At 69.3% G+C, this 56,874-nt stretch carries 49 protein-coding genes (2 of these 49 only partly in view); 32 read left to right on the top strand and 17 right to left on the bottom strand.

The features are described from left to right. A protein-coding gene (locus ACSSVZ_RS16815) for a hypothetical protein (RefSeq protein WP_453971828.1) crosses the window boundary here: on the top strand, positions 1–181 show its 3' portion. Its footprint begins 434 nt before the window's first position; only the last 181 of its 615 coding nucleotides appear in the window; the start codon falls outside the window, past its left edge; its stop codon occupies positions 179–181. Between the two features lie 336 nt (positions 182–517). Here the strand turns inward: ACSSVZ_RS16815 and ACSSVZ_RS16820 are convergent, their stop codons facing one another. Further along, entirely contained in the window at positions 518–4,243 is a 3,726-nt protein-coding gene (locus ACSSVZ_RS16820) for a vitamin B12-dependent ribonucleotide reductase (RefSeq protein WP_453971830.1), read from the bottom strand. Between the two features lie 500 nt (positions 4,244–4,743). Between ACSSVZ_RS16820 and ACSSVZ_RS16825 the strand changes: the two genes are divergently transcribed. The 4 genes from ACSSVZ_RS16825 to ACSSVZ_RS16840 all read left to right on the top strand — a co-directional run bounded on the left by ACSSVZ_RS16825 (position 4,744) and on the right by ACSSVZ_RS16840 (position 8,843). Continuing rightward, positions 4,744–5,706 carry a diacylglycerol/lipid kinase family protein gene (locus ACSSVZ_RS16825; protein WP_453971832.1) on the top strand — a complete coding sequence of 321 codons (963 nt, stop codon included), beginning with the start codon at positions 4,744–4,746 and terminating at the stop codon, positions 5,704–5,706. Beyond that, entirely contained in the window at positions 5,703–6,527 is an 825-nt protein-coding gene (locus ACSSVZ_RS16830; RefSeq protein WP_453971834.1) for a metallophosphoesterase family protein, read from the top strand. Before ACSSVZ_RS16825 ends, ACSSVZ_RS16830 begins: the two co-directional genes overlap by 4 nt. A 136-nt stretch (positions 6,528–6,663) precedes the next feature. Further along, the gene (locus ACSSVZ_RS16835; protein ID WP_453971836.1) at positions 6,664–8,280 is read left to right on the top strand and encodes a peptide chain release factor 3; all 1,617 of its coding nucleotides are present in this window, start codon (positions 6,664–6,666) and stop codon (positions 8,278–8,280) included. Between the two features lie 149 nt (positions 8,281–8,429). Beyond that, on the top strand, positions 8,430–8,843 hold the full coding sequence (locus ACSSVZ_RS16840) for an NADH:ubiquinone oxidoreductase subunit NDUFA12 (RefSeq protein WP_453971915.1): 414 nt from the start codon (positions 8,430–8,432) through the stop codon (positions 8,841–8,843). A gap of 338 nt (positions 8,844–9,181) precedes the next feature. Here the strand turns inward: ACSSVZ_RS16840 and ACSSVZ_RS16845 are convergent, their stop codons facing one another. From ACSSVZ_RS16845 to ACSSVZ_RS16875, 7 genes are all read right to left on the bottom strand, one after another. Further along, positions 9,182–10,054, bottom strand: a complete 873-nt coding sequence (locus tag ACSSVZ_RS16845) for an NAD(P)-dependent oxidoreductase (protein WP_453971837.1) — start codon at positions 10,052–10,054, stop codon at positions 9,182–9,184. A gap of 92 nt (positions 10,055–10,146) precedes the next feature. After that, positions 10,147–11,310 (bottom strand): trans-sulfuration enzyme family protein, encoded by a 1,164-nt coding sequence (locus ACSSVZ_RS16850; protein WP_453971838.1) that lies wholly within the window; start codon positions 11,308–11,310, stop codon positions 10,147–10,149. Between the two features lie 192 nt (positions 11,311–11,502). Further along, complete coding sequence (locus ACSSVZ_RS16855) at positions 11,503–12,390, bottom strand: ABC transporter permease (RefSeq protein WP_453971840.1); 888 nt, start codon at positions 12,388–12,390, stop codon at positions 11,503–11,505. Then, positions 12,390–13,097, bottom strand: coding sequence for an ABC transporter permease (locus ACSSVZ_RS16860; RefSeq protein WP_453971842.1), 708 nt, complete (start codon positions 13,095–13,097; stop codon positions 12,390–12,392). The genes ACSSVZ_RS16855 and ACSSVZ_RS16860 overlap by 1 nt, the downstream gene beginning before the upstream one ends. Positions 13,098–13,260: 163 nt before the next feature. Beyond that, on the bottom strand, positions 13,261–14,040 hold the full coding sequence (locus ACSSVZ_RS16865; RefSeq protein ID WP_453971843.1) for an ABC transporter substrate-binding protein: 780 nt from the start codon (positions 14,038–14,040) through the stop codon (positions 13,261–13,263). A gap of 171 nt (positions 14,041–14,211) precedes the next feature. Continuing rightward, positions 14,212–15,123: a c-type cytochrome gene (locus tag ACSSVZ_RS16870; protein ID WP_453971844.1), complete on the bottom strand. Its 912-nt coding sequence runs from the start codon at positions 15,121–15,123 to the stop codon at positions 14,212–14,214. A 180-nt stretch (positions 15,124–15,303) separates the two neighbouring features. Then, positions 15,304–15,768 carry a c-type cytochrome gene (locus ACSSVZ_RS16875; protein ID WP_453971845.1) on the bottom strand — a complete coding sequence of 155 codons (465 nt, stop codon included), beginning with the start codon at positions 15,766–15,768 and terminating at the stop codon, positions 15,304–15,306. 251 nt (positions 15,769–16,019) lie between these two features. Here ACSSVZ_RS16875 and ACSSVZ_RS16880 point away from each other — a divergent pair, with 251 nt between their 5' ends. The 7 genes from ACSSVZ_RS16880 (at position 16,020) to ACSSVZ_RS16910 (ending at position 22,962) form a co-directional block, all read left to right on the top strand. After that, the gene (locus tag ACSSVZ_RS16880; protein WP_453971846.1) at positions 16,020–17,516 is read left to right on the top strand and encodes a CoA-acylating methylmalonate-semialdehyde dehydrogenase; all 1,497 of its coding nucleotides are present in this window, start codon (positions 16,020–16,022) and stop codon (positions 17,514–17,516) included. A gap of 371 nt (positions 17,517–17,887) precedes the next feature. Next, positions 17,888–18,502, top strand: a complete 615-nt coding sequence (locus tag ACSSVZ_RS16885) for an ATP-dependent Clp protease proteolytic subunit (protein WP_453971847.1) — start codon at positions 17,888–17,890, stop codon at positions 18,500–18,502. A gap of 8 nt (positions 18,503–18,510) precedes the next feature. Continuing rightward, positions 18,511–18,855, top strand: a complete 345-nt coding sequence (locus tag ACSSVZ_RS16890) for a hypothetical protein (protein ID WP_453971849.1) — start codon at positions 18,511–18,513, stop codon at positions 18,853–18,855. A 176-nt stretch (positions 18,856–19,031) separates the two neighbouring features. Next, positions 19,032–19,856, top strand: coding sequence for an aldo/keto reductase (locus tag ACSSVZ_RS16895; protein ID WP_453971851.1), 825 nt, complete (start codon positions 19,032–19,034; stop codon positions 19,854–19,856). Between the two features lie 22 nt (positions 19,857–19,878). Beyond that, positions 19,879–20,679: a YdcF family protein gene (locus ACSSVZ_RS16900; RefSeq protein WP_453971852.1), complete on the top strand. Its 801-nt coding sequence runs from the start codon at positions 19,879–19,881 to the stop codon at positions 20,677–20,679. 120 nt (positions 20,680–20,799) lie between these two features. Further along, the gene (locus ACSSVZ_RS16905) at positions 20,800–21,468 is read left to right on the top strand and encodes a glutathione S-transferase family protein (protein ID WP_453971853.1); all 669 of its coding nucleotides are present in this window, start codon (positions 20,800–20,802) and stop codon (positions 21,466–21,468) included. Between the two features lie 189 nt (positions 21,469–21,657). Further along, positions 21,658–22,962, top strand: coding sequence for a UDP-glucose dehydrogenase family protein (locus ACSSVZ_RS16910; RefSeq protein ID WP_453971855.1), 1,305 nt, complete (start codon positions 21,658–21,660; stop codon positions 22,960–22,962). 25 nt (positions 22,963–22,987) lie between these two features. Here ACSSVZ_RS16910 and ACSSVZ_RS16915 read toward each other — a convergent pair whose 3' ends face one another. Continuing rightward, complete coding sequence (locus ACSSVZ_RS16915) at positions 22,988–23,590, bottom strand: helix-turn-helix domain-containing protein (RefSeq protein ID WP_453971857.1); 603 nt, start codon at positions 23,588–23,590, stop codon at positions 22,988–22,990. Positions 23,591–23,689: 99 nt separating this feature from the next. On the opposite strand from ACSSVZ_RS16915, the gene ACSSVZ_RS16920 reads away from it, so the two are divergent. The 8 genes from ACSSVZ_RS16920 (at position 23,690) to ACSSVZ_RS16955 (ending at position 32,218) form a co-directional block, all read left to right on the top strand. After that, positions 23,690–24,844, top strand: coding sequence for an NAD(P)/FAD-dependent oxidoreductase (locus ACSSVZ_RS16920; RefSeq protein ID WP_453971859.1), 1,155 nt, complete (start codon positions 23,690–23,692; stop codon positions 24,842–24,844). Beyond that, on the top strand, positions 24,841–26,130 hold the full coding sequence (locus ACSSVZ_RS16925; protein ID WP_453971860.1) for a TRAP transporter large permease: 1,290 nt from the start codon (positions 24,841–24,843) through the stop codon (positions 26,128–26,130). Before ACSSVZ_RS16920 ends, ACSSVZ_RS16925 begins: the two co-directional genes overlap by 4 nt. A gap of 66 nt (positions 26,131–26,196) precedes the next feature. Next, entirely contained in the window at positions 26,197–27,174 is a 978-nt protein-coding gene (locus ACSSVZ_RS16930; RefSeq protein ID WP_453971861.1) for a TRAP transporter substrate-binding protein, read from the top strand. A gap of 13 nt (positions 27,175–27,187) precedes the next feature. Continuing rightward, entirely contained in the window at positions 27,188–27,730 is a 543-nt protein-coding gene (locus tag ACSSVZ_RS16935; protein WP_453971863.1) for a TRAP transporter small permease, read from the top strand. After that, entirely contained in the window at positions 27,727–29,181 is a 1,455-nt protein-coding gene (locus ACSSVZ_RS16940) for a M81 family metallopeptidase (protein ID WP_453971864.1), read from the top strand. Before ACSSVZ_RS16935 ends, ACSSVZ_RS16940 begins: the two co-directional genes overlap by 4 nt. Then, positions 29,178–30,032, top strand: a complete 855-nt coding sequence (locus ACSSVZ_RS16945) for an alpha/beta fold hydrolase (protein WP_453971865.1) — start codon at positions 29,178–29,180, stop codon at positions 30,030–30,032. The genes ACSSVZ_RS16940 and ACSSVZ_RS16945 overlap by 4 nt, the downstream gene beginning before the upstream one ends. Then, on the top strand, positions 30,029–31,009 hold the full coding sequence (locus ACSSVZ_RS16950; protein ID WP_453971866.1) for an ornithine cyclodeaminase family protein: 981 nt from the start codon (positions 30,029–30,031) through the stop codon (positions 31,007–31,009). Before ACSSVZ_RS16945 ends, ACSSVZ_RS16950 begins: the two co-directional genes overlap by 4 nt. A 288-nt stretch (positions 31,010–31,297) precedes the next feature. Then, positions 31,298–32,218 (top strand): formyltransferase family protein, encoded by a 921-nt coding sequence (locus ACSSVZ_RS16955; RefSeq protein ID WP_453971916.1) that lies wholly within the window; start codon positions 31,298–31,300, stop codon positions 32,216–32,218. A 160-nt stretch (positions 32,219–32,378) separates the two neighbouring features. On the opposite strand, the gene ACSSVZ_RS16960 is transcribed toward ACSSVZ_RS16955, so the two are convergent. From ACSSVZ_RS16960 to ACSSVZ_RS16985, 6 genes are all read right to left on the bottom strand, one after another. Further along, positions 32,379–33,305: a diguanylate cyclase gene (locus tag ACSSVZ_RS16960; protein ID WP_453971867.1), complete on the bottom strand. Its 927-nt coding sequence runs from the start codon at positions 33,303–33,305 to the stop codon at positions 32,379–32,381. Positions 33,306–33,492: 187 nt separating this feature from the next. Next, positions 33,493–34,758, bottom strand: a complete 1,266-nt coding sequence (locus tag ACSSVZ_RS16965) for a flavin-dependent oxidoreductase (RefSeq protein WP_453971868.1) — start codon at positions 34,756–34,758, stop codon at positions 33,493–33,495. Positions 34,759–34,930: 172 nt separating this feature from the next. Then, positions 34,931–35,389 (bottom strand): cupin domain-containing protein, encoded by a 459-nt coding sequence (locus tag ACSSVZ_RS16970; RefSeq protein ID WP_453971869.1) that lies wholly within the window; start codon positions 35,387–35,389, stop codon positions 34,931–34,933. Between the two features lie 193 nt (positions 35,390–35,582). Further along, positions 35,583–36,758 (bottom strand): ABC transporter substrate-binding protein, encoded by a 1,176-nt coding sequence (locus tag ACSSVZ_RS16975; RefSeq protein WP_453971870.1) that lies wholly within the window; start codon positions 36,756–36,758, stop codon positions 35,583–35,585. A 355-nt stretch (positions 36,759–37,113) separates the two neighbouring features. Beyond that, entirely contained in the window at positions 37,114–37,422 is a 309-nt protein-coding gene (locus ACSSVZ_RS16980; RefSeq protein ID WP_453971871.1) for a helix-turn-helix domain-containing protein, read from the bottom strand. A gap of 137 nt (positions 37,423–37,559) precedes the next feature. Further along, positions 37,560–37,895, bottom strand: coding sequence for a hypothetical protein (locus ACSSVZ_RS16985; RefSeq protein ID WP_453971872.1), 336 nt, complete (start codon positions 37,893–37,895; stop codon positions 37,560–37,562). Between the two features lie 280 nt (positions 37,896–38,175). On the opposite strand from ACSSVZ_RS16985, the gene ACSSVZ_RS16990 reads away from it, so the two are divergent. Further along, positions 38,176–39,276, top strand: a complete 1,101-nt coding sequence (locus ACSSVZ_RS16990) for an esterase-like activity of phytase family protein (RefSeq protein ID WP_453971874.1) — start codon at positions 38,176–38,178, stop codon at positions 39,274–39,276. 217 nt (positions 39,277–39,493) lie between these two features. On the opposite strand, the gene ACSSVZ_RS16995 is transcribed toward ACSSVZ_RS16990, so the two are convergent. Next, complete coding sequence (locus ACSSVZ_RS16995; RefSeq protein ID WP_453971876.1) at positions 39,494–40,276, bottom strand: DUF4394 domain-containing protein; 783 nt, start codon at positions 40,274–40,276, stop codon at positions 39,494–39,496. Between the two features lie 184 nt (positions 40,277–40,460). Between ACSSVZ_RS16995 and ACSSVZ_RS17000 the strand changes: the two genes are divergently transcribed. Together ACSSVZ_RS17000 and ACSSVZ_RS17005 are read left to right on the top strand one after the other, a co-directional pair. Continuing rightward, positions 40,461–41,048: a sigma-70 family RNA polymerase sigma factor gene (locus ACSSVZ_RS17000; protein ID WP_453971878.1), complete on the top strand. Its 588-nt coding sequence runs from the start codon at positions 40,461–40,463 to the stop codon at positions 41,046–41,048. Continuing rightward, positions 41,045–41,752, top strand: a complete 708-nt coding sequence (locus ACSSVZ_RS17005; RefSeq protein ID WP_453971879.1) for an anti-sigma factor — start codon at positions 41,045–41,047, stop codon at positions 41,750–41,752. The genes ACSSVZ_RS17000 and ACSSVZ_RS17005 overlap by 4 nt, the downstream gene beginning before the upstream one ends. A gap of 18 nt (positions 41,753–41,770) precedes the next feature. Here ACSSVZ_RS17005 and ACSSVZ_RS17010 read toward each other — a convergent pair whose 3' ends face one another. After that, positions 41,771–42,169 (bottom strand): winged helix-turn-helix transcriptional regulator, encoded by a 399-nt coding sequence (locus ACSSVZ_RS17010; RefSeq protein ID WP_453971917.1) that lies wholly within the window; start codon positions 42,167–42,169, stop codon positions 41,771–41,773. A gap of 207 nt (positions 42,170–42,376) precedes the next feature. Here ACSSVZ_RS17010 and ACSSVZ_RS17015 point away from each other — a divergent pair, with 207 nt between their 5' ends. The 9 genes from ACSSVZ_RS17015 to ACSSVZ_RS17055 form a co-directional block, all read left to right on the top strand. Next, positions 42,377–43,276 (top strand): SDR family oxidoreductase, encoded by a 900-nt coding sequence (locus ACSSVZ_RS17015; RefSeq protein WP_453971881.1) that lies wholly within the window; start codon positions 42,377–42,379, stop codon positions 43,274–43,276. Between the two features lie 174 nt (positions 43,277–43,450). Then, positions 43,451–44,065, top strand: coding sequence for a HupE/UreJ family protein (locus ACSSVZ_RS17020; RefSeq protein WP_453971883.1), 615 nt, complete (start codon positions 43,451–43,453; stop codon positions 44,063–44,065). Between the two features lie 4 nt (positions 44,066–44,069). Then, positions 44,070–44,852: a hypothetical protein gene (locus ACSSVZ_RS17025; protein ID WP_453971884.1), complete on the top strand. Its 783-nt coding sequence runs from the start codon at positions 44,070–44,072 to the stop codon at positions 44,850–44,852. 62 nt (positions 44,853–44,914) lie between these two features. Next, positions 44,915–45,529, top strand: coding sequence for a DUF1007 family protein (locus tag ACSSVZ_RS17030; RefSeq protein ID WP_453971886.1), 615 nt, complete (start codon positions 44,915–44,917; stop codon positions 45,527–45,529). Between the two features lie 317 nt (positions 45,530–45,846). Beyond that, positions 45,847–52,617, top strand: a complete 6,771-nt coding sequence (locus ACSSVZ_RS17035; protein WP_453971888.1) for an autotransporter outer membrane beta-barrel domain-containing protein — start codon at positions 45,847–45,849, stop codon at positions 52,615–52,617. 261 nt (positions 52,618–52,878) lie between these two features. Continuing rightward, positions 52,879–53,910, top strand: coding sequence for a cytochrome c oxidase subunit II (gene coxB, locus ACSSVZ_RS17040; protein ID WP_453971889.1), 1,032 nt, complete (start codon positions 52,879–52,881; stop codon positions 53,908–53,910). Between the two features lie 2 nt (positions 53,911–53,912). Next, positions 53,913–56,447, top strand: coding sequence for a cytochrome c oxidase subunit I (gene ctaD, locus ACSSVZ_RS17045; RefSeq protein ID WP_453971890.1), 2,535 nt, complete (start codon positions 53,913–53,915; stop codon positions 56,445–56,447). Then, positions 56,444–56,848, top strand: a complete 405-nt coding sequence (locus ACSSVZ_RS17050; protein ID WP_453971892.1) for a hypothetical protein — start codon at positions 56,444–56,446, stop codon at positions 56,846–56,848. The genes ctaD and ACSSVZ_RS17050 overlap by 4 nt, the downstream gene beginning before the upstream one ends. After that, positions 56,845–56,874: the start of a cytochrome c oxidase assembly protein gene (locus ACSSVZ_RS17055; RefSeq protein WP_453971893.1), read on the top strand. Its footprint extends 627 nt past the window's final position; 30 of the gene's 657 nt are visible here — the first part of the coding sequence; the start codon lies at positions 56,845–56,847; the stop codon falls past the right edge of the window. Before ACSSVZ_RS17050 ends, ACSSVZ_RS17055 begins: the two co-directional genes overlap by 4 nt.

The following is a 56,874-nucleotide window of genomic DNA, read 5'->3' on the forward strand; positions in this document are numbered from 1 at the left end:
TAATAAGAATAGATCCTCGGCGGGGAATCGGAAATTCCGAAAGATTTTAAAAGAAGCGGCCAGGAAATACGAAGAATGGGAAGCGATAGAGCAAAATGCTGGTCGTGCTGGCGGCTCAGATAATCTGCCTCTATTTCGATTTGAAATTACCCAAACTCCCGCTTCGCCGCCCCCGAATTAAGCGCCGCGCCACACGCCGCATGATCGCCGACCCTGGTGATCGGCTCGCCTACGTGGTCCCACTCGGCAGCCTCCGACGAGACCATGCCGCGCGCGAGTTCCGCGTTCTGCCGTTTTGGCAGTCCCGACGGCTTGTACGGAGAACTGCCGCTGCGCTCCGACCCCGCGTATGGCTTTGGGATCGCGACGGTATCCGCCTAGTCCCGGAAAATCCCGCCTCGCCCCCGCGTATACCGATCGACGTTGGGCGTAACATCAGGTTCGCATCCACCCCACAAACGCAGAACGGCCGGGCATTGCTGCCCGGCCGCTCGTTTTTGTCTCGCTGGCTGACGGATCAGCTGCACCCGCTCGTCGACCCGCAGGTGTCGCACTTCAGGCAGGTGCCGTTGCGGACCATGGTGAAGTTGCCGCATTCGCCGCAGGCTTCGCCCTCGTAGCCCTGCAGGCGGGCCAGCGCGACTTTGCTGGCCTTCTGCTTGCGGGCGTTCTTCTGCTCGGTGGCCGGGTCGCCGTCGTGCAGGCCGTGGACGTCCTGGCGGACCTCCTCTTCTTCCTGGACCTCGACGTCGATCTCCCGGTGGAAGGCCGTCTGCACGTCGGTGCGGATGGCGGTCACCGTCGCCGCCACGTGGGCGGTGGCGCCGCTGCCGGCCGAGCCGCGCGGCTCGCCCTTCACCACCTGGAAGCGCTGGGTCTGGCCGCGCACCAGGCCGTGGGAGACCGGGGCGATGTTGTTGGGCTTGTCGCCCTCCACACCGCGGCCGATGGTGGTCGAGCCCATGTCCTCTGGCTGCACGTGGGCCAGGTCGTGGCGGTCGAGATAGGAGACCGCCAGCTCGCGGAACACGTAGTCGAGGATCGACGTGGCGTTCTTGATCGCCTCGTTGCCCTGGACCATGCCGGCCGGCTCGAAGCGGGTGAAGGTGAAGGCGTCGACATATTCCTCCAGCGGCACGCCGTACTGGAGGCCGAGCGAGATGGCGATGGCGAAGTTGTTCATCATCGCCCGGAAGGCCGCGCCCTCCTTGTGCATGTCGATGAAGATCTCGCCGATGCGGCCGTCGTCGTATTCGCCGGTGCGCAGGTAGACCTTGTGGCCGCCGACGATCGCCTTCTGGGTGTAGCCCTTGCGGCGGTTCGGCATCGGATCCCGGTCGCGCACCGCCCGCTCGACGATCCGCTCGACGATGCGCTCGGCGGCCATTGCCGCCCGGGCCTGGGCCGGCTGGGTGGCGGCCATCGCCTCGGCCTGCTCCTCCGCCTCGTCCTCGTCGTCGGAGAGGATCTGGCTGTTGAGGGGCTGGGAGAGCTTGGAGCCGTCGCGGTAGAGCGCGTTGGCCTTCAGGGCGAGGCGCCAGGAGGTCATGTAGGCCTGCTTGCAGTCGTCGACCGTGGCGTCGTTCGGCATGTTGATGGTCTTGGAGATCGCGCCGGAGATGAACGGCTGGGCGGCGGCCATCATGTGGATGTGGCTGGCGACCGACAGGTAGCGCTTGCCGATGCGGCCGCACGGGTTGGCGCAGTCGAAGACGGCGAGGTGTTCGTCCTTCAGGTGGGGTGCGCCCTCGACGGTCATCGCGCCGCAGACGTAGATGTTGGCGGCCTCGATCTCGGCCTTCGGGAAGCCGAGCTCGGCGAGCACGTCGAAGGACGGGTCGTCGAGCTTGTCGGCGGCGATGCCCAGCGTCTCGGTGAGGAAGGCCTCGCCGAGCGACCACTTGGTGAAGGCGAAGCGGATGTCGAAGGCGGCCTTCAGGCCGGCCTCGATGGCCGCGATCTTCTCGTCGGTGAAGCCCTTCGCCTTCAGCGCGTCGTGGCCGAGGGCGGGCGAGCCGACCAGCGTGCCGTTGCCGACGGCGTAGGTGATGACGTCGGCGATCTCGGCCTCTGCGTAGCCGAGGCCGCGCAGGGCCTGGGGCACCGCCTGGTTGATGATCTTGAAGTAGCCGCCGCCGGCCAGCTTCTTGAACTTCACCAGCGCGAAGTCGGGCTCGATGCCGGTGGTGTCGCAGTCCATCACCAGGCCGATGGTGCCGGTCGGCGCGATCACCGTCGACTGGGCGTTGCGGTAGCCGTGGACCTCGCCGAGCTCCAGCGCCCGGTCCCAGGCGGCGCGGGCATGCGCGACGAGCGTCTTGTCCGGGCACGACGCGTGGTCGAGGGGCACCGGCAGGGTGCTGAGCGCCTCGTAGCCGGTGGTCTCGCCATGGGCGGCGCGGCGATGGTTGCGGATGACCCGCAGCATGGAGTCGCGGTTGTTGGCGTACTCGGGGAAGGGCCCGAGGTCGCGGGCGATCTCGGCGGAGGTGGCGTAGGAGACGCCGGTCATCACCGCGGTGATGGCGCCGCAGATGGCGCGGCCCTCGTCGGAATCGTAGGGGATGCCGGAGGTCATCAGCAGGCCGCCGATGTTGGCGTAGCCGAGGCCGAGCGTGCGGTAGTCGTAGGAGAGCTTGGCGATCTGCGGCGAGGGGAACTGCGCCATCATCACCGAGACCTCGAGGACGAGGGTCCACAGCCGCACGGCGTGCTCGAAGGATGCCACGTCGAAGACGCCGTCCTCGGCCCGGAACTGCAGGAGGTTCGCCGAGGCGAGATTGCAGGCGGTGTCGTCGAGGAACATGTACTCCGAGCACGGATTGGAGGCGCGAATGTCGCCGCCGGCCGGGCAGGTGTGCCAGTCGTTGATGGTGGTGTGGAACTGGATGCCCGGATCGGCCGAGGCCCAGGCGGCGTGGCCGATCTTCTCCCACAGCTCGTCGGCCTTGATGGTCTTGGCGAGCTTGCCGTCGGTGCGGCGCATCAGGTTCCAGTCGCCGCCGGCCTCCACCGCGTTGAGGAACGCATCGGTGACGCGGACGGAGTTGTTGGAGTTCTGGCCGGAGACGGTGAGGTAGGCCTCGGAATCCCAGTCGGTGTCGAAGATCGGGAACTCGATCTCCGAGTAGCCCTGGCGGGCGAACTGCATGACGCGCTGGATGTAGTTGTCCGGCACCATCGCCTTCTTGGCGGCGCGGATCTCGCGCTTCAGGGCCGGGTTCTTCTCCGGCAGGAAGCAGTCGTCGCCCGGGCCGTCGCAGTTCACGCACGCCTTCATGATGGCGGCGAGGTGCTTCTTCACGGTCCTGGAGCCGGTGACGAGCGCGGCGACCTTCTGCTCCTCGCGGACCTTCCAGTTGACGTAGGCCTCGATGTCCGGGTGGTCGACGTCGACGACGACCATCTTGGCGGCGCGCCGGGTGGTGCCGCCGGACTTGATGGCGCCGGCGGCGCGGTCGCCGATGCGCAGGAAGCTCATCAGGCCGGACGAGCGGCCGCCGCCGGAGAGCGGCTCGCCTTCGCCGCGCAGCATGGAGAAGTTGGAGCCGGTGCCGGAGCCGTACTTGAAGAGGCGCGCCTCGCGCACCCACAGGTCCATGATGCCCGAGTCGTTGACGAGATCGTCGGTGACCGACTGGATGAAGCAGGCGTGCGGCTGCGGGTGCTCGTAGGCGGTCTTCGAGCGGGTCAGCTCGCCGGTCTCGTGGTCGACGTAGAAGTGGCCCTGGCTCGGGCCGTCGATGCCGTAGGCCCAGTGCAGGCCGGTGTTGAACCACTGGGGCGAGTTCGGCGCCACCTTCTGGGTGGCGAGCATGAAAGCGAGCTCGTCGAAGAAGGCGCGGGCGTCCTCCTCGCCGTCGAAGTAGCCGCCCTTCCAGCCCCAGTAGGTCCAGGTGCCGGCGAGACGGTCGAACACCTGGCGGGCGTCCATCTCCGGTCCGGCGCGCTTCTCCTTCGGCAGCGCGGCCAGCGCCTCGGTGTCGGCGGTGGAGCGCCACAGCCAGCTCGGCACGGTCTCTTCCTCGACGCGCTTCAGCGCCGTCGGCACGCCGGCCTTGCGGAAGTACTTCTGGGCGAGCACGTCGGTCGCCACCTGGCTCCAGGCGGCCGGCACGGCGATGTCTTCCAGGCGGAACACCACCGAGCCATCGGGATTGCGGATCTCGCTCGTCGACTGACGGAATGCGATGCCGTCATAGGCCGACTGGCCAGCCTTCGTGTAGCGTCGTTCGATCCGCATCGCTCAGTGTCCTCTCAAATCTGTCAGGCGCGACCGGGGCGCCGAAATGTCACCCGGCGCCACACCGGGGAAGGGTATCAAAAACCCAGCCCGGATGGAATCGCCGATTCCTTATGTAGTACGCACCCAGGGTCATTAACACTATATGAAGTGTCGCCAGGCCTCGTTGCGACGCGTCGATGCCCCGTCTGAAAATCGCACGCACCATCCCCGGCCGCCGGCACATGACGCGCCGTCGCTGCGATAATCTGCTAGGAAGAGGGGGCGCCCGCACTGACCGTTCGGATCGGGCTGTCGATGGCTTGAGAGTAGTGCGAGTCGGAACCGACGGTCAAGGCGCCCGACGCTAGCTATTGTATGTCCATCCCTATTTTCGACCATATGTTGGTGCGGGCTGTGAATAGCGGGGACGAACCCCGGGAGGCCCGCGGAACCCCGCGGTTTCCGGGCCGTTTATGGCGGATGCGCGCACTCTGGATGGCCTGGATCGACGCGGAGAGATGGACAAGGCTGTGCGGTGCTTCGTGGTGATCAATCCGCGGTCGGGGACGGGCCTCGACCACGAGGACTTTCCGGCAAAGGTCCGGGAATGGTTCGCGGCGGCGGACGTCGACGCCGTCTATCCGAGCGCGGGGGCCACCGACATCGCCGCCCAGCTGCAGGAGGCGCGCGACAGCGGCATCGGCCTCGTGGCGGTGGCCGGCGGCGACGGCACGATCATGGCCGGGGCCGAGGCGTTTGCCGGCACGGACACGGTGCTGGCGGTGATTCCGGCCGGAACCATGAACGTCCTCGCCCACGAGCTCGAGGTGCCGCTGGCGATCCCCGACGCCATCCGGCTGATCTCCGAAGGCGAGGTGCGCGCCATCGACGTGGGCGAGGTCAACGGCCACATCTTCATCGGCAGCTCGATCCTCGGCGCGCCGTCCCGCCTGGCGCGGCGGCGCGAGCGGTTCCGCGGGAAATCCACCGGCAGGTCCTATGCGCGGCTGCTGCGCGCCGGCATCCGCGCGCTGGTGCGCTATCCTGCCGTGGGCGTCACCATCCACGCCGGCCACGAGCACAAGCCGGTGCGCACGCGGGCGCTGGCGGTGGTGGTCAACGACTACGCGGAAGGGTTCGGCAAGGTGCTGACCCGCTCCTCTCTCGACGGCGGCAAGCTTGTCCTTTATGCGCTGAAGCCGATCACGCCCTGGCACCTGATCCGGCTGCTGGTGGCGATGGTGATGGGGCGGTGGCGGCATGACCGCTACCTGCAACGCCTGACGGTGGAGACGGTGAAGATCACGGCGCATCGCAAGCGCATTCGACTGATGAACGACGGGGAGACTCTGCTGGTCTCGCCGCCGCTCGACTATCGCATCAGGCCGAAGGCGCTGCGCGTGCTCGGCCCCCGGTCCGTGGAGACAGACGTGCCGACAGCGAACGAGGAACCCACCCTGGAGGCAACCGCCTCCAGATGACGGTTCTGGCCCATATTTCCGATCTGCATTTCGGCCGTATCGACGAGAAGGTGGCCGAAGCGCTGATCACCGACCTCGTCGACCATGCGCCGGACATGATCCTCGTCTCCGGCGACCTGACCCAGGGCGCCCATTATTCGGAGTTCCTCGCCGCCCGGCAGTATCTCGACAGCCTCGACGTGCCGTGGCTGTCGGTTCCGGGCAACCACGACATCTCGCCGTACCGGCTGTTCGAGCGCTTCACCGATCCCTTCAAGGCCTACCGGACCTTCATCCACCGGACGACCGAGCCCGTCCACGTCGGCGACGACGTCGTCGTGGTCGGCGTCAACACCGCCAGGCGGATGGCGTTCGAGCTCAACTGGGCGCACGGGCGCATCAGCCGCCGCCAGATCAGGCGCGTCGAGCAGGAGCTGGCCCGGGTGCCCGACGCGCGGGTGAAGATCGTCGTCGCCCACCACCCCTTCCAGGCGCCCGAGAACGAGCCGGGGACGCGGCTGGTGGGGCGCTCGTCGGAGGCGCTGGAGCGATTTGCCGGCGCCGGCGTCCGGCTGGTTCTGGCGGGGCACCTTCATCGGGGCTATATCCGGGTGGTGACACCAACCGAAGTGACCCGTACCGGAGATCTGAAGGTGGTTCAGGCGGCATCGGCGATCTCGACCCGGCTCAGGGGCGAGCCGAACGCCTACAACATCATCACCGTGGACGGCGGCGAACTCGACATCCGCACCCGAATATTCGAGGGTGGCCGGTGGTGCGCCTCCGACGCCGAGGTCCGGCTGCCGGCGCCCGGCGAGACCGACACGGCAACCCCCGGCTGACGGCAGCCGCCACGGCCACCGATGCTCGGCCGGCCCGGCTCCGTGCCGCTTCGTCACGACCGGGACGCCGGTCAGGACCACGCCGCCGGCGACGCAAGGGTCGCCGGCCCGGCATCAAACAAGGGACTGTCTCCACATGGACGCTGCCCTCGAGACCAGGCCCGCTTCCGGCGGGCTCGAGGCCGAAATCGCCACCCGGCGGACGTTCGCGATCATTTCGCACCCGGACGCCGGCAAGACGACGCTCACCGAGAAGCTTCTCTACTTCGGCGGCGCGATCCGGCTGGCCGGACAGGTGCGGGCGCGCGGCGAGCGGCGGCGCACCCAGTCGGACTGGATGGCGATCGAGCAGCAGCGCGGCATCTCGGTGACCAGCTCGGTGATGACGTTCGAGCGGGACGGGATCACCTACAACCTGCTCGACACGCCCGGCCACGAGGACTTCTCCGAAGACACCTACCGGACGCTCACCGCGGTCGATTCCGCCGTCATGGTCATCGACGCGGCGAAGGGCATCGAGACGCAGACGCTGAAGCTGTTCGAGGTCTGCCGGCTGCGCGACGTGCCGATCATCACGTTCATCAACAAGGTCGACCGCGAAGGCCGCGATCCCTTCGAGCTGATGGACGAGATTTCCGAGAAGCTCGCCCTCGACGTGTCGCCGGTGACCTGGCCGATCGGCATGGGAACCCAGTTCCGGGGCTGCTACAACCTGCTCGACAACACGGTGCTGAAGCCGAAGAAGGAAGGCGCCGGCTTCTTCGACGTGGAGGAGCGCGTCAACGGGGTGATGGACCCGAAGTTCGAGGAGATCGTCGGCGACGACGCGATCCTGGAGAATTTCCGGTCGGAAGCCGATCTCGCCAGCTCCGCCTGTTCGCCGATGGACCTGGAATCGTACCGGGAAGGCCACCTGACGCCGGCCTATTTCGGCTCGGCGCTGCGCGACTTCTGCGTCTCCGACCTGCTCGACGGGCTTGCCGCCTGGGCGCCGCCGCCACGGGTGCAGCCGGCCGAGCCGGAGCCGGTTTCGCCGACCGAGGAGAAGGTGACCGCCTTCGTCTTCAAGGTGCAGGCGAACATGGATCCCAACCACCGCGACCGGATCGCCTTCACCCGTATCTGCTCGGGCCGCTTCAAGCGCGGCATGCGCCTGAACCAGGTCGGCACCGGCAAGACGCTCGCCGTGCAGGCGCCGATCTTCTTCTTCGCCCAGGACCGCGACATCGCCGAGGAGGCCTATCCCGGCGACATCATCGGCATTCCGAACCACGGCACGCTCAGGGTCGGCGACACGCTGAGCGAGCGCACCGACGTGAAGGTGACGGGGCTGCCGCGCTTCGCGCCGGAAATCATGCGCCGGGTGCGCACCGGCGACCCGATGAAGGTGAAGCAGATCCGCCGCGCCCTGCACGACCTCTCGGAAGAGGGGCTGGCCCAGGTGTTTCGCACCAAGCTCGGATCGGACTGGATCGTGGGCGTGGTCGGCGCGCTGCAGCTCGATGTGATGATCGATCGCATCAAGGCGGAGTACAAGGTGGAGATCGGCTTCGAGGCGTCGCCCTATTCGGCCGCGCGCTGGATCCACGGCCCGAAGGAGAAGGTGGAGGACTTCCTGTCGAAGAACTCCTCGCAGATCGGCGAGGACAACGACGGAAGCCCGGTCTATCTGGCCAAGAGCGCCTGGGAGCTCAACTACACCGCCGAACGCTGGCCGGAGCTGACGTTCGGGTCGACCAAGGAACTGGTGTAGCGCTCAGGGCCGCGACGCGCGGTCTCGCCGAAGGGCGGCCCCGGCGCTGGACATGGGAAAGGGCGGACGCCATAGTCCGCCGCAATGCATCCGACTGACCCGAGCCGGCGGGCGAGAACCGGCCACGTTCGACAGAGGCCAATGCCGTGCTGAAACGTTTTTTCCTCGACATGTTCACCTGGTGGAACTCGGCGACCATCGGTACGCGGCTTCATACGAGGATGGCCGGGGAATTCGTCGGCGAGGACGAGTTCGGAAACCGCTATTTCCGCACCCGCGGCGGCAAGATCGATCCGACGCTCGGCTTCCAGCGGCGCTGGGTGATCTACAACGGCCTCGCCGAGGCGACGAAGATCCCGGCCGGCTGGCACGGCTGGATCCACCACAAGGACGTGCCGGCCCCGAGCGAGACGACCTACACCGCGCGTTCCTGGGAAAAGCCGTTCAAGCCGAACATGACCGGCACGCCGGCCGCCTACCGGCCGAAGGGCTCGATCCTGCAGGAAGACCCGCACCGCCCGGCGGCCACCGGCGACTACGACGCCTGGACGCCCGGCCAGTAGGCGGGCCCTCGGCTCTCGACATCCGAGGGCGAAACGCCGCGATCTGCCATTCCCTCCGCTCATTCCCGCGAAAGCGGGAATCCATGGGGCCTGACCGGCAGCCCCTGCGTGGCAGGGCGCCAGAGGCGGGAGCAGCGCACCAGAGTCAAACGCCTGAGCGTTCCCATCACCGCCAGTGGCGAAAGCCGACCCCGTATGGATTCCCGCTTTCGCGGGAATGAGCGGAGTGTGAGGAGCGGCCGCTGAAACGTGGCCGGCAGGTGCCCTGCGGCGGATAAGGCGCGAAATAACCGCGCATTGCCAATGCTTTGTCGCCAAGAGCTAAAGCCCGCCGCGGGTCACTTCCGATCCAGCCGGGCGATCAGGCTGGAGGTGTCCCAGCGCTTGCCGCCCATTGCCTGGACGTCGCCGTAGAACTGGTCGACGAGGGCGGTCACCGGCAGCTGGGCGCCGTTGCGGTTGGCCTCGGCCAGGCAGATCGCCAGGTCCTTGCGCATCCAGTCGACGGCGAAGCCGAAGTCGAAGGTGCCGTCGCGCATCGTCTGCCAGCGATTCTCCATCTGCCAGGACTGGGCAGCACCCTTGGAGATGACGCCGATCACCTTCTCCACGTCGAGGTCGGCCTTGCCGGCGAAGTTGATCGCCTCCGACAGGCCCTGGACGAGCCCGGCGATGCAGATCTGGTTGACCATCTTGGTGAGCTGGCCGGCGCCGGCCGCGCCCATGTGGCCGACCATCTTGGCGTAGGCGTCGATCACCGGCCGCGCCCTGGCGAACACGTCCGCGTCGCCGCCCACCATCACCGTCAGCGCGCCGTTTTCCGCGCCCGCCTGGCCGCCCGATACGGGGGCATCCAGGAAGGCGCAGCCGCGCCGGTCTGCCTCTGCGGCGAGTTCGCGGGCGATCTCGGCCGAGGCGGTGGTGTTGTCGATGACGACGGTGCCGTCCTTCATCCCCTGGAAGCAGCCGTCGTCGCCCAGCGTCACCTCGCGCAGGTCGTCGTCGTTGCCCACGCAGATGAACACGAAGTCGGCGCCGTCGGCCGCTTCCATCGGCGTCGGCGCGGCCGTGCCACCGAACGCGGCCACCCACTTCTCGGCCTTGGCGGCGGTGCGGTTGTAGACGGTGAGGTCGTGCCCGCCGCGGGTCTTGAGGTGTCCTGCCATCGGATAGCCCATCACTCCGAGCCCGATAAAGGCGACCTTGGCCATGACGCGTCTCCTGCTTGCGATGTGTGACGACGCCGGATCGTCCGGTCCGGCGGGTGCGTGTCGGGGGAGCCTAATCGGTGGCGGGCCGGCTGTCAGGCATAGGGGGCAAGCGCATGCCCGAGATCGTCCAGCAGGTCCTGGACGTGTTCGATGCCCACCGACAGCCGCAGCAGGCCGCCCGGCATGTTGGTCATCGGATCCTCGACCGACCGGCGATGCTCGATCAGGCTCTCGATGCCGCCGAGCGAGGTGGCGCGGATGATCCGCTTGAGGCGGCCGGCGGTGCCGAGGGCGGCCTCGGTGCCGCCGCGGACGTCGAACGAGAGCAGGCTGCCGTAGCCGCCGGTCATCTGGCGGCGGGCGATGGCGTGCTGGGGATGATCGACGAGCCCCGGATAGCGGACGGTCACCACCGCCGGGTGGCCGGCCAGGAAGCCGGCGATCGCGCTGGCGTTGGCCGAGGCGGCATGAACGCGGACGCCAAGCGTGCGCATGCCCCGGATCAGCAGCCACGCCTCGAAGGGGCCGAGCACGGCGCCGGCATCGTGCCGCTCGCGGCAGATCGCGGCCCAGAGGGGCGAGTCGACGTCGTTGGTGGCGATGACGCCGGCCAGCACGTCGGAGTGGCCGTTGAGCGACTTGGTGGCGGAGTGGATGACGTAGTCGGCGCCCAGCGTCAGCGGCGTGGTGACGATCGGGGTGGCGGCGGTGGAATCGACGGCGAGCCTGGCGCCGTGGGCATGGGCGATCTTCGCGGCGGCGGCGATGTCGAGGACCGTCAGCCACGGGTTCGACGGGCTCTCGCCGAAGACCAGCGTCGGCGTGCCGTCGGCCAGCGCCTCGGACAGGGTCTCGAGCCGGTCGGCCTCGAACCAGCGCACGTCGACGCCCTTGTCGGCCAGCGCGCGGATCGCGAACATCTGGGTGCCGTAGTAGATGCCCTTCTGCATGACCACCGGGCCGCTCGCGGCGGCGCGCAGCAGCGTCGCGATCGCCGCCATTCCGGAGGCGAACAGCCGCGCCACGGCGGCCTTCTCCAGGGCGGCGATGATCTCTTCGGCTTCGCGCACGGTCGGCGCGTCGTCGCGGGCGTAGATGTTGCCCGGGACCATCGGGCTGTAGTCGGCCCCGCGCACGAAGGTGGTCGAGGGCTGGATCGGCGGCACGACGCCGCCGGTGACCCGGTCGATCCGGCCGAGCGCCTGCACGGCGACGGTCTCGGGGTAGGGCGCTCTCTCAGGTCTGCGGTCGGGCATGTCGGAACCTGCATGGGTGGTGGCGTGCGGCCGACCGGTGGACAGGCGCGCTTGGGGGACACTCGGGCAGTCAGTCGGCGCCTGAGCCTTTGCCGTTCGGATCGACGCGACCCGACCGCAAAGGAAGTGCTCAAGGGTTTGAGTCTGGAGCCGTTTCTGATCGATCCGGTGTGACCACCCGATCGGAAGGCCCTAGTCGACGGTCGCGTCCGGTCGTCCGGCGGCGGCCTCCTGGTCGGTGGCGCTCGGTTTTGCCGATTGTGTGGAGCGGTTCAGGTGGCGGGTCAACCGCCGTTCCAGCACCGTCCAGATGCGGCTCACCGTCTCCACGATCGAGAGGTAGAGGAGGGCGGCCCACATGTAGGCCTGGAAGTCGAAGGAGCGCGAGAAGGCGCGCCGGGTCTCGCCCATCAGGTCGTAGACGGTGATGATCGAGGCGATGGCCGAGCCCTTCACCATCAGGATGATCTCGTTGCCGTAGGGGCGCAGCGCGATGATGAAGGCCTGGGGCAGGATCACCCGCAGGAAGATCACGGCACGCGGCAGGCCGAGCGCCCGGGCTCCCTCCAACTGCCCCTTCGGCACGCTGCGGATGGCGCCGCGCAGGATCTCCGCCTGGTAGGCGGAGGTGTTGAGCGCGAAGGTGAAGACGGCGCAGGTGAAGGCGTCGCGGAAGATCCACCAGGCGCCGATGGATCTGAGTTCGGCGCTGAAGCTGCCGGCGCCGTAATAGAACAGGAACGCCTGGGCGATCAGCGGCGTGCCGCGGAAGAAGTAGGAGTAGCCGAAGGCGATCGCCCCGATCACCGGGTTCTTCGACATCCGGCCGAAGGCGACCGGGATCGACAGCGCCGCGCCGATCACCAGCGACAGCACCACCAGCTGGATGGTGACGACGAAGCCGTCGAGCAGCTTCTGGCCGTAGCGGCCGAGGAAGGCCATGCCGGAGGCGTTGATCAGGAAGTAGGCGGTGGCGAGCCCGAACACGATCCACAGCGCCAGGAGCGCGTTGCCGAGAATACGCGCCGAGGTCCAGGGGCGGGCGGGCGTTCCGGGGCGGGCGAGCGACAGGAGGCCCATCAGCGCGTCATCCCCCGCTCGGCCCATCGCTCGATGCGCGAGATGCCGACCGACGAGATGATGGAGAACACCAGGTAGATCAGGCAGGCGACGCCGAAGAACAGGAAGGCCTCCTTGCTGACCCGCGCGGCGACGCCGGCCTGGCGCAGCACGTCCTGGATGCCGATGACGGAGACCAGCGCGGTGTCTTTCAGGAGCACCAGCCAGAGGTTGGAGAGGCCGGGAAGCGCCAGCCGGATCAGCTGGGGGAAGATCACCAGCCGCATGGTCTTGCCGCGCGGCAGGCCGAGGGCGGCCGCGCCCTCGTACTGGCCGGTCGGGATGCCCTTGAAGGCCGACAGGAAGACCTCGCTCGCATAGGAGGAGAAGACGAGGCCGAGGGCGATCATGCCGGCGACGAAGCCGCTGATCTGGACCTGCTGGTCGGTGAACAGCGAGGCTGCCTGCTGCAGCAGCATCTGGGCGCCGAAATAGATCAGGAACAGCGTGAGAAGCTCGGGCAGGCCGCGGAACACCGTGGTGTAGATGCCGGCGGCGGAGCGCAGCGACGGCTCGCTGGAGTTCTTGGCGAGCGCCACCACGAAGCCGAGCAGCAGCCCGAAGGGCAGGGTGGCGAGCGCCAGCCCGGCCGTGACCAGGGCGCCCGCGGCGATCTGGGCGCCCCAGCCTCCGGGACCGAACGAGAGAAGATGGAGCCAGTCGGGCATGGGGGCTTGCGCTCTCGTGAGGGCCTGGCTTGTCGGAAAGCAAGAAGCGGGCCTGTGCGGTCCCGGCCGGGGCAACGGCCGGCGAAGGCCGGTTCAGCCGGCCTCGGCGCCGCGACGGACCGGCGCCGAGGCGGGCCCGTCGCGGCGGATCGAGGGCCGGGCGTCAGTCGCCGTAGACGTCGAACTCGAAATACTTGTCGTTGATCTTCTTGTAGGTGCCGTTCTCGCGGATCGCGGCGATCGCCTTGTTGAACATCTCGACCAGGTCCGTGTCGCCCTTGCGGATGGCGATGCCGATGCCTTCACCGAAGATGGCGGGATCGACCGGCAGCGTCGAGACGATCTTGCAGCAGGTGCCGTCCTTGCCCTTCACCCATTCGTCGATGACCACGACGTCGTCGACCGCGCCGTCGAGGCGTCCGTTCTGGAGGTCGAGCTTGTACTCCTCGGCGGTCGGGTAGAGCTTCAGGTTGGCGTCGGGAAACTTCTCCTCGACGTAGTTGGCGAAGGTGGTGGAGGCCTGGGCGCCGATGGTCTTGCCCTTCAGGCTGGCGGGGGTGGCCTCGGTCAGCGTGGAACCCGTCGGCACCACCAGGGCGGGGGGCGTGCTGTAGTACTTGTTGGTGAAGGCGACCTCCTGCTTGCGCTCGTCGGTGATCGACATGGAGGCGATGATGGCGTCGTACTTGTTGGCCTTCAGCGCGGTGATCATGCCTTCCCAGTCCTGGGTGACGAAGGTGCATTTGACCTTCATCTCGTCACAGAGCGCGTTGGCGATGTCGATGTCGAAGCCCTCGAGCTTGCCATCGGAGGTCAGCGTGTTGAACGGCGGATAGGCACCTTCGGTGCCGATGCGGACTTCTTTCCAGTCCTTGGCGATGGCGGGGCCGGCGGCCAGGGCGGTCGCGATGGCGGCGGAGACGAGGAGGCGGCGGAAGGTCATGGATCACTCCACGGGCTCTGGAAGGAAGAGGGGCCGCACGTTGGTCGCACGATCCCCGTCGAGGAGCCTCCGCCACCGGGCCGCGGGCCCGGCCGCGGCGGCCGAGCGTCGAGTTTCCTTTAGATAATCACAGGATGCAACGGGACCGTCATGCGACCGTCACCGGGCGGCTCAGTCGCCGGCCGGCAAAGGCGGGATCGCCTTCAGGTAGGCGGCCACCGCCTCGCGATCCGCTGCAGGCACATGCGCCCAGTTCTTCTGGACCCCGGCCATCGCGCCGCCCACCACGTCGTAGTCGGGGGTGAAGCCGGATTCCAGGTAGTAGGCGATGTCGGAGGCGCTCCAGCCGCTGATCTCCTTGCCGCCCGGCGTGATGTCCGGAACCGTTCCGGTGCCCTCGAGCGCCGGCGCGCCGGCGAGCCAGCGGCTGGTGTCCATGCCGAAGAACAGGGTGCGCGGCGTGTGGCACTCGCCGCAGTGGCCCGGCCCGGTGACCAGGTAGGCGCCACGATTCTCGGTCTCGGAGAAGGCGGGATCGGGCGTGAAGCCGGGGTTGGCCACGTAGAGGCGCTTCCACAGGCCGATGCCGCGCCGGATCGAGAACGGAAACGGCAGGGCGGTGGCGGCGACGCGGTTGTCGACGGCCGGCAGCGTGTCCATGAACGCCTTCAGGTCGATCAGGTCTTCCAGCGCGATGTGCTGGTAGGAGGCGTAGGGAAAGGCCGGATAGAAGTGCTCGCCCTGCGGTGAGACGCCGAAGCGCAGCGCGTTGACGAAATCGACGGTCGACCAGCCGCCGATGCCCGTCGCCTCGTCCGGGGAAATGTTGGGGACGGTGAAGGCCCCCAGCGGCGACCCGAGCTCGGCGCCGCCGCCGAGCTTCATCAGGTCGTCGCCCTTGGCCCCGGGCGCGGCGTGGCACGACGCGCAGCCGCCCGCCCAGAACAGCGTCTCGCCGTTGCCGAGGTCGGGCGTGTGGTCGGGCAGGTCGGCCGAGGCGAGCGTGGTGGGCGCGGTCAGCACCCAGAACGCCGCCGCGCCGATGAGCACCAGTGCGATCAGGACGAGGAGGATGCGCCGCATGCTTGCTCCGCGGTTGCGTCAGTCTTGTCCGTTCGGATCGGCCGGATCCGTACCGGAACGCACGTGTCCGAACCAGCCGGTCTGCTGGCCAAACCCAGACCCTTGCTGGCCGAACAGGGGGGCAGTTCGGGTCGGCGCGCCTGGCCGACAGGTTGCCATGGCGCGCCAGCCGAGCCGGTCTCAGTCGGTGCGGAACGTCTCGTGGCAGCTGCGGCAGTTGCCCGCGGCCTTGCCGAACGCCGGCTTGAAGGCGTCGAGGCCACCGGCGGCCGCCATCTTCGCCGCTTCGGCATCGGTGGCCAGCGAGGCGGCGTGCGCTTCGAAATCGGCCTTGTCTTCCCAGATGGCGGGCGCGGCCTCGGTCTTGCCGCCGGTCTTGGAATCGTCGGGGAACAGCATCGGGAACTGGGTTCCGACGTCGACGAGCGTCTGCATGGCGGCTTCCGCGGCGGCGGCATCCCAGGCGGTCTCGCCCTTGACCATCTGGCCGGCGGCCTTGGTGGCGCGGCCGGCGGACTTCATCAGCTCCTGGCGCTTCTCGATGGCCGCCGTGCCCGTGAGGGCCTGCTGCGACCAGCTGGCTGTCGTCGACAGCGCGAAGGAGGCGCCGAGCGCCACCGCAAGTCCGATCGCCAACGTTCTCATCTATCAGTTCCCTCTTGCTGCCTTAGAATGCGTCCAACTCTAACAGAGGCAATGCGCTGGACACATGGCGATCCGAGCCGGCGCAGCGAGGGAGTCCGGACCCCGACGATCACGTTTGCGAGAAGCTGCCCTGCGCAGCTTGGCCTTTCTCGACGCGGCGAGCTGCGCTATGAGGCCAGCAGATTATCGATATTTTCCGATGGAGGCCGTTTCGGGCGTCACCCGTCGGGGCCGGATCAAGGAGAGATAGAATGCGTACGATCGGACACTTCATTGGCGGCAAGACCGTTGCCGGAACCTCGGGGCGGACCTCGCCGGTCTACAACCCGAACACCGGCGAGGTGCAGGCCGAGGTGTCGCTGGCCACCAAGGCGGAAGTCGCCGCCGCAGTCGCCAACGCGGTCCAGGCGCAGCCGAAGTGGGCCGCGACGAACCCGCAGCGCCGCGCCCGCGTGATGATGAAGTTCGTCGATCTCCTGAACCAGAACATGGAGGAGCTGGCCGAGCTGCTGTCGTCCGAGCACGGCAAGACTGTGCCCGACGCCAAGGGCGACATCATCCGCGGCCTCGAGGTCGCCGAGTTCGCGATCGGCGTGCCGCACCTGATGAAGGGTGAGTTCACCGACGGCGCCGGCCCGGCGATCGACATGTACTCGCTGCGCCAGCCGCTCGGCGTGGTCGCCGGCATCACCCCGTTCAACTTCCCGGCGATGATCCCGATGTGGAAGTTCGCGCCGGCGATCGCCTGCGGCAACGCCTTCATCCTGAAGCCGTCCGAGCGCGATCCGTCCGTGCCGATCCGGCTGGCGGAACTGATGATGGAGGCGGGGCTTCCGGCCGGCATCCTCAACGTCGTCAACGGCGACAAGGAATCGGTCGACGCGATCCTCACCGATCCGGACATCAAGGCGGTCGGCTTCGTCGGCTCCTCCGACATCGCCCAGTACGTCTACGCGACGGCGGCCGCGCACGGTAAGCGCGCCCAGTGCTTCGGCGGTGCCAAGAACCACATGATCGTCATGCCGGACGCCGACATGGAGCAGGCCGCCAACGCGCTGATCGGCGCCGGCTACGGCTCGGCCGGCGAGCGCTGCATGGCCATCTCGGTGGCGGTGCCGGTGGGCGAGCAGACGGCCGACCGGCTGATGGAGACGCTGGTCCCGAAGGTGAACGCGCTGAAGATCGGGCTCTCCAGCGATGCCGACGCCGACTACGGTCCGCTCGTCACCAAGGCGGCGCTCGACCGCGTGCGGGGCTACGTCGATCTCGGCGTGGAAGAGGGCGCCGAGCTGGTCGTCGACGGCCGTGGCTTCACCATGCAGGGCTACGAGAACGGCTTCTTCATGGGCGGCTGCCTGTTCGACCGGGTGACCCCGGACATGCGCATCTACAAGGAAGAGATCTTCGGCCCGGTGCTCTCCGTCGTCCGCGCCAAGGACTACGAGGAAGGCCTGGCGCTCGCCAGCGACCACGAGTACGGCAACGGCGTGGCGATCTTCACCCGCGACGGCGACGCCGCCCGCGACTTCACTGCGCGCGTCAACGTCGGCATGGTCGGCGTCAACGTGCCGATCCCGGTGCCGCTGGCCTACCACACCTTCGGCGGCTGGAAGCGCTCGGGCTTCGGCGACCTCAACCAGCACGGCCCGGACTCGATTCGCTTCTACACGAAGACGAAGACGGTCACCTCGCGCTGGCCCTCGGGCATCAAGGACTCCGCCGAGTTCGTCATCCCGACGATGGGCTGAGCGACCACGGCCGGTCGCGGGACCCGCGTCCCGGGCATCGGCACCGACCGATCAGGGCGCGCACCGGAAGCGGTGCGCGCCCTTTTTTCGTCCGGAAGTTAGCCGGCTCATCATCCGGAAACCGGCCGTTGCCGGGAGGCGCCGGTCGTCGCGGCAGTTTGAGAGGGGCTGCAGGAGCCGGGCGGGACGGAGGGACGCGGCCTGGAAATCCCGCGGATGCGGGGAAACGGGTGGCCGTGCAGACCCAGCATTGACGCGGGGGGTTTGCGTGACGACATCGGGGGCACTACAAAACGACAGCACGACACGACAACGGTTTCGCGCCACCCTCGGTGCGCTTCACCGACTTTCCCACACCGGATTGGACCAACATGCCTCAGGCCTACGTGACAGAGCCCCGCCTCGACGACGACGAGGACGAGGAGAAGATCAAGGCGCAGCAGTCGATCCCGGTCGACAAGCACCTGTTCGACGCCCGCACCGTGATGGTGATCGGGCAGGTGTCGATGGACATGGCCCGCGACGTGACCCAGCGCCTGCTGGCGCTCGCCCATGTGTCGAACGAGCCGATCAACCTGATCGTCTCCTCGCCGGGCGGCCACGTCGAATCGGGCGACATGATCCACGACACGATCCGCTTCATCGCGCCGAAGGTGAACATCCTCGGCATGGGCTGGGTCGCCTCCGCCGGTGCGCTGATCTACGTGTCGGTGCCGAAGGAGCGGCGCTACTGCACGCCGAACACCCGCTTCCTGCTGCATCAACCGTCCGGCGGCGCCGGCGGTGCGGCGACGGACATCGAGATACAGGCGCGCGAGATGATCAAGATGCGCGACCGGCTGAACAAGATGTTCTCCGATGCCACCGGCCAGCCCATCGAGCGGATCGCCAAGGACACCGACCGCGACTACTGGATGGGTCCGGACGAGGCGATCGCCTACGGCCTCGTCGGCAAGGTCGTGCAGACGGCCACCGAGATCGGGTGACGGGCGCCATGCGTCCCGCCTTCCTCGCCGCGGCCTGCATGATCGGCATCCTGCCGGTCATGGCGGGCCCGGCGGCGGCCCAGTCGCCCAGCCCCTACGACATGACCTATTCGGCGCGGGGCGACACCGTGCTTCGTTCGGCGATCGAGGCCGGTGCCGGACCGGTCGCCACGCTTCCCAAGGGCGCGGACGGCATCGTCCTGCGCTGGTGCCGCCCGGAGATGCCGTTCGGCAAATGGCAGTTCGGGTCGCCGGCCACCTGGCGGGCGCTCCTCGACGAGCGCGCCTGCGAGATCGGCTGGAACGGCAAGGTCGGCTTCGTCGACGGCACGGCGCTCGCCCCCGAGCGCTGAGGCCGGACGCGCCTCGGGCCGGCGCCGCGGCGCGGGTCCGCGAACGGGTTCAGAACTCTGGACGCCATCGCCCTCCCGGGGGCGTGGCGGTGGATACCGAGGCAAGCAGCACGGGGCGGCGCCCGTCGACGGACCCGCCCGGCGCTTCCGATTCTCAAGACCAGACGAGGTCCTTCATGCACATGGTCACCGCCGCGGGGGTGGACATCCCCGCCATCGGATTCGGCACATGGCGCCTCAAGGACGGCGAGTGCGAGCGCATGGTCGCCGCTGCGCTGGGCGCCGGCTTCCGCCACATCGACACCGCCGAAATGTACGACAACGAGGAAGCGGTCGGCCGCGGCATCCGCGCCGCCCGGGTGCCGCGCGAGGACGTCTTCGTGACCTCGAAGGTGTGGTCCTCGCACCTGCGCGACGGCGCGCTCCAGCACGCCGCCGAGGAAAGCCTCAAGCGGCTCGGCCTCGACTATCTCGACCTCTATCTCATCCACTGGCCGAGCAACGACGTCTCCACCCAGGAGGCGATCGGCGCGCTCAACGAGGTGCGCACCCGCGGCCTGGCCCGGGCGATCGGCGTCGCCAACTTCCCCGTCAAGCTGGTCGAGGAAGCGGTGGCGGCGAGCGAGGCGCCGCTCGCCACCAACCAGGTCGAGTACCACGCGCACCTGGACCAGGCGCCGGTGCTGGAGGCCTGCCGCCGACACGGCCTGTCGGTGACGGCCTACAGCCCGCTCGGGCGCGGCACGATCCTTAACGAGCCGGTGGTGGCGGAGATCGCCGAGGCGCACGGCCGCACGCCCGCCCAGGTGCTGCTGCGCTGGCTGATCCAGCAGGACGGCGTCATCGCCATCCCGAAGACCGCCAGCCCGGAACGGCTGGAGGAGAATCTCGGCGCCGACGGGTTCAGCCTGACCGACGACGAGATGGCGAAGATCTTCGCGCTGAAGCGCCCGGACGGCCGCATCGTGCGGATGGCGGGTGAGCCGGAGTGGGACACCTGAAGTCGGGGTGAGCTAGCGTCCCATGCCCGACCTTCTCTCCGAGCTCGTCTTCTTCGTGCTGCGGCCGTCGAACCTCTTGGTGCTGATCCTGTTCCTCGGGCTCGGCTGCCTGGTGGCGAACTGGCGGCGCATGGGGATCGCGCTGGTGGCGCTCGGCACGGTCGGCTTCGTGTTGGCCGGCTTCGCGCCGCTGTCGACGCTGCTGCTGCATCCGCTCGAGGAGCGCTATGCCAGGGGCACGCCGCCGGAAGGCGGTCCGACCGGGATCCTGGTGTTCGGCGGGGCGATCGACGCCGGCATCGCCCGCACCCGGCAGATCCCCGAGGTGAACGAGGGCGCCGACCGGCTGATCGCGGTGGCTGACCTGGCGCGGCGCTATCCGGGCGCGCTGGTGGCGATCTCCAACGGACCGCCGGGCAGGGACGGCCGGACCGGCAACGCCGAGTTCGCCGCCGGGCTGTTCGAAAGCTTCGGCGTGGCGCGCGACCGGATCCGCATCGAGGACCGGGCCGGGTCGACCTGGCAGAATGCCGTGTTCCTCAAGCTTCTCCTCGACCCGCGGCCGGGGCAGAGCTGGATCGTCGTGACCTCCGCCTGGCACATGCCGCGCACCATGGGCGTGATGGAGACGGCCGGCTGGACGGGGCTGGTGCCGTGGCCGGTCGACTACCGGACCGCCGGCGGCGCGGACCCTTACGGCTGGACCCAGTCGATGGCGTTCGGGCTGTTCAAGACCAACCTCGCGGTGCGCGAGTGGCTGTCGCTGATCGCCTACCGGCTGACCGGCAAGACGCCGGCGCTGGTGCCGGGCCCGGCCGGGTAGGCCGCCCGGGCCGCGCGACCCATCAGCGCCGCGCGTGCGACGCATCACAAAGCTCCATTGGACGGCGCGGCCATTGCGCGGGACACTCGCCGCCGGACACGACGGTGGGGAGAGATGCGGATGAGCGTCGTACTGGTGATCGGCAACAAGGCCTACTCGAGCTGGTCGCTCCGGCCATGGCTTCTGATGAGCGAGCTGGGGATCGACTTCGACGAGATCCTGATCCCCCTCGACCAGCCCGACACCAAGGCGCGGATCACCCGCCATTCCCCGTCGGGGCGGGTGCCGTGCCTGCTGATCGACGATCTGTCGGTGTGGGACTCGCTGGCGATCATGGAGACGCTCGCCGAGCGCTTTCCCGATCGCGGCGTCTGGCCGGCGGACCCGGACGCGCGCGCGGTCGCCCGGTCGGTCTCGGCCGAGATGCACTCCGGATTTGCCGCGCTGCGCTCGGCCTGCCCGATGAACCTGCGCAAGCGCTTCGCCTTCCGCGACTGGGGCGGGGCGGAGGGGCTGAGGGACGTCGCCCGCATCCAGGAGCTCTGGGCCGACTGCCGCGCCCGATTCGGGGCGGGCGGGCCGTTCCTGTTCGGCGCGTTCTCCGCCGCCGACGCGATGTACGCGCCCGTCGTCGCCCGCCTCGACCGATACGGCTGGCAGGTGACGCCGGAGACGCGCGCCTACATGGACGCGGTGCTGGCGCTGCCGTCGTTCGCACGCTGGGCCGCCCAGGGTGTCGACGAGCCGTGGATCCTCGACCACGACGAGGTCGACGCGCCGGCGCTCTGATCCGGGCCGGACCACGGGAGGCGCGGCGCCGCTCGTGCGCTTTCGCCCGTTCGCGGGCCCTGGCGCGGATGAGCCGGCCGACTTCGCGGCTTGCATGGATGCGGTCGGGGGGGCAAGAAAGCGGCCATCGAACGTCGCATCCCTCCCGATGCTCCTGCGACATCGGCCCAGCCGCGGAACGTGTCTCCCATGCGCATCACCATGATTGGCGCCGGCTATGTCGGCCTCGTCTCCGGCGCCTGCTTTGCCGATTTCGGCCACATCGTCACCTGCGTCGACACCGATCCGGACAAGGTCGCCCGGCTCAAGCGCGGCGAGATCCCGATCTTCGAGCCGGCGCTGGAAGAGCACGTGGTGCGCAACCAGACCGAAGAGCGGCTGTTCTTCACCACCGAGGTGGCCGAGAGCGTGGCGCAGGCCGACGTGGTGTTCATCGCGGTCGGCACGCCGTCGCGGCGCGGCGATGGACGCGCGGACCTGACGTTCGTCTACGCGGCCGCGGAAGAGGTGGCGCGGCACGTGGACGGCTACACGGTGGTCGTCACCAAATCGACGGTGCCGGTGGGCACCGGCGACGCGGTGGAACGGATCATGCGCGAGGCACGACCGGACCTCGACGTGTCGGTGGTGTCGAACCCGGAATTCCTGCGCGAAGGCGCGGCAATCGAGGACTTCAAGCGTCCCGACCGCATCGTCATCGGCGTCGAGGATGAGCGCGCCAAGGAGGTGATGGCGGAGGTCTACCGGCCGCTGTTCGTCAACCAGGCGCCGGTGATCTACACGGGCCGGCGCACCGCCGAGCTGATCAAGTACGCCTCCAACGCGTTCCTGGCGACCAAGATCACCTTCATCAACGAGATGGCGGACCTGTGCGAGCGGACCGGCGCGAACGTCCAGGAGGTGGCGCGCGGCATCGGTCTCGACAACCGCATCGGCACCAAGTTCCTGCACGCCGGCCCCGGCTTCGGCGGCTCCTGCTTTCCCAAGGACACCCGGGCGCTGGTGGAGACGGCGCGCGAGTACGACGTGCCCTGCCGGATCGTGGAGAGCGTCGTGGCGGTGAACGAGGAGCGCAAGACCCGCATGGCGCGCAAGATCGTCAAGGCCTGCGGCGGCTCGGTCGCCGGCAAGACGGTGGCGCTGCTCGGCCTCACCTTCAAGCCGAACACCGACGACATGCGCGAGAGCCCGGCGATCGCCATCGCCGATGCGCTGCGCGAGGCCGGTGCCATCGTCCGCGGACACGATCCGGAGGGGATGGAGCAGGCGAGGGCGGTGCTGCCGGACCTGGACTACGCCGACACGGCCTACCAGTGCGTCGAGGGCGCCGACGCGATCGTGCTGGTCACCGAGTGGGACGCCTACCGGGCGCTCGACCTGCCGCGGCTGAAGGAGCTTGTCCGGGTGCCGGTGTTCGTCGACCTGCGCAACGTCTACCGCCGCGCCGAGGTGGAGCGGCACGGCTTCACCTACGTGGACGTCGGCCGCGGCTGACGTCCGAGGGGGCCCGCCGGTCGGGCTATCCGCCGATCTTGGTGCAGACGACCAGGATGCGCGCCGGCTCGGCGCCGGCCGAGGCGTAGAGATGGCCGCGGCGGCTGTCGAAGTAGACGCTGTCGCCGGCCGCCAGAACCTCCGGCGGGCGGTCCTCGAAATAGACGGTCAGGCTGCCGTCGAGGACCAGCAGGAATTCCTCGCCGGCGTGGCTGACGAAGCGTTCGAAGTTCATCTTCTCGTAGGGCTGCAGCGTGCCGAGCATCGGCACCATCGCCTTGTTCCAGACGTCCGCAAACAGCATCTCGTAGACGTAGTTCTCGGTGACATGCAGGGCGAACTCGCCCCGGCGCGACACCGCGACCTGACCCGGCTGGAAGCGCGTGCCGTGTTCGGTGAAGAGCTCGGCCAGATCGACGCCGAGCCCGTCGGCGAGCTGGGTGAAGCGGTCGTAGGTGAGCGCCATGCGGCCGCGCTCGACCTTGGAGACGGTGGAGACCGCGAGGCCGGACCTGGCCGCCACGTCGGCGAGCGTCAGGCCCTGTTCGTGGCGGATCGCGCGCAGGCGCTCGCCCATCCGGATGCGCCGGTCGTCCGCCTGAGCCTTGGTGTCGATGGTGTCGCCCATGGGCGAAATCTATGGCCCGGGACGGCAGGCGTCCACCACGGATTTTCCGATCGGAAAAAATCCATTTTCCAATCGGAAAACCTTTGCTAGGCTTTCCGGATGATCGATGCAGCGTCCCGTCATCCGCATTTCGACATCGCCGTCATCGGCGCCGGCATCGCGGGCGCCTCGGTCGCCGCGGAGCTTGCGGCGGCGGGCCGGCACGTGCTGCTGCTCGAGCGGGAATCCCAGCCCGGCTACCACACCACCGGGCGGTCGGCGGCGCTGTTCACCGAGACCTACGGCCCGCCGGCGATCCGGGCGCTGTCGCGTGCCTCCGCCCGCTTCTTCGACCATCCGCCGGCCGGTTTCTGCGCCAATCCGATCCTGTCGGAGCGCGGCGTGCTGATGATCGCGCGGGCGGATCAGATGGAGAGCCTCGAGGCGCACTTCGCCGCCGTCGGGTCGAACAACGGCGTGCACCTTGTCGGCCCTGCCGAGGCCCGCGAGCGGGCACCGCTGCTGCGCGCGGACTACGTGGCCGGCGGCATGGTCGAGCCCGGTGCGCGGGACATCGACGTGCACGGCCTGCACCACGGCTACCTGAAGGCGTTCCGGGCGGCTGGCGGCGAGATGCTCACCAACGCGACGGTCCGGGACCTGTCGCGCAGCGGGACCGTCTGGGCGATCGACCTGGGCCAGCGGACGATCCACGCCGATGTGGTGGTCAACGCCGCCGGCGCCTGGGCCGACGAGATCGCCGCCCTTGCGGGCGCGGCCCCCATCCGCCTCGTCCCGAAGCGCCGGACGGCGGTGATCGTCGCCGCGCCGAAGGGGATCGACCCGTCGCCCTGGCCGATGGTCGTCGACATCGACGAGGGCTTCTACATGAAGCCCGACGCGGGGCGCCTGCTGATCTCGCCGGCCGACGAGACGCCGTCGCCGCCGTGCGACGCCCAGCCCGACGAATACGACGTTGCCGTGTGCGTCGACCGGATCGAGACGGCGTTCGACGTTTCGGTACGGTCGATCGAGAACAAGTGGGCCGGGCTGCGCTCGTTCGTCGCCGACAAGACGCCGGTCGCCTGCTACGACCCGGCGGTTGCCGGCTTCTTCTGGCTGGCCGGGCAGGGCGGCTACGGCATCCAGTCGGCGCCGGCACTGGCCCGATCGGCCGCAGCCCTTGTCGAGGGGCGCCAGCTGCCGCCCGACATCGCCGACGAGGGGGTCGCCGAAGCCGACCTCGCCGTCGCCCGGCTGGACATCGCGGCATGATCGCGCTCGTTCCGGTCGCGGCGGTCATCTTCCTCGCGTCCGGGCTTGCGCTGGCCTACGTCATCGGCGGCTCCGCCGTCCTCGCCTTCGTCGCCACCGACAACGGCCGCTACCTGGCGATCCTGCCGCAGCAGATCTTCTCCAAGATCGACGTCTTCGCGCTGATGGCGATGCCGCTGTTCATCCTGGCGGGCGAGGTGATGAACCGCGGCGGCGTCACCCGCGCGCTGATCGACCTGTCGATGTCGCTGGTCGGGCGCCTGCGCGGCGGCCTCGGCCACGTCAACATCATGACCAGCGTGTTCTTCGCCGGCATTTCCGGTTCGGCCGTGGCCGACGCGGCGGCGCTCTCCAACACCCTGGTGCCGGCGATGCGCGAGCGCGGCTACTCCGCCGCCTATGCCAGCGCCATCACCGCCGCCTCGTCGATCATCGGGCCGATCGTGCCGCCGTCGATCATCCTGATCTTCTACGGCGCGCTGATGCAGACGTCGGTGACGGCGCTGTTCCTGGCCGGCATTCTTCCGGGGCTGCTGCTCGCCTGCGCGCTGTTCATCGTCAACGCCATCTATGCCTGGAAGGACGACCATCCGCGGCTTGGGCCCGGCGAGGCGCCGCCGCTGCTGCCGACGCTGCTGCGCTCGGCGCCGGCGCTGATCCTGCCGGTGATCATCGTCGGCGGCATCGTGCTCGGCTGGATGACGCCGACGGAGGCCGCCGCCGTTGCCGTCGTCGTCGCGCTGATCGCCGCCAACTTCTACGACGGCCTCACGCTCGCCTCCCTGGGGCAGGGGCTGCGCCGCACGGTGACGCTGTCCGGCTCGATCTTCATGATCATCACCGCCATCTCGGCGCTCGGCCACCTGGGCGCGCTGGAGCGGCTGCCGGAGGCGATCTCGTCGACGGTGACCGGGCTGGGTCTCGGGCCGGTCGAGTACATGATCCTGCTGAACGTGCTGTTCCTGCTGGCCGGCATGGTGCTGGACGTGCCGGTGGCGCTGGCGCTGCTGGTGCCGCTGCTGGCACCGGTCGCGCTCGCCCAGGGCGCCGATCCCGTCCACCTCGGCATCGTCCTGTGCTTCAATCTGTGCATCGGGCTGGTGTCGCCGCCGTTCGGGGGCTGCCTGCTGGTCGTCTCGGCGGTGACGAAGACCAACTACTGGCAGCTCGCGCGGGCCGTCATCCCGTTCGTGCTGGTCGAAATCGTGGTGCTCGGGCTGCTGGTCGCCTTTCCGGAGATCAGCCTCGCGGTGCCGCGGGCGTTCGGAGTTCTCGGCGGCGGATAGGCGGTGCGGGAGAGCCACCATCCACCGGTCGCCGGAGATGCGCTTCAACAAGAGGGGAACTGAACCATGCATCTGTCCCGTATTGCGCTCGCGGCCGCTTTCGCCGCGTCCATGACGGTCTGCGGACCGGCATTCGCCCAGGTCAAGGTGGCGCTCGACAGCCCGCCCGACCTGGAAGGCTCCGGCAGCTACGTCTGGGCCCATGCCTTCGTCGAGTACCTCAACAGCCACGGCGTCGAGGCGGCCGAGTTCCAGCGCGGCGCGCTGGGCGGCGACGACGAACTGCTCGATCAGGTCTCCCAGGGCCTGCTCGAGGTGTCGATGTCGCCGCTGGCGATCACCGCCTCGATGGACGACCTCATCTACGGGCTGCGCCTGCCGTACTTCTTCAACGGCATCGAGCAGGTCGACAAGGCGCTCTACGACGGCGGGATGCTGGCGAAGATCAACGAGAAGCTCGCGTCGAACGGCGTGCGCGTGCTCGGCGTCGACGCGGTCGGGCAGGGCGTCGGCATCTTCAACACCAAGCACCCGGTGACGACCATGGCCGACATGTCGGACCTCAGGATGCGCGCCCTCGACGAGAGCCAGATCGCGCTGTTCAAGGCGTGGGGCTCCACGGGCACAATCGTGAGCTGGGCGGAGGTGCCGAACGCGCTGCAGACCGGCGTCGCCGACGGCTACCTGAACCCGCCGATCGTGCCGCTGCTGTTCGGCCACACCGACTTCATCAAGTACTTCACCGACGCCGACATCACGCCGTCGCTGCGCGTGGCGATCGCCTCGGAGGACTGGTACTCGGGCCTGTCCGACGCGGACCGCAAGACCGTCGACGACGCCGTGGAGGCCGCCAACAAGGCCAACCGCGACTGGCTCGCCAACCAGGGCGGCGTCTACGACAAGCTCAAGGCGGCCGGTGTCGAGATCACCGAGCTGACGCCGGAGGCGCGCGCCGAATTCGAGAAGGCCTCGCAGACGACCTACGAAGGCGGTCTCATCACCGCCGAGCAGGTCGAAATGTGGACCACGGCGAAGGGCGAGTGAGCCGGTGCGGGCGGTGACGGGACTCGTTCGTTTCTCGGACGTCCTCAACAGGCTGGCCCTGGCCGGGGCCGTCATCGCGCTGGTCGTGATGGCGGGCTCGGCCTTCTATCAGGTCATCGCCCGCTACATCTTCGACGCCCCGCCGATCTGGACGGAGGAGCTGGCACGCCGGGCGATGGTCTGGGCCGGCATGCTCGGCGCCTCCGTCGCCTTTCATGAGCGCTCCGACCCGACGCTGTTTCCCGGCGTCGCGCGGACCGCCGGTGGCCTCGGCCGGGTGCTCGCGCTGGTGCGCGCCGCCGGCGTGACGATCTTCGCGATCCCCATCCTCTATTACTCGCTGTTCGGCCCGAACTGGGCGATGGCCCGGGGCTTCCTTGGTCGCAGCCTCGGGCGCGAGGCGGAAATGCTGTCGATCCCGATGATCTGGTTCACCGCGGCGGTGCCGGTGGCGTTCGTGATCATCATGGTCCACGTCACCGCCACGCTGGCGCTGCACCTTTCCACCGGCGCGCCGCCGCCGGAGCATCACCATCCGGAAGACGAACCCGCATGAAGCTGTTCATCGCCAGCCTCCACACGGAGACCAACTCGTTCTCGCCGCTGCCGACCGGGGCCATCAGCTTCGAGGAAGGCGGCATCGCCCACGGCAACGCGTCGCGGCTGCCGCTGCAGTACTGGTCCGGCCCGGCGCGCATCTGGCGCGAGGCGGCCGAGGCGAAGGGCTGGGAGGTGGCGGAAAGCCTGTCGGCGAACGCCCAGCCGGGTGGGCCGACGGTGCGCTCGGTCTACGAGGCGTTTCGCGCGGAGATCATCGAGGACCTGAAGGCGGCGATGCCGGTCGACGTGGTGCTGCTGTCGCTGCACGGCGGGATGATCGCCGACGGGTACGACGACGCCGAGGGCGACCTGATCGCCCATTGCCGGGCGGTGGTCGGGCCCGACGCGGTGATCGGCGGGCTGCTCGATCCGCACAGCCACCTGACCGAGGAAATGCTCCAGAAGGCGACCGCGCTGGTCGCCTACAAGGAATATCCCCACGTCGACATTCCCGATCGCGCGCGGGATCTGTTCCAGATCGCGTGCGACGCGGCAGAAGGCCGGACGAAGCCGGTGATGCGGGACTTCGACTGCCGCATGATCCACGCGATGCACACGCCGTTCGAGCCGATGCGGAGCTTCGTCGACGGGCTGTTCGCGCGCGAGCAGGAGCCCGGCATCCTGTCGCTGTCGCTCATCCACGGCTTCCCGTGGGGCGACCATCCGCGCGTCGGCGCGCGCATGCTGGTGACCACCGACGGCGATCCGGAACGCGCCGCGGCGCTTGCGGAGGAGATCGGCGGGGAACTGTTCGCGCTCCGGCACCAGATCGCGCGGCCCTATCCGGACATCGCGGGCGCCCTCGACCGGGCGGTGGCTGCCCCCGAAGGGCCGATCGTGCTGGCCGACGTCTCCGACAATGCCGGCGGCGGCGCGCCGTCCGACGCGACGTTCCTGCTGAAGGCCATCCTGGATCGCGGGCTGACCGGCGTGGTGACCGGCATCTACTGGGATCCGGTCGTCGTGCGCATCTGCCGGGAGGCGGGCGAGGGGGCGCGCCTCAAGCTGCGCCTCGGCGGCAAGTGCGGTCCGATGTCCGGCGATCCGCTGGATCTCGAGGTAACCGTGAAGAAGCTCGCGAGCGGCCTCACCCAGCGCTTCGGCGAGCTCGCCTCCGGGCTGGGCGAGATGGTGTGGCTGCAGGCGGACGGCGTCGACATCGTCGTCAACGACAACCGCTGCCAGACCTTCCACCCGGAGGCCTACACCGGCCTCGGGATCGATCTCGCCTCGAAGAAGATCGTCTGCGTGAAGTCGTCCCAGCACTTTTATGCCGGCTTCGCGCCGATCGCGCGCGAGGTCATCTATGTTGCCACGCCCGGCTCCATCACGCCGGACTACGGCAACATCCCGTTCACGAAGCGCGCGCCGACCTACTGGCCCAAGGTGGAGAATCCGTTCGCATGACGAATGTGCTGATCGAAAGCCGCGACGCGTTCGCGGCCGAGCACCCGGAAGCGCGCGTGACGCTGAACGGGCGCGAGTGGGGCGTCGTCGAGGTGGGCTCCACGGGGCCGGTGCTGCTGCTGGTGCCGGGCACGCTCGGGCGTGGCGACATCTTCTGGCAGCAGATGCGGGCGCTTCAGGACCGGGCGCGGATCATCGCCGTCACCTATCCGGCCAAGGGCGGCGTCGCGGACTGGGCCGACGACCTGGCGCTGCTGTTCGACCAGCGCGGCATCGCGCGCGCCACCGTGCTGGGCTCCTCGCTCGGCGGCTTCCTGGTCCAGTATTTCGCGGCGACGCATCCCGACAAGGTGGTCCGGCTGCTGCCGGCCAACACGCTGGTCTCGACAGTGGCCGCACGATCGAAGCCGCCCTACACCTCCGACCTCGACACCGCGCCCATCGACGAGCTGCGCGCCGGCTTCGCCATGGGTCTCGGCGCCTGGCGCGAGGCGCACCCCGACCAGGCGGAGCTGGTCGAGCTGCTGCTGGCGGAAGTCGGCGGGCGCATTCCCGAGATCGAGCTGCGCGCCCGGCTGAACGGCCTGAAGAAGGCGCCGCCGCTGCCGCGCATCGATCTGCCGAAGGGCAGCATCGCCACCATCGAGGGCGACGACGACCCGCTGATCACGACGGAGATGCGCGAGGAGGCGCGGTCGGTGCTGCAGCCCGGAACGTCCTACCGCTTCAGCTGGGGCGGGCATTTCCCCTACATCGTGCGGCCGGACGACTACGTCTCGCTGCTGGAGACCGAGCTGGGGCTGCCGCTCACCGGCGAGGGCTGGGGCGACGCGGTGGTCCGCGTCAAATGATCGTTCTCTCCGAACGCGACATCAAAGCCCTGTTGCCGATGGAGCAGGCGATCGAGGTGGTCGCCGCCACGATGATGGCGGTGTCGGCCGGCGGGGCGACCCTGCCGCTGCGCCAGATCATGCCGGTCGGGGGCGGGAACATGCTCGGCCTGATGCCGGGTGCCATGACGGATCCCGCCTGCTTCGGCGTCAAGCTGGTCTGCCTGTTCCCGGAGAACCCGGCGTTCGGCTTTTCTTCCCACCAGGGCGCGATGGTGCTGTTCGAGACGACGCACGGGGCAACGGTCGCGATGATGAACGCCGGCCGGCTGACGGCGGTGCGCACGGCCGCGGCCAGCGCGGTCGCCACGCGCGCGCTCGCCCGCGAGGACGCCGCCACGCTGGCGATCGTCGGCACCGGCGAGCAGGCGGAGTTCCATCTCGACGCCATGCTGGCCGTCCGGCCGATCCGGCGGGTGCGGATCGTCGGCCGCCGGCCGGAGCGGGCCGAGGCGTTCGTGTCGCTGGCGCGGTCCCACCATCCCGACGTGGCGTTCGAGTGGGGCACCGACGTCAGGGCGGCGGTGGACGGCGCCGACATCGTCTGCACGGTCACGGCCGCCGCCGAGCCGATCCTGTTCGGCGACTGGGTGGCGCCCGGCACGCACCTGAACGTGGTCGGCGCCTCGGTGCCGTCGAAGACCGAGATCGACCAGGACCTCGTCGTCGGCTCGGCGCTGTTCGCCGACTACCGGCCGTCGATCTTCGCCCAAGCGGGCGAGCTGATCGGCGCCATCGAGGCCGGCCGGGTGGGCGAGGATCACGTGCTGGCGGAAATCGGCGAAGTGCTCTCCGGCGCGCATCCCGGCCGCACCGATGCGGACCAGATCACGCTCTACCGGTCCCTCGGCATCGCCGCCCAGGACCTGGCCTGCGCCCACTTCTGCTACGGAGCGGCCAGGGAACGGGGGCTGGGCGTCGACGCGCCGCTCGATTGACCCGGAAGCGACGGCGACCCGCGGGCTGAGCCGCCCTGTGGAAAAAGTATGCCGCTTGCCGGCGTCCTTACCCGCAAAGCCGGCTGTCGTTCGTGGTCAGATGACGGCCAGCGTTGCCGGTCGTCTTCGCCAGTGAATCGGAGCATTTCATGTCAATCTGTCGGTGAAATTAATATAAAACCCTCTTAGTCGGCTCAATTAAATGACAAGATATTCGTCAATTTTGTAAATATTTAATAAAATCGTCAATCAGACGAATAAGTAAAGTCGGAAAGACCCGTGATCGAGATGATGCGGGGCTTTTGGATGAATTCTTCGGTAGAGTGGTCAACGATATTCGCACACACATGTGCATCGGACGCAAAGCGAAGCGTCGACTATCCAACCGGCATTTCCTGGGGTGGTTATCTGGTCCCGGCGGGGGGCGAACGACGGCCCGCCCGGGCCGGTGCGCTGCGCATCGTCGCGATGACGAGCTTTACGGTTGGCCTCTCTGCCTTGGGCGCGCTCGTGGAGCGCCACCAGTCTGGCGACATCGATCTGGTCGGAGTGGTGACCGACGAAGCGACCAATCCGGACGCCAAGATCGGTCTGCGCAAGCGATGTTGGAGCTGGATATCCGAACAAGAAAGGTTCGCGCTGATGCGGGCGACCATGGAGATGGCGCTTTCGGCAGGTGCCGAGGTCTATACGGGCGAGCTCAAGACCGGATTTTTCCGGCAGCTCATAGAGACGTGGCGACCGGACGCCATCCTTTGCTGCTGTCTCGGCCAGCTGCTGGACGCCGGAATCATCAATGTGCCAGCGCTCGGCACCTACAATTTTCATCCGTCTGATCTTGGCAACGGATACGGCGCTGGCTATGCGCCCCATGCCCATGCGATTGCGCGACAGGCGGACACCGAATGCTGGACAGTCCATCGCATGACCGAGGTCGTACACAGGGGGCCGATCGTTGCGGTCTCGCCGTCCATCTCCATCCGGGACCCGGACGGGGCCCTGCCGGAAAGGGCGATGGACTACTACGACCGGATGATCGCGGCCATGCCGAGCCTTATGGCGGATTTTCTGCACGCACTGGCCAAAAGACATGCGCTGGATCTGCGCGTGCCGGTTGAGACGCCGTCACTCCATCAGCGAGTTGCGCCTGGGTTTTTGGCGGCGCTGCAGCGACCGGGCGGCGCTGCGTCGCCGGCCAGCTCCGCCTGAATTGGCTCGAAGTTCACGATATTGACCTTCCCCTTCAGATCGCTTCGATCTGAAGGGGAAAGGCTCCAGGCCAACAGGCATTTCTGCTACGGGGCGGCCAGGGAACGGGGGCTGGGCGTCGACGCGCCGCTGGACTGAGGGCGCGGACGGCCGCGAAGCGTCAGGTCCGGGGGTCGGCCGCGGACAGGACGACATCGATGCGGTCGCGGCCCGCCGATTTCGCATCGTAGAGCGCGCGGTCGGCGCGCGCGAAGGTGTCGTCGAGGTCTTCGGCGTCGTCGAGCCGGTCCGTGAGCCCGGCGGAGAAGGATACGGGAACACCGTATTTTTCCGCCAGGCCGGTCCGCGCGAGTGCCCCGCGCATCCGCTCGATGACGGCGGCCGCCTCGTCGAGGGGGCAGCGCGGGAAGATGATGCAGAATTCGTCTCCGCCCAGCCGTCCGACCAGGTCCGTGGGCCGGGAATGGCGCGTGAGGATGTCTCCGACGCGCTTCAGCACGTCGTCGCCCGCGGCGTGGCCGCAGCTGTCGTTGATGACCTTGAACGAATCCAGATCGATGAGCGCCACCGTCGTCGGCGCCCAGGCATTGGAGTGGCCGGTCAGAAGCGCCTGCGCCTTTCCGAGCAGCCAGCGCCGATTGCCGATGCCGATGAGGGCATCCATGTTGGAGAGCGTCTCCAGTTCCAGCTTGGTTGCCCTGAACTGCATGATCAGCGAATTCACGCTGTCCATGAGCGAGGCGGCTTCGTCGTTGCCGGTGTGGGGAAGCTCGTTGAATTCCTCGCTCTGCCGGTAGCGCTCGAGCTCGGTGGTGACGGCGGCGATCGGCGACAGCATGGCCCGCACCGCATAGATCGTCGCCGCCGCGGCGATCACGGTTCCCCCCAGCATGATCAGGATGATGGACAGCTCGGTCGAGATCGGCACGTCCAGGATGATCAGGCTCAGCCCCACGGTGGCGATCAGGGGAATGTGCGTGCCGACAAAGCACAGCATCAGGATCTTCAGATAATAGGACCTGGGCCAGCGGAGTGTCGACAACGCTGCGTAGAGCCGCAGGTTGGATCGCGAGGCAAGCGCCAGCATTGGCCCTCCAAAGATTTTTTTTGACGGCCAGGCTTCCGCGCGTGGTCAGGAAGGCGGTCGTTTCTATACGACCTCCAGCCTTAGGCAGATCACGCAAACGATGCAACACCAGGTAGGCAACCGGAAATTTGCGTAACCGGACGCTGTCCGCGGGGCCGGCGACGACATCCTGCGGAGACCCGGCCGGTCAGCCGTTCGCCGCGCGCAGTCCGGCGATCCTGTCCTTGTCGGTGGCAAACCCCGCCTTGCCGGCATAGCCGCCGACGATCGCCTGGCGCTCGGCGCGCGTCATCACGTCGTCGATGCGATCGAAGCCGCCGGGGGCGCGCTTCTCCGCCTCGTCGATGACCCGTTCCGGGCCGCCCTTGCGGTTGAGCCGCACGACCTCCGCCGTCTTCGGCAGCCGGTCCTTCTCGTAGGCGAACAGGGCCTGGCAGGGGTGTTCGGCGGTGGCCAGCGCATCGGCGAGCGCGCGGGCGTCGAGGATCGCCTGGGAGGCGCCGTTGGAGCCGACCGGATACATGGGATGGGCGGAATCGCCGAGCAGCGTCACCCGCCCAAAGGTCCACTGGGGCAGGGGGTCGCGGTCGGCCATGGGGTATTCGTAGGCCTGCGGCGTGGCCTCCACCAGGCCGACATGGTCGAAGTCCGGGATCCGGAACCGCTTGGCGTAGGGCAGCACCAGCGCGCGCTGGGCGGGCCGCGACCAGCTCTCCTTCGGCGGCGGCGACTTCTCCCCGTCGGCCATCTTGATGTTGACGACCCAGTTCATCAGCTGCCGGCCGTCCTTCTCCGGATGGGCGATCGGATAGAGCACGAACTTGGCGCCCATGCCGCCGCCGATGGCCATGGTGCGGCCGTCGCCCCAGGGCGTCCACATGGCCGCGCCGCGCCACATCAGGACGCCGGTCCAGCTGGGCGGGCCCTCGTTGGGATAGAAGGTCCGGCGGCCGACCGAATGGATGCCGTCGGCGCAGACGAGAACGTCGCCGGTGACCGTCATGCCGGGGCCGCCGGTGACCGCGTCGGCGAAGTGGGCGGTGACCCCGCCCTCCGACTGCATGAAGCCGGCGAGCTGCAGCCCCGTCTGCACCGCGCCCGGGCCCATCCGCTCGACGACGGCGTCGTAGATGAGCTTCTGCAGCCGGCCGCGGTGGATGGAGAACTGCGGAACCGGGTGGCCGGCATCGGTGCCGCGCGGCTCGCGCCACACCTCCTGGCCGAGACGGTTGTAGTAGACGAGCTCGCGGGTCCGCACGCCGACCGCGTCGAGGGCGGGGAGCAGGCCGATCTCGGCCAGCTCACGGATGGCGTGGGGGAGGGTGTTGATGCCGACGCCGACCTCGCGGACCTCCGGCGACTGCTCGTAGACCTCGACGGGCACGCCTCTGCGGTGGAGCATCAGCGCGAGCGTCAGCCCGCCGATGCCGGCTCCGACGACGATGACTTTCATGGACCCCTCCTCCTGAGCCTCTCCAGCGTGGTCCGAAGCGGTCCGGGCGGGGCAGGCTCCACGTCTACACTCGAGAGAAACGTCGCGTCGCTGGGCGGCGCGATGCGCCGGCAGCCCTCCGGCAAGGTGCGGCCGGGCGGTGTGCCGGCCGCCCTGCCGGCGGGAGGCCGGACTACTCGGCTTCCGGCGGCGGCAGGAAGTCGACCTCGTGCTTGGCCGAGACGGCGACGACCTCCGCGGGATCCGCATCGGGCCCGAGATTGTGGAGCGCCCAGAACAGATCGTAAAGACGCGCGGTGGGCGACACCCAGAACAGGCACTTGAATTCGGCGTCGGTCTTGTTGAACAGCCCGTGCGGCACGCCGCGCGGCAGCTTCAGCGTGTCGCCGGGTTCGGCCACGCCTTCCTTGCCGTCGAGCACGTAGTCGAGCCGCCCGGAGAGCATGTAGATGAACTCTTCCTGGGTCGGGTGGATGTGCGGCGGCACGAAGGTGCCCACCGGGAACGTCGCATGCCAGGAGAACGAGCTCTCGCAGTTGTGCTTGGGCACGTAGATCTGGCCGAGAATGTTCCAGCGGATGTTGTCGATGCCGTCGCCGGCCCTGGTCAGGCCGCCCGTCAGGGTGCTCATGGCTTACCTCTCGAAGTGTCGGGGCATGGAATGCAGGCTGGTCCGGCCGGTGCGAGGGCAGGACGGGCAGGGGGGAAACCGGTTCCGCCCGCATCCCGCTCCAGGCCCTCGTCGCTCACGGTCGGCGACGCCGGGCCGATGAGGCCTGACGTCCCGTCGTGATCCGGCACCGTCCGAAACCGGTCTCCTCAGGCTACATCTTGCACTGGGACGCGTAGTTGTCCTGATAGTCTTCGAAGATCTTCTTCTCGATCTGCGTCTCGTACTTGCCGTCGTCGCGCTTGGCGACCTTGACGAGATAGAAGTCCTGGATCGGGAAGTGGTTGTTGCCGATCTTGAAGTCGCCGCGCAGCGATTCGAAGTCGGCCTTCTCGAGCGCGGCGATGATGCCGGCCTTGTCGGACAGGTCGCCGTCGACGGCCTTCACCGCGGCGTCGATCATCTGGGCCGCGTCATAGGCCTGCATGGCGTAGGTGCCCGGGATCCGGCCGAACTTCTCCTCGTACTTCTTCACGAAGGCCTTCGACTGGGGCAGGTCCATGTCCGGGGCCCAGTTGGCGCCGCCGAAGAAGCCTACGGCGGCGTCCTGCTGGGCGGGCAGGGTGGTCTCGTCGACGGTGAAGGCGGACAGGAACGGGATCGTCTCCAGCCCGGCCTGACGATACTGCTTCACCAGGTTCACGCCCATGCCGCCCGGCATGAAGGTGTAGACGGCGTCCGGCTTGGCGGCCGCGATGCGGGCGAGTTCGGCGGAAAAGTCGAGCTGGCCGAGCGGGGTGTAGACCTCGTCGGCGATCTCGCCGCTGTAGGAGTGCTTGAAGCCCGCCAGCGCGTCCTTGCCGGCCTGGTAGTTCGGCGCCATCAGGAAGACCTTCTTGAAGCCTTCGTCCTGGGCGTACTTGCCGAGCACCTCGTGCACCTGGTCGTTCTGGTAGGACGAGACGAACAGGTATTCGTTGCAGCCCGGACCGGCGAGCACCGACGTGCCCGCGTTCGGGCTGATCAGGAACGTCTCGGATTCGGTCACCGGCTTGGCGATGGCCATCAGGATGTTGGAGAAGATCGGGCCGACGACGAAGTTCGCCTTGTCGCGCTCGACCAGTTCCTTGGCCTTGTTCACCGCGACGTCGGGCTTCAGCTCGTCGTCGATGGAAATGACTTCGGTCTCGACGCCGCCGAGCTTGCCGCCCTTGTCCTCCACGGCCAGCAGGAAGCCGTCGCGGGCCTGTTCGCCGAGGATGGCGGCCGGGCCCGACAGCGTGAACATCAGCCCGACGGTGAGCTTGTCATCGGCAGACTGGGCAAGCGCCGTGCCGGTGAGGGTCGCGGCCATTGCGAGGCCTAGAACGGTGGTCCGGATGGATGGCATGGGAACGGGTCTCCGCGGGTGATGCTGTTTCGCTCTGGAACGGCGCCGGCCCGACAACGGACGGGCGGGCCGGATCGGGTCGGCGGTGCGTCGGCATGCGCGGGGGCTGCGTCCGGCGTTCTCCCTGACCGGCGCGCAGGCCCCGACGGCAGCTCCGCGCGGGTGCGGCGACCGAGGGGTCGACGCGGCCGGGATCTGCCGTCGAAATTATTTTATGCCTAAACTATCTCGATCGACAACCGCCGTGATCACCGGCGCGACACGACGCGGAATTGGGCAGTCCGGGCGCTGGCTCCGCGCGGCGCACCGCCGCGGTCATGGACGCGGGCGGCATTCCTCGGGGAGCACCGGTGAGTCAGCCGTCGTTGGAGGCGTTGAGATCTTCGGGATGGATGCCTTCGCACGACGGGAGAGGGGCGTCCTGGGCACGAACGCCGGGGCCGCCGGTCTCGTCGGCGTCGAGAAAGACGACGCCCTCGGCCTCGAAGGCGGTGCGCAGCCGCTCCGCGACGGCCGGATCGCCGTCGCCGCCCTGTTCGAGCCGCTCGATGTCGTTCGCCTGCAGCCCGACGCGGCCGGCGAGTTCCTCCGGCGCCCAACCGAGCGCGGCGCGGGCCATGCGGATCTGTACGGGTTTCATGGAGCGGTCACCGGTCTCGCGCATGGCATCTCCGCAGGAAGGAGCCGAACGGGCTCGCGATCGTCACGTTGGCGGCTTCGATCCCGTCCTGCAGGATCGACGCGCGCCCGGAAGGGGCCGGCAAAGCGGGCATGGCGAACGACGGCCTGCATCGGCATGTCTCAGCCATGTCGCCGTCTCGCCGCCGCCGGCACGATGGTGCCGACCTCGAGGCGATCGATCCTGAGGCGGCCGATCTCGGCCTCGCCGATCCGCGCCCGCCGGACCGAGAGCCGGCCGATGGCAAAGGCGCCGATGGCGACGGCGCCGACGGCAAGCGATCCGAGCGCCAGGGCTCCGATGGCGCCGGTGCCGAGGGCCCCGGCTCCAAGCGCACCCGACCGGTAGGCCCGGTGCGGGAGCGGCAAGGCGGCGGTCGTCGGCAGCCGCCTTGCCGGCCCGCCCGCAACCTCCGGCCGGCCGTTCCGGCGCACGTGCGTGCCGTCCGGATCCCTCATCGGCCCGCCGGGCGCGCCGGGGCGGGGCTCAGTCGATCGTTCCGGACCATGCCGCTCGCTCCGCATTGCCGCGTCCTCATGCCTGGTCGGCCCTCGCCCCCGAAGCCTCCGGCATTCCCCTGATTGTCCTCCACGCTAGTGGTTGCCCACGGCGCGGGCAAGATCGGTCGAAAGCGCCGGGGGACGAGCGGCTGTTACCGAACCGTCGCGGCGTTGTCGCGGCGCCGACATCGATCGGTGCGATCTCCAGGGGAGTTCACGACATCCTCCGGAGACAGCCATGCTGCGCACCCTGCTGACATCCACGATCGTGCTCGCCGCCGCCGCTCCGGCGATCGCCGAGACCCCCACCGTCGCGCTGGAATTCCGCGGCGTGATCGAACTGCCCCAGGATCTCGTCGTCGACGGCCAGACCTTCGGCGGCATTTCCGGCGTCGCCTACGACCCGCAAGCGAAGCTGTTCTACGGCGTCGGCGACGACCTGAAGAACGCCCGCTTCCACACGATCGCGATCGACCTCTCCGACGGGACGCTCGACGAGGGCGACGTGGAGGTGAAGTCGTCGGTGCTGATCAAGGACATCGACCAGCAGCCGTTCCCCGACGGCTCCGTCGATCCCGAGGGTCTGGTGATCCTGGACAACGGCGACCTGCTGATCGCTGCCGAGCCGGTCGGCGACACGTTCCCCGCCTTCATCCGCCGCTACAAGGCCGACGGCACCTTCGTCGCCGCGCTGCCGCTCGACGCCGCGCGCTACGACCCACGCCTGAAGGAGGGCCGCGGCGCGCGCAACTCCGGCGGCTTCGAATCCCTGGTCCTGACCGACGACAAGGCGACGCTCTACGCGGCCTTCGAGAAGCCGCTCGGCCAGGACGCGGCCGCGTACGACCCGAAGACGGAATCGACCGCCCGCATCCTCGTCCTCGATCCCCGGACCGGTGCCAAGCAGGCCGAGTACGTCTACACGGTCGGGACGATGACCATCGCGCCGCAGCCGGCCGACGGCGGCTACGGCCGCGGCCTCAACGACCTGCTGGTGCTGGAGCCGGGCCGGTTCCTGTCCGTCGAGCGGCAGTACGCCCAGGGCGTCACCGGCGGCGCCGGCTCGCGGCCGGTGGAGATCTTCGAGGTGTCAACGGACGGCGCCAGCGACGTGAAGGACGTCGACGCGCTCACCGGCGACGAGACGCCGGTCGCCAAGACGCTGGTGCTCGATCTCGACACGCTGCGCGGCCAGAAGGGGGTCGAGCGGATCGGCAGCCACGAGGTGCTGGCGTTCGGGCCGGAGCTGCCGGACGGCGCCCGGAGCCTCGTGATGATCGAGGACAACGACTTCGATCGCCCGACGCAGATCCTGCTGTTCGCGCTGACGGCGAAGTAGCGGATCGGCTGATCCGGATGCACGCCGCACGGCTGCGGCCGACGGAAAGAACGGCTGCGGCCGGTGGAGAGAGAGACGACGGGCGCCGGCCTGACGGCGCCCCGGGCGCACCCCGGGACGCGAACCCGGCGGGAGCAGGGGGCCGGATGCCCCCTGCGTGGCGTGACGGGATCACGCGCGGGTGCGGGCACCGGGCCGCCTTGGCCCGGCAGCCGCATCACATGGCCGGCATGATGGTGATGTCGCGGATCTCGCCGTCGGCGCCCTCGATGGCACCCTTGCCCTCGGCCTTGCCGCTCTCGAGGTCGACCTCGTAGAGCATGTTGCCGGTGACGAGCCAGGCGGTGTTGTCCATGTCGGCGTCGGTGGCGACGTCGAAGGCGTAGACCGCGCCCGGGTCGGCGATGCCGAACTTGCCGATGGCGGCGAGCGTGCCGTCGTTCGGCGAGGTCTGCCGGATCAGCGCCCCGATGGTGGCGTCGACGTCGTACATCGCCGTCTTGTCCGGCTTGCCGTAGGCGTTGATGTAGGCGGCGGCCACGATGTTCGGAGCCTCGCCGGCGTGCATGTCCTTCTCCTCGAAGGCCAGGCTGCCGTCGACGGTCACCGCCCCGGTGTCGACGTCGACCCGGTGGTTGGTGGTGCCGGTCATGTAGCGCAGCTTGTCGGCCATCGGATTGAAGTCGACGATCACCGGCGCGTCGGTCATCGGCAGCTTCTTGTCCATCGTCGACAGCGTCGTCGCCTTGCCGGTCTTCGGGTCGATGGAGACGACGACGCTGTCCGGCGTCACGCCGATCAGCGTGTTGTTGGAGGGCCGCAGGTCGATGCCGACCAGCTTGTTGACCCCGGATGCTTCCATGGTGCCCGAAACCTCGAGCGTGTCGGTGTCGAACATGACCAGCGTCTTGTCGCCGCTCAGTCCGATGGCGGGCGCGGCGCTGAGCGCGGTGGTGGTGACGAACAGGGCGGTCGTCGACAGGAGCACGAAACGGGTCATCTGAATTTCTCCAGGTTCCGAAGCTGCAGGATTGCGGAGCTTCGACCCTGAAGACACGGCGGACGGCCGGGTGGATGCAGCAGGCGAAACTTTTTTGCATCCGTTCGCCGGGCTGGCGTGTCTGCCGGTCAGACGGAAGAAGGAATCTGGACGGGTGACGAACACACGTGCGATAGAGCGGAGCATGAGCCCGGCCGATCGGACCACTCCCCTCGACAGCGTGCCGATGGCGGAGTCCCGGCTCTCGTCCGCGCTGGAGGCGTGCGCCCGCGGCGACCAGTCCGGGCTGGGCATCATCCTCGATACCGAAGGCGGCAGGCTGCTCGGACTGGCGCGGCGGATGCTGCAGCGCGACGAGCTCGCCGAGGAGGCGCTGCAGGACGCCATGGTGCGGATCTGGCAGAAAGCCGGTCAGTTCCGGGCCGAGCACGGCTCCGCCCGGGGCTGGATCTATGCCGTGCTGCGCAACCGCTGCCTGAACATCCTGCGCGACGGCCGCCGGCTCGCCATCGTCGCGCCGGAAGACCTCACCGCCATGCAGGACGCCCGGCAGGAGGCCGCTTCGCCGGACGTCTGGCAGGGGCTGCCCGGCAGTGACGGCCTGCGCGCCTGCCTCGAGGCGCTCGAGCCGGAAACCCGGCGCTGCATCCTGCTCGCGCACGTCGGCGGCTACAGCCACGGGGAGATCGCGGCCCTCCAGCGCGTGCCGCTCGGCACCGCCAAGTCGTGGATTCGGCGCGGGCTCCTCAGCCTGAGGGAGTGTCTGTCATGACGCGACCGATCGAAGACCTCGCGGAGGACTACGTTCTCGGGCTTCTCGACGCGGCGGAGGCGGCGGAAGTCGAACGGCTGATCGCAACCGACGCCGCCGCCGCGCGCACCGTCGGCCGGGTGCGGGATCGCTTTCTCGCGCTCGACCTGACGGCGCCGTCCGTCGACCTGCCGGAGGATTTCCGGGCCCGGGTCGCGGCCGCGGTGGCGACGGCGGACGGCGGCGATGCGCCGGCCGACGCCCCGGTTCCGGCGGCCGCCAACCAGAACCTTCCGCAGCGCCAGCGCCGCTGGACGACCGCGGCCGCCGCGGCGATCGTGGCGCTCGGCGTGGGCGTCGGCCTCGGCACGCTCGTCAGCACGCCCGAACCGATGGTGATCGCCGTGCTGCTGGATTCCGAGGGGGCCCCGACGGCGGTGGTCGAGGACTTCGGCAACGATACCGCCACGGTGCGGTTCCTGTCGGATCTCGAGGTGCCGGCCGGCCAGGTGATGCAGGTCTGGACGCTGCCGTCGCAGGATCGCGGCCCGGTCTCGCTCGGGCTGGTCGAGGCCGCACGGGCCTCCACGCTGCGCTGGTCCGACCTGCCGGCGCCGACCGGCAACCAGCTCTACGAAATCACCCTGGAGCGGGCAGGGGGCTCGCCGACCGGGCGGCCGACGGGGCCGATCCTCGCCAAGGGCTTCGCCGCCCCGCAGACCTGAGGCCCGCCTGTCCCGCCTTCAGCCGCCGGCGGTTTCGTCGAACCGTTGGCGGGCCGCGCGGACGTCGTCGTGATGGTGGTTCGCCCAGTCGACCAGGGCGACCAGCGGGGTGACGACCGAATGCCCCAGCGGCGACAGCCGGTATTCGACGCTCGGCGGCTTGGTCGGGAAGACGTGCCGGGTGACCAGGCCGTCGCGCTCCAGGGTGCGCAGCGTCTGGGTCAGCATGCGCTTGGAGATGTCGGGCACGGCGCGCCGGATGGCGGAAAAGCGGAGCGGCGCATCGGCCAGCACCAGCAGGATCAGCGACGTCCACTTGTCGCCGATGTGGTCGAGCACGTCCCGTACCGGGCACGTCGAGGCGTCGAACCCGGCGGCCTGCCATTCGGCGAGCCGGGTCGGGCGCCGCGGCTCCACGCCCGGGGCGAACCCGTCGATCGGGAAGGCCCCGGCGCGATCGGGTGCGACCCCGCGGTCGGATGGTGAACGGCGCGGATCCGCCAGCGCACTCACAGCGGGTTCCCTGCAGGTAACCTGGGCACGAAATGATGCCTCCTTCCGGACGATACGACAGGTCTCTATTTGAGACCTTCACTCGGATCAAGTCCAGGATGGAGCACTGACATGACGACATCGAAGCCGACGATCCTCGTCACCGGCGCGAGCGGCGCGCTCGGGCGGCTGGTGGTCGAGCGCCTGCTCGTCGCCGGCCCGGGCGGAGCGGTCATTGCCGCCGCGCGCCGGCCCGAGGCCGTTGGCGACCTCGTGGACCGGGGCGCCGAGGTGCGCGTCGCCGACTACGATCGGCCGGAGACGCTGGCCGCGGCCTTCGACGGGGTCGACAGGGTGCTGCTGATCTCCTCCAGCGAGGTCGGCCAGCGGGTGCCCCAGCATCGCAACGCGATCGAGGCGGCGCGCGCCGCGGGCGTGTCGCTGATGGCCTACACGAGCCTGCTGCGCGCCGACACGTCGCCGCTCGCGCTCGGCCGCGAGCACAGCGAGACGGAGGCGCTGCTGCGCGCCTCGGGCGTGCCGTTCGTGCTGCTGCGCAACGGCTGGTACACGGAGAACCACATGGCCGCGGTGCCGGCGGCCTTGCAGCACGGCGCCCTGTTCGGCGCGGCGGGCGAGGGACGGATCGCCTCGGCCGCCCGCGCCGACTATGCCGACGCCGCCGTCGCCGTCCTGACGTCGGCAAGCGATCAGGCGGGTCGAACCTACGAGCTGGCCGGCGACACCGCCTACACGCTCGCCGAGCTCGCTGCCGAGATCTCCGCCCGGACCGGTCGGGAGATTCCCTATCGCGACCTGACGCCGCAGGCCTACGAGCAGGCGCTCCTCGGGGCGGGCCTGCCGGCCCACGTTGCCTCGCTGCTCGCCGATTCCGACGCCGGCGCCGCCGTTGGCGGCCTCTACGACGACAGCGGCGAGCTCGGGCGCCTGATCGGCCGGCCGACGGCGTCGATGCCGGACATGGTGGCGACCACGCTGATGCAGGCCGGGAAGCAGGCCGGCGCGGCCTGACGGGTCCCGCCGGCCGGCCGTCGATGCGGGCCGGCGGGAAACGTATCTCGCGGGGAAGGCGCCACAGGAACGCCTCAATATCTGTAACTTTGTAACGTGCAGGTGACGCGCAAGGCGGCGAATCCTTCCGCCTTCGACGACCCTTCCCGTGTGCAATTTTGCCAGAGCGTTCCGATGAACCCACGCACCAGCCTTTCGATCGCCCTGCGGTGTGCGGCGCTTGCCGCCGTCCTGTGCGTCCTGCCGCGCGCCGCCCACGCCCACATCATCCAGGGGGCCGCGGGCGGGTTCGGCAGCGGCTTCAAGCATCCGCTGTCGGGGCCGGACCATTTCCTGGCGATGTTCGCCGTCGGTCTCTGGGGCGCCCAGATGGGCGGCCGCTCGATCTGGACACTGCCGGTCGCCTTCCCGCTGATCATGGTCGTCGGCGGCATCATGGGCATCGCCGGCATCCAGCTGCCGGGGGTGGAGATCGGCATCGCGCTGTCGATCCTGGCGCTGGGCCTGGCGATCGCCTTCGACTGGCGGCCGGCGGAGTGGCTTGCGCTCGGGCTGATCGCGATCTTCGCCATCTGCCATGGCCACGCCCACGGGGCGGAACTGCCCTATGCCGCCGACCCGGCCGACTATGCGATCGGCTTCGTGCTCGCCACCGGCTTCATCCATCTGATCGGCATCGGGGTCGGGCTCGTCCTGCACAAGCCGTTCGAGGGCAGGCTCTCGCGGGTGCTCGGCGGCGTCATCGCCCTCGGCGGCCTCTACTTCCTGGTCGCGGCCCTGGCGGCCTGAAGCGATGCGCGCGCTGCGCCTCGCCGGACCTGGTCTGCTCCTCGCCGGAGGGGCCGCCCTTGCGGTGTGGATGGTCCTGGCTCCGCCCGGCGAAACGCTGATGACCCGCTGGATCGTCACCCGGCTTCTCGCGCCGGAGCGGGCGTTGCCGCTCATCGGTCTGGCGATCGCCGTCTCGCTGGCCGGGCGCCGCTCGTTCTTCCCGGGCCTGCTCGCCTTCGCGGCGGGAGGCGTCATCGGCTTCCAGGCGAGAGGGCTCATCCTGAGCGTCCTCGCCGGGCTTCCCCGGGCGATCGAACAGGACTTCATGACCGGCCCCATCCTCTGCCTCGCGGCCGGGCTGGCGCTCGTGCCGGGCGGCCGGCTGCGGCCGGTCTGCACGCCGCTCGGGGCGCTCGTCGGCGGGGTGGCGGCGGCGCTGGCGGTCAAGGTGACGGACCCCAGCTTCCACGACCCGACGTTCCCGCTGGTGGGGACGGTGATCGTCGCCTGGCTGGTCCTCTCGGTCAGCCTGACGGGCCGAGCGTTCCGCCGCGGCTGGTTCACCATCGCCGCGCCGATCCTCGGCAGCTGGCTGCTGGCGATCGGCCTTCTCTACGGCGGCGCGGCGTTTGCCCGCAAGCCGCCGCAGCTGGCGGCGCCCCTCCAGCCTGCACCGTCCCAGCCCATTCCCGGCGCGGCCTCACGCGACGCGCCGCTGTTTCCCGAAACCGGCGACCGCACCCGCGATATCCTTCAGTGGGGGATCGCGCCTCCTGCTGGCGCGCAACCCGGAGGCAGGCCCTGATGATGCCGACCGTCCAGCCTGGCCCACGGCGCGGGCAATCCCGTCCCGGTGGGCGCGACCCGGTGCCCGGGCCGCTCCGCTGCGCCCGCTTGGTTGCCGCGGCCCTGCTTGCCGTGGCCGCCGGCGTCGCCGCGCCGGCGCCGGCGGCGGCGCACCCCGACATCCTGATGTCCTACCGGCTGCTGTTCGACCTGCACGACGGCACGATCGGCACGATCGGGGAATCGTGGACGTTCGACGGGACGTTCAGCCAGGAATTGCTCGCGGACTTCGACCGGAACGGCGACGGGACATTCAGCCCGGACGAGAGCGCCGCGGTGGAGCGCGAGGTGCTGCCGAACCTCGAGGCGGTCCGCTATTTCACCTACGTCGACGTGGACGGCGCCGATGTCGGCGGCCTCACGCCGACCGCCTTTCAGGCGGCCGCCAACAACGGCATCGTCACCTTCGCGCTGGCGCTGACGCTTCCGGAGCCGGTGGATCCGGCGCAGAAGACGCTCAAGGTGGACATCGAGGACCCGGATTTCAGCGTCTATGCCGAGCCGGTGCCCGGCCAGGCCGCGAGCGTGCGCTCCGACGGCTCCAGGTCGTGCGTGGCAGACGTCGGCAGCGGTGCCAGCGCCGCCTCGGCGGACCCCACGCTGATCCAGACCACGATCACCGTCTCGTGCCGGTGACTGGCACCAGCCGCGCGGCGCGGCCTGTGGGCCCAGCCTGGCCTCCCACGAGGCGAGGGGGCTCCGGTCCCGCTCCGAAGTCCGGCGCGGGCTGTGCGCCCGTCCAGCTGCAGGATCCGTCGCTACCTGCTTGACGCTTGCCCGCGGCGCTGACGCCGCTGCTGCCCCGGCAGGCCTGCTCGAGGCCCTCGAAATCCGCAGCCGTGCACCAACAACCGTTTGCGTCATGTGCCGATTGCATCGCCGCAGCAATCACTTAATGGTTGATGCGGGGTCCGGTCGGAAAGGCAGCGATCGGCGGGTGGGGGGAGACGCGCATGAGGGCTGGGGTCCGGCACGGCGGAATGACGACCGGTGGGGCGCCCGCGCCCCGGCCCGCTGGGACCTCAGGAACCGCGCGCTCCCGCATCAGGCGCGTCGCCTCGTCGCTGCTGTTCCAGTCGACGGCGCTCGCCGGCAGCTTCGCCGGCCTGCCCCTGCCGATCTATGCGCGCGCCTATGCCCAGGCGGCCTGCACGCCAGCGTCGACGGACAGCTACGCCAACAATTCGGCCGAGATCCTGCAGACGACGTTCACGTGCACCATCTCGTCGAGTTCGACGGTGACGGACCCGCAATACGCCTACGGCGGTGCGCTGACCTGGTATGCAAACCTCAACTACAAAAACGGCTATTACTGGCCCCCGAGGCACGGGCAGACGGGTCTCAATATCTCAGTCCTGAACACCGCCACGATCGAGGTCTCGCGCCCGACCTTGGTTCGGTCGCTGATATCCTTCAAGGCGCCGTACGGGACCAACTATTACGATTCCAAACGGGCGCACTCCGACGCGATCCGGGTCATCTCCGTCGGCAGCAACTCCAGCTACAGGGGCAAGACCGACAAGATGCCGAACTACCCGGGCGGCATCGGCGGCACGGTCACCATCGTCAACAACGCGCCGATCGCCAATGCGCCGGGCGCCGGCATCTATGCGGCCAGCGCCGGCGGAAGCCCCTACGACTACGCCGATGGCGGCGCGGGCGGCAGCGTCACGGTCACCACGACGGACGACATTGCGGCGCAGGGCTTCGGCATCGTGGCGATCAGCCGCGGCGGCGCCAGCAGCATCCAGACCGGCGGGACCGGGGGCACCGTCGCGGTCACTGTCACCGGCGACGTGGGGTCGATTGCCTCGACCTCCGGCGGCGGCGGCGTCTTCGCCGCGTCCTACGGCGGCAACAGCCGAAAGAACAGCGATGGCGGCGGCATCGGGGGGATGGCCAGCGACGTCACGCTGACCGTCGGCTCGAGTTCGACGCCGTTTGGCGGATCGATCACCACGGCCGCGACGGGCTCGGTGGGCAAGGACTGGGGCTTCCGGGAGCGCACCACCGGCGCCGCGCTTTCCGCCATCAGCTACGGGGGGCAGGGGCTGGTCACCACCAACGGCTCGGGGGTCGGCTTCAACGGCGGTGACGGCGGCGCCGTGACGGTCCGGGTCTTCGGCACGCCCCATACGCTGTTGAAGACCTCGGGCAACGACTCCTTCGCCATCATGGCGGTGAGCTACGGCGGCACCAGCCAGGATCAGTACGACGCCTCCAAGTCCGGCGGCGCCGCCAGCACGGCGACGGTGGCGCTGTCCGGGGACGGCGCGATCGAGACGGCGGGCAACCATTCGACCGGCATCGTGGCCGGATCGCTCGGGGGGCTCGGCAGACTGTCGTCGTCGGCCGAAACGAACGGCGCCGGCAAGGGGGGCGTGGCTGGAAACGTCAGCGTTTCCAATGATTTCTCGATCACGACGCAGGGCTACCATTCCCACGGCATCGCGGCGATCTCCGCCGGCGCCGGCGGCGGCATCTTCGTCTGGCCCGGCCGGAGCGCCTTTCAGTGGGGCGACGGCAATCCCGCCTCCAACACCAGCGGGACGGTCGAGGTCGCCAACACCGGCGCGATCCGGACGCATGGTGCGGATGCCCACGGCATCGTCGCCCAGTCGATCGGCGGCGGCGGCGGCCTGCTGTCGTCGACCGCGACGCTGCCGACCGACGGCAACGGCGTCGTCAGTTCGGACGCGACCAACCAGACCATCGGCGGCACCTCGGGCGGGGCCGATGCGGCGGAGGTCAGCGTGACCAATCACGGGGCCATCACCACCTACGGCGGGTACGCCAAAGGCGGTCAGGTCCCGAGCGGCGCGGATGCGGTCGCGCTCGGCGGCGGCATCGCGATCCTGGCCCAGTCGATTGGCGGCGGCGGTGGCAGCAATACCGGCCAGGGCGCGCTCGGCACCATCGGCGGCACCGGCAGCTCGGGCGGCAACGGGGCGGATGGCGGAGAGGTCCTCGTCAAGAACTTCGGGGCGCTGACTACGTACGGCTCCGAAGCGCACGGCATCGTCGCCCAGTCCATCGGCGGCGGCGGCGGCGCCGGGCGCAATCAGAAAGGCCTGTTCCACGCCGTCGGCGGCAGCGGCGGCAGCGGCGGCGACGCCAGCAAGGTCGACATCGATCACTATGGCCACATCACGCTGAGCGGCGACTATGCCCACGGCATCATCGCCCAGTCGATCGGCGGCGGCGGCGGGATCGGCGGCTCGGCGACCGCGTGGGGCCTGTTCACGTCCAACGCGGTCGGCGGTTCGGGCGGCCCCGGCGGCGCGGGCGGCGAGGTGGCGATCACCACGGAGGCATCGTCGTCCATCTCGACGGCCGGCGTCCACGGCGTCGGCATTCTGGCGCAGTCCATCGGCGGCGGCGGCGGCAGCGGCGGCGCCGCGACGTCGACCTCGGACGGGCTTTTCTTCGACATCGCGCTCGCCACCGGCGGCACCGGCGGCTCGGGCGGGGCAGGCGGCTCCGTCGACGTGCACCACTTCGGCGCCATCACCACGACTGCGACCGATGCGGTGGGCATCGTGGCCCAGTCGATCGGCGGCGGCGGCGGCCACGGCGGCGCGTCCACGGCCAAGGGCGTGGGCGTGGGCATGCCGGTGGAATTCGAGCCGGGAGAAGGGGTCACGCTGGGACTGTCCGTCTCGATCGCCCATGGCGGGTCGGGGGGCACCGCCGGTGGCGGCGGCGAGGTCGCGGTGACCCTGGAGGAAAACAGCTCGCTGACGACGGGCACCAAGGCCACCTCGTCGAGCCTTGCGGGAGGCGACGGTGCGACGGGCCTCCTCGTCCAGTCGATCGGCGGCGGCGGCGGTGCGGGCGGGGATTCCACCGCGGCGGCCGGCATCGCCACGCTCGGCGGCGTCGTCGACAAGCTCAGCGACGGCCAGGCCGAGCTCGAAGGCGACAGCATGACGCTGACGCTCGATTTCTCGCTCGGGGGCAGCGCCAGCGCTGGCGCCGATGGCGGAACGGCGTATGGGCACACCCTCGGCGCGGTCGTCACCTCGGGCGACTTCGCGCACGGCATGCTGGTCCAGTCGATCGGCGGCGGCGGCGGGTCCGGCGGCAGCGGCGAATCCAACAGCATCACCCGCTTCGGCAGTTCCACGTTCGCGATGGGCCAGTCGATCGGCGGCAGCGCCGGCGGCGGCGGCAGCGGCGGCTATGCCAAGGCCGGGCTCGGCACCACCGGCTCCGTGCGGACCTACGGCGCCAACTCGTCCGCGCTCGTCGTTCAGTCGATCGGCGGCGGCGGTGGTGCCGGGGGCGGCGGCGCCGGCGACCTCGATGCCGACACCACGGTCAGCATCGGACTGGGGGCCACGGGCGGCGCCGGCGGCGATGGCGGCAAGGTGTTCGCCTGGAACCACGGCACGATCGTCACCGAAGGGGACGCGTCCCACGGCATCGTCGCGCAATCGATCGGCGGCGGCGGCGGCATCGGCGGATCCGGCACGAGCTCCGTCGGGCATTCCCATGGCTTCGAACTGACCGAGGGCAAGTCCCTCACCGACTGGCTGAAGGTGAACCCGACCTTCTCGGCGTCGCTGCAGCTGACCGCCAACACCGGCGCCAGCGGCGGAAATGGCGGCGACGGCGGCACCGTGATCGTCGGCGATGCGAAGACCCCCGGCAAGACGACGACGTCGGGAACGTTCGCGATGGGCATCCTGGCCCAGTCGATCGGCGGCGGCGGCGGTGCCGCGGCGGTGTCGTCGAACAAGGACAGCGCCAGCATCGGCGTGCTCAGCGCGGGAGGCAACATTGCCGTCCTGAAGGGGGGTACGACCTCCGGCGCAGATGGCAACGGCGGCTCTGTCACAGTCTACGCGTCCAACGTCTACACCTCCGGCTTCGGGGCCATCGGTGTGCTCGGGCAATCCGTGGCCGGTGGCGGCGGGCTCCTCCTGTCCAGCGGTTATGCGACGCATCAGGTGGACGTCACCCTCGGCGCGTCGTCATCCACACTGGGCCAGCACATCGGCGGAAACACGAAGATCCAGACGCAGCCGGGCACAACTGTCGCGACGTCCGGCGACAATGCCCACGGTGTTGTCGCCCAGTCGATCGGCGGCGGCGGCGGTGTGGCCGCCGTTGCGCTCGGAACTGCCAGCGCCGTCAACGACGATACGATTGCCGCCACCGTCGCCGTCACACTCGGCGCCAACGCCACCGCCCTGTCGTCCGACATTGTTGCCGGTCCGGTCGATATCGAACATTTCGGAGCCGTGAACACCGCGGGGGAGGCTTCCGTCGGCATTCTCGGTCAGTCGATCGGCGGCGGCGGCGGGCTTGTGGTCGGCTCTGCGGCGGCGCTCGAGCCGGTATCGTTCGCGACGAACCAGCCCCCGGGCTCCGGCGGTACGGTCTATGTCACCCTTCACGAGGGGGCCTCGATCGTGACGACGGGGGACGGCGGTATCGGCGTCCTTGCCCAGTCGATCGGCGGGGGCGGAGGCATCGCCGCGGACCTCAACTCCAAGCTCAATGTCTATTACGTGGCTGACCAGACCAACTATGCCTATTCGGTGAGCGGGCGGGGATACTCGAGCATCATCAGAGTTTCCGTCCATTCGGAGGCATCGATCTCGACGAGCGGCGCCTATGCGCACGGCATCGTCGCGCAGTCGGTCCAGGGGTCCGGCGGCATCTTCAAGAAGAATGGCAAGACCTATGCCGGGGCGCTGAACCGGGCAGCGACCTATTATAACTACGGCGGAATCTACGTGACGGTCGATGGCTCCGTTACGACAAAGTCCGACTCCGCCTGGGCCGTCTGGAGCCAGGCCTCAACGAGTAGCGTCGCGGTAACCGTCGGCTCCGGCGGCACCATAACGGGGTCCTCCGCCAGCGCCGGAACCGGCGGCGCGATCTTTGCCGCCTTCAGCGGCAGTGGCGGGGCGTCCATCACCAACTCCGGCACGGTCACCGGCAACGTGGTGAAGAACGTCGCCGGCCAGGAGACGTGGTCGAAGGACTACGGCGCCTCGTCCGCAGCCGACGGCGCGGTGCGCCTCAGCGGGACGCCGCTCGCCGGCCAGGCGCTGTTCGTCAACCAGGGCACCGGCACCTTCGCCACCGGCGCGATCGCCGATCTCGACGCGGTGCTGAACGCCGGCACCATCAGCATCGGCGGGGCCGGCCGGACGCTCAAAACGACGGTGACCGGCGATCTCGTCGGCATCGGCACGTCGGATAGCGGCAGCGCCTTCGACGTCGGCGATGCCGGGCTCGACCGCAGCTTCACGCCGGTCTCCTACTTCGAAGGCACCGCCGAGAAATCCTGGCGCACCGCCACGTCCAGCCGCGGCGGCCTGATCGCCGGCCTCGACGTCGACATGGAGACGCGCACCAGCGACCAGCTCGTCGTGCGCGGCGACTTCGCCGGCACCTGGGGCACCATCCTCAACCCCTACGCCATGCTGCCCAACGTCCGCACCGACTTCATCAAGGTCGCCGGCACCGACCTCAGCGATACCTCGATCCTCTCCACGCTGGTCTACCGGTTCACCGATGTCACCACCTCCGACACCGGCTGGAAGGGGTTCGAGGTCAAAAGTGCCCACTTCGAGGACACCGGCGTGGCGATGGGCGCCAACGCCACCGGCGTCTCCCATGGCCTGCAGAGCGCCTGGGACAACCTGGCCGGCGGCGGCGCCACCACCGTCGACGCCGACGACGGCGGGCCGTCGATCGCCCAGGCCTTCGCCGCCTTCCACGCCGCCACGCCGTCGACGCTGGAGCAGATGCTGGCCGTCGTCGCCTCCCAGACCACCGTCGCCGGCCCGGCGGCCGCGCCCCAGGGCGCCGTCACCGCCGCCAACAGCGTCCTCTCCTGCCCCGCCTTCACCACCGGCGTGGCCCTGCAGGAGGGCGAGTGCGTGTGGGGCCGCTTCCTCGGGGCACGGGCGGAGCGGGACCCGACAAACGGCAGCATCGGATACGAGGAACAGACCACCGGCCTCCAGGCCGGCGGCCAGAAGGCGCTCGGCGACGGCTGGTTCCTGGGCGGCAGCCTGACCTACGAGGACTCCTGGTTCCGCAACGACGCCGGCACCGAGAAGGTGGAGGCCAACTCGTTCACCGCCGCGGCGGCGCTGAAGAAGGAGGTGGGCTCCTGGCTGTTCGCGCTGGCCGGCGGCGCCGGCTACACGTGGAGCGAGTCCTCCCGCTACCTGTCGCTCGGCACGCTCTCCGCCGTGGCCGAGGCCGAGCCGAAATCGGCGGTGCTGTTCGGCCGGGCGCGGGCCTCCTACGAGATTGCCTTCGACACGCGCTTCTACATGCGCCCCATGGTCGACCTGGACGTTATCACGGTGCACCAGGAGGGCTACCGCGAGACCGGCGCCGGCGGCCTCAACCTGATCGTCGACGACGCCACCAAGACGGTGTTCGGGGTGACGCCGGGGGTGGAGTTCGGAGCGCGCCTGGACATGGGATACGGCCTTCCGGCGCGGCTGTTCGCCGGCCTCGGCGTGTCGTTCCTGTCCGACGACACCTGGGAATCGACGGCCCGCTTCGCCGGGGTCTCGAGCATGGACCAGTTCACCACGGTCATGCCGATCGCCGACACCGTCGGCCGCCTCACCGCCGGCATCGACCTGCAGAAGCTGCACGGCATGCAACTGAAGCTGCAGTACGACGGCGCCTTCGCCGACAACTACCAGTCCCACGGCGGCTCGCTCAGGTTCGGCTACCGGTTCTGAGCCGGCGGTCGCGCACGAGGCGAGGGCGCCGTGCGACTGACGGTCGCCGGCCTGCGCCGGCACGAGCGCCCGCGCGAAACCGGCCCGTCTGAGTGCCCATGACGGCAGATTCCGCAGGAATCGCACCCGATCGGGAACCAACGGCCGGCTGGTCGATTGCACCTGCATGGATTTCCTGAGCGGGACGCGGGGAAGCCGGGGATCGGCTTTCCGCTCGCATCCCGCTGCGAGCTACGAGTGATCCAGGGGGCGACCACGCGCATGGCACACCGACCGGCATCCGCCCGGCCGACACGTCACAGCTCCAGGCTGCGCCGGAGGGAGCATGCGGCCCGCTTCGCGCTGCCGGTCGCCGGGCTCATACTGGCCGGCTGCGAAGGGCCGCAATCCGCCCTCGATGCGGCTGGCCGCGATGCCGCCGCCGTCGGCAATCTCTTCTGGGTCATGGTCGTCGGTGCGGTCGCCATCTGGGCGATCGTCATCGGCATCGCGATCGCCGCGGTCCTGCGCCCGCCCGGCAGCGCCCGCGCCGCCAACGCCCTGATCCTGGGGGGCGGGGTGGCGTTCCCGGTGGTGGTGCTGGCGGCGCTGCTCACCTTCGGGCTCGGGCTGCTGCCCGACTGGGCGGACAGCGGAACCCGGGTGAAGATCCACGTCACCGGCGAGCAGTGGTGGTGGCGGGTCACCTACGAGCGCGCCGACGGGACCACCGTCAGCGATTCCAACGAGATCCACATGCCGGCCGGCGAGCCGGTCGAGTTCGTGCTCACCGCCGACGACGTCATCCATTCGTTCTGGATCCCGCCGATCGGCGGCAAGATGGACATGATCCCCGGCCGCACCAACCGGCTGGTGCTGACGGCCGAGAAGCCCGGCACCTACCGCGGCGTCTGCGCGGAGTTCTGCGGCACCTCCCACGCGCTGATGGCGTTCTCGGCGATCGTCCACGAACCGGACGGCTTCGACGCGTGGCTCGAGGCCCAGCAGGCCCCCGCCGTCGTCGCCGACGATGACGGTGCCCGGCGCGGTCGCGACCTCTTCCTCGGCGCCGGCTGCGGCGGCTGCCACACCATGCGGGGCGTGGCGGAGATGGGCGATGTCGGCCCCGACCTGACTCACGTCGGCAGCCGCGTCACGCTGGGTGCCGGCATCCTGCCCAACGATCAGGCGACCCTCGCCGCCTGGATCCGCAATCCCCAGCACCTCAAGCCCGGAGCCGCGATGCCGGCCTACGACATGCTGCCCGACGCCGACATCGCGGCGATCGCCGCCTTCCTTGCCGGAGCCAGGTGAGCATGGTGGATCCGACCGCGACCCTCTCCCACGTCGATCAGGGCGACCCGGAGGTCCGCAGGGGCCAGGAGGAGCGCCTCTCGGCCACCTGGGCGACGCCCACGGGATGGCGCTACTGGACGGCGGTGAACAATTCCGAGGTCGGGCTCTGGTACATCTGCACCTCGTTCGCCTTCATGATGTTCGCCGGCGTGCTCGGGCTCATGATCCGCGTCCAGCTGGCGGTGCCGGACAACCAGTTCCTGTCCGCGGAAACCTACAACCAGACCTTCACGCTGCACGGCACGGCGATGATGTTCCTGTTCGCCGTGCCGATCTTCGAGGCGGTGGCGATCCTCATCCTGCCGGCGCTGCTGGGCGCCCGGGACCTGCCGTTTCCGCGCCTCTCGGCGTTCGGCTACTGGTGCTTCCTGATCGGCGGGGTGTTCGTCTGCGGCTCGATCTTCTTCGACGCCGCGCCTGCCGGCGGCTGGTTCATGTATCCGCCGCTGTCGACCAAGCAGGGCGGCATCGGCGTCGACATCTGGCTGCTCGGGCTGTCGTTCATCGAGGTGGCGTCGATCGCCGCGGCGGTGGAGCTGATCGTCGGGGTGCTGAAGTGCCGCCCGCCCGGCATGCACATGAACCTGACGCCGCTCTACGGCTGGTACGTGCTGATCGTCGGCGGGATGATCCTGTTCGCGTTCCCGCCGCTGATCGCCGGCGATTTCCTGTTCGAGATGGAGCGCGCCTTCGACTGGCCGTTCTTCGATGCCGAGCGCGGCGGCGATCCGCTGCTCTGGCAGCACCTGTTCTGGATCTTCGGCCACCCGGAGGTCTACATCATCTTCCTGCCGTCGATCGCGCTGCTGGCGATGATCGTGCCGACCTTCGCGCGCCGGCCGATCTCCGGCTACTCGTGGATCGTGCTGTCGGCGATGGGGACGGGCTTCCTGAGCTTCGGGCTCTGGGTCCACCACATGTTCACCACCGGGCTGCCGTCGGTGTCGCTCGGCTTCTTCTCGGCCGCGTCGGAAGCCGTCGCCATCCCCACCGGCATCCAGATCTTCGTCTTCGTGTCGACGCTGCTGATGGGCCGGGTGACGCGCTCGGTGCCGATGCTGTTCGCCATGGGGGCTCTGGCGATCTTCGTCGCCGGCGGCCTGACCGGCGTGATGGTCGCCGTCGCGCCGTTCGATTTCCAGGCCCACGACAGCTACTTCGTCGTCGCCCACCTGCACTACACGCTGTTCGGCGGCATGGTGTTTCCGCTGATCGCCGGCATCTACTACTACTACCCCATCGCCACCGGGCTGATGCTGTCCAGCCGGCTCGGGGTCTGGTCGTTCTGGCTGATGTTCGCGGGCTTCAACACCTGCTTCCTGCCGATGCACCTGACCGGCCTGCTTGGCATGCCGCGCCGCATCTTCACCTTTCCGGGCGGCCTCGGCTGGGACTGGCTGAACATGCTGTCCTCGGTGGGCGCGTTCGTCTTCGCGGCCGGCTTCCTGGTGTTCGTGTTCGACGTGCTGCGGCCGAAGGGCGAGGCGGGCCGGGCCTCCCGCAATCCGTGGAACGCCGGCACGGTCGAATGGGTGCTGCAGATGCCGCCGAAGCCCTGGGGCTCGCGCAGCATCCCGCGCATCGAGAGCCGGTATCCGCTCTGGGACGATCCGGACTTCGTCGCCAAGTACGACGAGGGGCGCTTCTATCTCTCCGACGCGGAGGAGGGGAAGCGCGAGACCATCATCACCTCGGTGCTGGATGCCCAGCCGATCCAGTGCCTGCGCGTCAGCGGGCCGGCGGTGATCACCATGATCGCGGCGGCGGCGCTCGGCGCCTCGTTCGTGTTCGCGACCTTCCACTGGTGGTGGCTGACGATCGGGGCGTCCCTCGCGGCCCTTGCGGCGATCCTCTACTGGCTGTGGACCGGCACCGCCCAGCATCCGGAGAAGGCGGACAAGGACATCGGCCTCGGCACCACGGTGCCGCTCTACGTCTCGGGTCCGAAGTCGACCGGCTGGTGGGCGATGTTCATCACCATGACCGGCGACCTGACCGCCTTCCTGGGCGTGGTGTTCGGCTACTTCTTCTTCTGGACGGTCCACGAGCAGTTCCCGCCGAACGGCACGCTGGCGCCCGGCTGGCAGTGGCCGCTGGCGGCCGGCGTGCTGCTGCTCGGCGCATGGGCGGCCACCTGGGGCGCCCGCGTGGTGAACGCGCGCGGCCGGGTCGGCCTCGCGCGCCTGCTGCTGGTCGCCGGGCCGCTGGCCGCCATCGCGGGAATCGCGGCGCTGGCGGCAGGGCCGTGGGTCTCCGGCCTCGATCCGACCACGCACACCTATCCGGCGATCGTCTGGGCGCTGGTGCTGTGGACCGGAGCCCACGCCGGCGTCGGCGTCATCATGCAGCTCTACTGCCTGGCGCGCAGCCTCGCCGGCCACCTGACGCCCGCCTACGACATGGATATCTGGAACGTCGCGCTCTACTGGCACTTCATGGCCTTCACGGCGCTGACGACCACGCTGGTGATCGGAGGCTTTCCGTACGTCTCATGACCGACGACAGCCGCAGCGAAGTCGAACGCGAAACGGGCGAGGGCACGGACCTCTGGCGCCTCATCACGGCGCCGACGATCTGGGCCGTGCATTTCCTCGTCTGCTACGTGGGCGCCGCGATCTACTGCGAGAAGGCGGGCCGCGCCGCCGCGCTGGTGCCGGTGACGTGGTTCGTCGGCGCGGCGACGGCGGCAGCCCTTGCCGGCATCGGCGCGCTCGGCTGGTCGCTGTGGAAGGTCAGCGGCTTCTCCACCGTCGGCGGCGACCTCAACTATCTCGGCAACACGCCGGAGGAGCGGCACCGCTTCCTCTCCCACGTCTCGCTGATGCTGTGCGTGCTGTCGGCCGTCGGCGTCGTCTACGTGGCGATCCCGGCATTCGTTCTGGGGACGTGCCGATGACCGCCGCCCTCCGCGACCCGCGCCTT

Source organism: Amorphus sp. MBR-141, from assembly GCF_053628695.1.

What these genes read in the sequence shown, in the direction of transcription:
- ACSSVZ_RS16820 (WP_453971830.1), bottom strand. Translation starts at nt 4,243, where the DNA reads ATGCGGATCGAACGACGCTACACGAAGGCTGGCCAGTCGGCCTATGAC.
- ACSSVZ_RS16825 (WP_453971832.1), top strand. Translation starts at nt 4,744, where the DNA reads ATGGACAAGGCTGTGCGGTGCTTCGTGGTGATCAATCCGCGGTCGGGG.
- ACSSVZ_RS16830 (WP_453971834.1), top strand. Translation starts at nt 5,703, where the DNA reads ATGACGGTTCTGGCCCATATTTCCGATCTGCATTTCGGCCGTATCGAC.
- ACSSVZ_RS16835 (WP_453971836.1), top strand. Translation starts at nt 6,664, where the DNA reads ATGGACGCTGCCCTCGAGACCAGGCCCGCTTCCGGCGGGCTCGAGGCC.
- ACSSVZ_RS16845 (WP_453971837.1), bottom strand. Translation starts at nt 10,054, where the DNA reads ATGGCCAAGGTCGCCTTTATCGGGCTCGGAGTGATGGGCTATCCGATG.
- ACSSVZ_RS16850 (WP_453971838.1), bottom strand. Translation starts at nt 11,310, where the DNA reads ATGCCCGACCGCAGACCTGAGAGAGCGCCCTACCCCGAGACCGTCGCC.
- ACSSVZ_RS16855 (WP_453971840.1), bottom strand. Translation starts at nt 12,390, where the DNA reads ATGGGCCTCCTGTCGCTCGCCCGCCCCGGAACGCCCGCCCGCCCCTGG.
- ACSSVZ_RS16860 (WP_453971842.1), bottom strand. Translation starts at nt 13,097, where the DNA reads ATGCCCGACTGGCTCCATCTTCTCTCGTTCGGTCCCGGAGGCTGGGGC.
- ACSSVZ_RS16865 (WP_453971843.1), bottom strand. Translation starts at nt 14,040, where the DNA reads ATGACCTTCCGCCGCCTCCTCGTCTCCGCCGCCATCGCGACCGCCCTG.
- ACSSVZ_RS16870 (WP_453971844.1), bottom strand. Translation starts at nt 15,123, where the DNA reads ATGCGGCGCATCCTCCTCGTCCTGATCGCACTGGTGCTCATCGGCGCG.
- ACSSVZ_RS16875 (WP_453971845.1), bottom strand. Translation starts at nt 15,768, where the DNA reads ATGAGAACGTTGGCGATCGGACTTGCGGTGGCGCTCGGCGCCTCCTTC.
- ACSSVZ_RS16880 (WP_453971846.1), top strand. Translation starts at nt 16,020, where the DNA reads ATGCGTACGATCGGACACTTCATTGGCGGCAAGACCGTTGCCGGAACC.
- ACSSVZ_RS16885 (WP_453971847.1), top strand. Translation starts at nt 17,888, where the DNA reads ATGCCTCAGGCCTACGTGACAGAGCCCCGCCTCGACGACGACGAGGAC.
- ACSSVZ_RS16890 (WP_453971849.1), top strand. Translation starts at nt 18,511, where the DNA reads ATGCGTCCCGCCTTCCTCGCCGCGGCCTGCATGATCGGCATCCTGCCG.
- ACSSVZ_RS16895 (WP_453971851.1), top strand. Translation starts at nt 19,032, where the DNA reads ATGCACATGGTCACCGCCGCGGGGGTGGACATCCCCGCCATCGGATTC.
- ACSSVZ_RS16900 (WP_453971852.1), top strand. Translation starts at nt 19,879, where the DNA reads ATGCCCGACCTTCTCTCCGAGCTCGTCTTCTTCGTGCTGCGGCCGTCG.
- ACSSVZ_RS16905 (WP_453971853.1), top strand. Translation starts at nt 20,800, where the DNA reads ATGAGCGTCGTACTGGTGATCGGCAACAAGGCCTACTCGAGCTGGTCG.
- ACSSVZ_RS16910 (WP_453971855.1), top strand. Translation starts at nt 21,658, where the DNA reads ATGCGCATCACCATGATTGGCGCCGGCTATGTCGGCCTCGTCTCCGGC.
- ACSSVZ_RS16915 (WP_453971857.1), bottom strand. Translation starts at nt 23,590, where the DNA reads ATGGGCGACACCATCGACACCAAGGCTCAGGCGGACGACCGGCGCATC.
- ACSSVZ_RS16920 (WP_453971859.1), top strand. Translation starts at nt 23,690, where the DNA reads ATGATCGATGCAGCGTCCCGTCATCCGCATTTCGACATCGCCGTCATC.
- ACSSVZ_RS16925 (WP_453971860.1), top strand. Translation starts at nt 24,841, where the DNA reads ATGATCGCGCTCGTTCCGGTCGCGGCGGTCATCTTCCTCGCGTCCGGG.
- ACSSVZ_RS16930 (WP_453971861.1), top strand. Translation starts at nt 26,197, where the DNA reads ATGCATCTGTCCCGTATTGCGCTCGCGGCCGCTTTCGCCGCGTCCATG.
- ACSSVZ_RS16940 (WP_453971864.1), top strand. Translation starts at nt 27,727, where the DNA reads ATGAAGCTGTTCATCGCCAGCCTCCACACGGAGACCAACTCGTTCTCG.
- ACSSVZ_RS16945 (WP_453971865.1), top strand. Translation starts at nt 29,178, where the DNA reads ATGACGAATGTGCTGATCGAAAGCCGCGACGCGTTCGCGGCCGAGCAC.
- ACSSVZ_RS16950 (WP_453971866.1), top strand. Translation starts at nt 30,029, where the DNA reads ATGATCGTTCTCTCCGAACGCGACATCAAAGCCCTGTTGCCGATGGAG.
- ACSSVZ_RS16955 (WP_453971916.1), top strand. Translation starts at nt 31,298, where the DNA reads ATGATGCGGGGCTTTTGGATGAATTCTTCGGTAGAGTGGTCAACGATA.
- ACSSVZ_RS16960 (WP_453971867.1), bottom strand. Translation starts at nt 33,305, where the DNA reads ATGCTGGCGCTTGCCTCGCGATCCAACCTGCGGCTCTACGCAGCGTTG.
- ACSSVZ_RS16965 (WP_453971868.1), bottom strand. Translation starts at nt 34,758, where the DNA reads ATGAAAGTCATCGTCGTCGGAGCCGGCATCGGCGGGCTGACGCTCGCG.
- ACSSVZ_RS16970 (WP_453971869.1), bottom strand. Translation starts at nt 35,389, where the DNA reads ATGAGCACCCTGACGGGCGGCCTGACCAGGGCCGGCGACGGCATCGAC.
- ACSSVZ_RS16975 (WP_453971870.1), bottom strand. Translation starts at nt 36,758, where the DNA reads ATGCCATCCATCCGGACCACCGTTCTAGGCCTCGCAATGGCCGCGACC.
- ACSSVZ_RS16980 (WP_453971871.1), bottom strand. Translation starts at nt 37,422, where the DNA reads ATGCGCGAGACCGGTGACCGCTCCATGAAACCCGTACAGATCCGCATG.
- ACSSVZ_RS16985 (WP_453971872.1), bottom strand. Translation starts at nt 37,895, where the DNA reads ATGAGGGATCCGGACGGCACGCACGTGCGCCGGAACGGCCGGCCGGAG.
- ACSSVZ_RS16990 (WP_453971874.1), top strand. Translation starts at nt 38,176, where the DNA reads ATGCTGCGCACCCTGCTGACATCCACGATCGTGCTCGCCGCCGCCGCT.
- ACSSVZ_RS16995 (WP_453971876.1), bottom strand. Translation starts at nt 40,276, where the DNA reads ATGACCCGTTTCGTGCTCCTGTCGACGACCGCCCTGTTCGTCACCACC.
- ACSSVZ_RS17000 (WP_453971878.1), top strand. Translation starts at nt 40,461, where the DNA reads ATGAGCCCGGCCGATCGGACCACTCCCCTCGACAGCGTGCCGATGGCG.
- ACSSVZ_RS17005 (WP_453971879.1), top strand. Translation starts at nt 41,045, where the DNA reads ATGACGCGACCGATCGAAGACCTCGCGGAGGACTACGTTCTCGGGCTT.
- ACSSVZ_RS17015 (WP_453971881.1), top strand. Translation starts at nt 42,377, where the DNA reads ATGACGACATCGAAGCCGACGATCCTCGTCACCGGCGCGAGCGGCGCG.
- ACSSVZ_RS17020 (WP_453971883.1), top strand. Translation starts at nt 43,451, where the DNA reads ATGAACCCACGCACCAGCCTTTCGATCGCCCTGCGGTGTGCGGCGCTT.
- ACSSVZ_RS17025 (WP_453971884.1), top strand. Translation starts at nt 44,070, where the DNA reads ATGCGCGCGCTGCGCCTCGCCGGACCTGGTCTGCTCCTCGCCGGAGGG.
- ACSSVZ_RS17035 (WP_453971888.1), top strand. Translation starts at nt 45,847, where the DNA reads ATGAGGGCTGGGGTCCGGCACGGCGGAATGACGACCGGTGGGGCGCCC.
- coxB (WP_453971889.1), top strand. Translation starts at nt 52,879, where the DNA reads ATGGCACACCGACCGGCATCCGCCCGGCCGACACGTCACAGCTCCAGG.
- ctaD (WP_453971890.1), top strand. Translation starts at nt 53,913, where the DNA reads ATGGTGGATCCGACCGCGACCCTCTCCCACGTCGATCAGGGCGACCCG.
- ACSSVZ_RS17050 (WP_453971892.1), top strand. Translation starts at nt 56,444, where the DNA reads ATGACCGACGACAGCCGCAGCGAAGTCGAACGCGAAACGGGCGAGGGC.